56 protein-coding genes and 1 pseudogene (2 of these 57 running past the window's edge) are annotated in these 56,923 nt (G+C 62.7%); 29 read left to right on the top strand and 28 right to left on the bottom strand.

What is annotated here, in order from left to right; translation table 11 throughout:
- The 5 genes from QCE88_RS26700 to QCE88_RS26720 all read right to left on the bottom strand — a co-directional run.
- On the bottom strand, window positions 1–1,003 hold the 5' portion of the coding sequence (locus QCE88_RS26700; RefSeq protein ID WP_309907885.1) for an MFS transporter. The gene continues 479 nt to the left of window position 1, outside the view; only the first 1,003 of its 1,482 coding nucleotides appear in the window; the start codon lies at window positions 1,001–1,003; its stop codon lies beyond the left edge, outside the window.
- A gap of 1,058 nt (window positions 1,004–2,061) precedes the next feature.
- Window positions 2,062–2,289, bottom strand: a complete 228-nt coding sequence (locus QCE88_RS26705; RefSeq protein ID WP_309907886.1) for a hypothetical protein — start codon at window positions 2,287–2,289, stop codon at window positions 2,062–2,064.
- Between the two features lie 293 nt (window positions 2,290–2,582).
- On the bottom strand, window positions 2,583–4,958 hold the full coding sequence (locus QCE88_RS26710; protein WP_309907887.1) for a TonB-dependent siderophore receptor: 2,376 nt from the start codon (window positions 4,956–4,958) through the stop codon (window positions 2,583–2,585).
- Window positions 4,959–5,304: 346 nt separating this feature from the next.
- Window positions 5,305–6,327, bottom strand: coding sequence for a FecR domain-containing protein (locus tag QCE88_RS26715; protein WP_309907888.1), 1,023 nt, complete (start codon window positions 6,325–6,327; stop codon window positions 5,305–5,307).
- 6 nt (window positions 6,328–6,333) lie between these two features.
- Window positions 6,334–6,888, bottom strand: coding sequence for a sigma-70 family RNA polymerase sigma factor (locus QCE88_RS26720; protein WP_309907889.1), 555 nt, complete (start codon window positions 6,886–6,888; stop codon window positions 6,334–6,336).
- A 306-nt stretch (window positions 6,889–7,194) separates the two neighbouring features.
- Here QCE88_RS26720 and QCE88_RS26725 point away from each other — a divergent pair, with 306 nt between their 5' ends.
- Both QCE88_RS26725 and QCE88_RS26730 read left to right on the top strand, forming a co-directional pair.
- Window positions 7,195–7,635, top strand: a complete 441-nt coding sequence (locus QCE88_RS26725; RefSeq protein ID WP_309907890.1) for an antitoxin Xre-like helix-turn-helix domain-containing protein — start codon at window positions 7,195–7,197, stop codon at window positions 7,633–7,635.
- Window positions 7,632–8,111 (top strand): RES domain-containing protein, encoded by a 480-nt coding sequence (locus QCE88_RS26730; RefSeq protein ID WP_309907891.1) that lies wholly within the window; start codon window positions 7,632–7,634, stop codon window positions 8,109–8,111. The genes QCE88_RS26725 and QCE88_RS26730 overlap by 4 nt, the downstream gene beginning before the upstream one ends.
- 397 nt (window positions 8,112–8,508) lie before the next feature.
- Here QCE88_RS26730 and QCE88_RS26735 read toward each other — a convergent pair whose 3' ends face one another.
- From QCE88_RS26735 to QCE88_RS26770, 8 genes are all read right to left on the bottom strand, one after another.
- Entirely contained in the window at window positions 8,509–8,703 is a 195-nt protein-coding gene (locus QCE88_RS26735; protein WP_309907892.1) for a hypothetical protein, read from the bottom strand.
- Entirely contained in the window at window positions 8,700–9,278 is a 579-nt protein-coding gene (locus QCE88_RS26740) for a PepSY-associated TM helix domain-containing protein (RefSeq protein WP_309907893.1), read from the bottom strand. The genes QCE88_RS26735 and QCE88_RS26740 overlap by 4 nt, the downstream gene beginning before the upstream one ends.
- A 372-nt stretch (window positions 9,279–9,650) precedes the next feature.
- A complete protein-coding gene (locus tag QCE88_RS26745) occupies window positions 9,651–10,898 on the bottom strand; it encodes an enolase C-terminal domain-like protein (protein ID WP_309907894.1) in 1,248 nt (415 codons plus the stop codon).
- A 4-nt stretch (window positions 10,899–10,902) separates the two neighbouring features.
- Window positions 10,903–12,222 carry an MFS transporter gene (locus QCE88_RS26750; protein ID WP_309907895.1) on the bottom strand — a complete coding sequence of 440 codons (1,320 nt, stop codon included), beginning with the start codon at window positions 12,220–12,222 and terminating at the stop codon, window positions 10,903–10,905.
- Window positions 12,223–12,235: 13 nt separating this feature from the next.
- Window positions 12,236–13,003, bottom strand: a complete 768-nt coding sequence (locus QCE88_RS26755) for an SDR family oxidoreductase (protein ID WP_309907896.1) — start codon at window positions 13,001–13,003, stop codon at window positions 12,236–12,238.
- A 113-nt stretch (window positions 13,004–13,116) separates the two neighbouring features.
- Complete coding sequence (locus QCE88_RS26760) at window positions 13,117–13,836, bottom strand: FadR/GntR family transcriptional regulator (RefSeq protein WP_309907897.1); 720 nt, start codon at window positions 13,834–13,836, stop codon at window positions 13,117–13,119.
- A 507-nt stretch (window positions 13,837–14,343) separates the two neighbouring features.
- The gene (locus tag QCE88_RS26765; protein ID WP_309907898.1) at window positions 14,344–16,146 is read right to left on the bottom strand and encodes an ABC transporter ATP-binding protein; all 1,803 of its coding nucleotides are present in this window, start codon (window positions 16,144–16,146) and stop codon (window positions 14,344–14,346) included.
- A gap of 278 nt (window positions 16,147–16,424) precedes the next feature.
- A complete protein-coding gene (locus QCE88_RS26770) occupies window positions 16,425–16,634 on the bottom strand; it encodes a dodecin (protein WP_309907899.1) in 210 nt (69 codons plus the stop codon).
- Window positions 16,635–16,853: 219 nt separating this feature from the next.
- Between QCE88_RS26770 and QCE88_RS26775 the strand changes: the two genes are divergently transcribed.
- On the top strand, window positions 16,854–17,747 hold the full coding sequence (locus QCE88_RS26775; protein ID WP_309908782.1) for an alpha/beta hydrolase: 894 nt from the start codon (window positions 16,854–16,856) through the stop codon (window positions 17,745–17,747).
- Window positions 17,748–17,906: 159 nt separating this feature from the next.
- Window positions 17,907–18,110, top strand: a complete 204-nt coding sequence (locus QCE88_RS26780) for a hypothetical protein (RefSeq protein ID WP_309907900.1) — start codon at window positions 17,907–17,909, stop codon at window positions 18,108–18,110.
- Window positions 18,111–18,142: 32 nt separating this feature from the next.
- On the opposite strand, the gene QCE88_RS26785 is transcribed toward QCE88_RS26780, so the two are convergent.
- Window positions 18,143–18,421: an HU family DNA-binding protein gene (locus QCE88_RS26785; RefSeq protein WP_309907901.1), complete on the bottom strand. Its 279-nt coding sequence runs from the start codon at window positions 18,419–18,421 to the stop codon at window positions 18,143–18,145.
- A 74-nt stretch (window positions 18,422–18,495) separates the two neighbouring features.
- Window positions 18,496–18,771 (bottom strand): hypothetical protein, encoded by a 276-nt coding sequence (locus QCE88_RS26790; protein WP_309907902.1) that lies wholly within the window; start codon window positions 18,769–18,771, stop codon window positions 18,496–18,498.
- A 460-nt stretch (window positions 18,772–19,231) separates the two neighbouring features.
- On the opposite strand from QCE88_RS26790, the gene QCE88_RS26795 reads away from it, so the two are divergent.
- A complete protein-coding gene (locus tag QCE88_RS26795) occupies window positions 19,232–20,110 on the top strand; it encodes a GntR family transcriptional regulator (RefSeq protein ID WP_309907903.1) in 879 nt (292 codons plus the stop codon).
- 50 nt (window positions 20,111–20,160) lie between these two features.
- Here QCE88_RS26795 and QCE88_RS26800 read toward each other — a convergent pair whose 3' ends face one another.
- The 7 genes from QCE88_RS26800 to leuC form a co-directional block, all read right to left on the bottom strand.
- Window positions 20,161–21,240 carry a porin gene (locus QCE88_RS26800; protein ID WP_309907904.1) on the bottom strand — a complete coding sequence of 360 codons (1,080 nt, stop codon included), beginning with the start codon at window positions 21,238–21,240 and terminating at the stop codon, window positions 20,161–20,163.
- 152 nt (window positions 21,241–21,392) lie between these two features.
- Window positions 21,393–22,604, bottom strand: coding sequence for an MFS transporter (locus QCE88_RS26805; RefSeq protein WP_309907905.1), 1,212 nt, complete (start codon window positions 22,602–22,604; stop codon window positions 21,393–21,395).
- A 228-nt stretch (window positions 22,605–22,832) separates the two neighbouring features.
- Window positions 22,833–23,738 (bottom strand): amidohydrolase family protein, encoded by a 906-nt coding sequence (locus tag QCE88_RS26810; protein WP_309907906.1) that lies wholly within the window; start codon window positions 23,736–23,738, stop codon window positions 22,833–22,835.
- Complete coding sequence (locus QCE88_RS26815; protein WP_309907907.1) at window positions 23,713–24,324, bottom strand: nitroreductase; 612 nt, start codon at window positions 24,322–24,324, stop codon at window positions 23,713–23,715. The genes QCE88_RS26810 and QCE88_RS26815 overlap by 26 nt, the downstream gene beginning before the upstream one ends.
- Window positions 24,325–24,373: 49 nt before the next feature.
- Complete coding sequence (locus QCE88_RS26820; RefSeq protein WP_309907908.1) at window positions 24,374–25,261, bottom strand: isocitrate lyase/PEP mutase family protein; 888 nt, start codon at window positions 25,259–25,261, stop codon at window positions 24,374–24,376.
- A 222-nt stretch (window positions 25,262–25,483) separates the two neighbouring features.
- A complete protein-coding gene (leuD, locus tag QCE88_RS26825) occupies window positions 25,484–26,146 on the bottom strand; it encodes a 3-isopropylmalate dehydratase small subunit (RefSeq protein ID WP_309907909.1) in 663 nt (220 codons plus the stop codon).
- Window positions 26,139–27,557, bottom strand: a complete 1,419-nt coding sequence (gene leuC, locus QCE88_RS26830) for a 3-isopropylmalate dehydratase large subunit (RefSeq protein ID WP_309907910.1) — start codon at window positions 27,555–27,557, stop codon at window positions 26,139–26,141. Before leuC ends, leuD begins: the two co-directional genes overlap by 8 nt.
- Before the next feature lie 210 nt (window positions 27,558–27,767).
- Here leuC and QCE88_RS26835 point away from each other — a divergent pair, with 210 nt between their 5' ends.
- Window positions 27,768–28,682 carry a LysR family transcriptional regulator gene (locus QCE88_RS26835; RefSeq protein ID WP_309907911.1) on the top strand — a complete coding sequence of 305 codons (915 nt, stop codon included), beginning with the start codon at window positions 27,768–27,770 and terminating at the stop codon, window positions 28,680–28,682.
- 66 nt (window positions 28,683–28,748) lie between these two features.
- Here QCE88_RS26835 and QCE88_RS26840 read toward each other — a convergent pair whose 3' ends face one another.
- The gene (locus tag QCE88_RS26840; RefSeq protein ID WP_309907912.1) at window positions 28,749–29,711 is read right to left on the bottom strand and encodes an FCD domain-containing protein; all 963 of its coding nucleotides are present in this window, start codon (window positions 29,709–29,711) and stop codon (window positions 28,749–28,751) included.
- A gap of 18 nt (window positions 29,712–29,729) precedes the next feature.
- Between QCE88_RS26840 and QCE88_RS26845 the strand changes: the two genes are divergently transcribed.
- The gene (locus QCE88_RS26845) at window positions 29,730–30,068 is read left to right on the top strand and encodes a helix-turn-helix domain-containing protein (RefSeq protein WP_309908783.1); all 339 of its coding nucleotides are present in this window, start codon (window positions 29,730–29,732) and stop codon (window positions 30,066–30,068) included.
- 425 nt (window positions 30,069–30,493) lie between these two features.
- Here QCE88_RS26845 and QCE88_RS26850 read toward each other — a convergent pair whose 3' ends face one another.
- Window positions 30,494–32,035: a carboxyl transferase domain-containing protein gene (locus QCE88_RS26850; protein ID WP_309907913.1), complete on the bottom strand. Its 1,542-nt coding sequence runs from the start codon at window positions 32,033–32,035 to the stop codon at window positions 30,494–30,496.
- A gap of 13 nt (window positions 32,036–32,048) precedes the next feature.
- Window positions 32,049–32,270 carry an acetyl-CoA carboxylase biotin carboxyl carrier protein subunit gene (locus tag QCE88_RS26855; protein ID WP_309907914.1) on the bottom strand — a complete coding sequence of 74 codons (222 nt, stop codon included), beginning with the start codon at window positions 32,268–32,270 and terminating at the stop codon, window positions 32,049–32,051.
- Between the two features lie 214 nt (window positions 32,271–32,484).
- Between QCE88_RS26855 and QCE88_RS26860 the strand changes: the two genes are divergently transcribed.
- From QCE88_RS26860 to QCE88_RS26925, 14 genes are read left to right on the top strand one after another with little or no spacing between them, the layout of a single operon-like run.
- The gene (locus QCE88_RS26860; protein ID WP_309907915.1) at window positions 32,485–34,071 is read left to right on the top strand and encodes an FAD-dependent oxidoreductase; all 1,587 of its coding nucleotides are present in this window, start codon (window positions 32,485–32,487) and stop codon (window positions 34,069–34,071) included.
- Window positions 34,068–34,838: an SDR family NAD(P)-dependent oxidoreductase gene (locus QCE88_RS26865; RefSeq protein ID WP_309907916.1), complete on the top strand. Its 771-nt coding sequence runs from the start codon at window positions 34,068–34,070 to the stop codon at window positions 34,836–34,838. The genes QCE88_RS26860 and QCE88_RS26865 overlap by 4 nt, the downstream gene beginning before the upstream one ends.
- A 42-nt stretch (window positions 34,839–34,880) precedes the next feature.
- Window positions 34,881–36,431, top strand: a complete 1,551-nt coding sequence (locus QCE88_RS26870; RefSeq protein ID WP_309907917.1) for an ABC transporter substrate-binding protein — start codon at window positions 34,881–34,883, stop codon at window positions 36,429–36,431.
- Window positions 36,428–38,167, top strand: a complete 1,740-nt coding sequence (locus tag QCE88_RS26875; protein ID WP_309907918.1) for an AMP-binding protein — start codon at window positions 36,428–36,430, stop codon at window positions 38,165–38,167. Before QCE88_RS26870 ends, QCE88_RS26875 begins: the two co-directional genes overlap by 4 nt.
- Window positions 38,160–39,077: an ABC transporter permease gene (locus QCE88_RS26880; RefSeq protein WP_309907919.1), complete on the top strand. Its 918-nt coding sequence runs from the start codon at window positions 38,160–38,162 to the stop codon at window positions 39,075–39,077. The genes QCE88_RS26875 and QCE88_RS26880 overlap by 8 nt, the downstream gene beginning before the upstream one ends.
- On the top strand, window positions 39,070–39,366 hold the full coding sequence (locus QCE88_RS26885) for a hypothetical protein (RefSeq protein WP_309907920.1): 297 nt from the start codon (window positions 39,070–39,072) through the stop codon (window positions 39,364–39,366). The genes QCE88_RS26880 and QCE88_RS26885 overlap by 8 nt, the downstream gene beginning before the upstream one ends.
- A 42-nt stretch (window positions 39,367–39,408) precedes the next feature.
- Entirely contained in the window at window positions 39,409–39,987 is a 579-nt protein-coding gene (locus QCE88_RS26890) for an ABC transporter permease (protein ID WP_309907921.1), read from the top strand.
- A complete protein-coding gene (locus QCE88_RS26895; RefSeq protein ID WP_309907922.1) occupies window positions 39,984–41,042 on the top strand; it encodes an ABC transporter ATP-binding protein in 1,059 nt (352 codons plus the stop codon). Before QCE88_RS26890 ends, QCE88_RS26895 begins: the two co-directional genes overlap by 4 nt.
- Window positions 41,039–42,052 (top strand): oligopeptide/dipeptide ABC transporter ATP-binding protein, encoded by a 1,014-nt coding sequence (locus QCE88_RS26900; RefSeq protein WP_309907923.1) that lies wholly within the window; start codon window positions 41,039–41,041, stop codon window positions 42,050–42,052. The genes QCE88_RS26895 and QCE88_RS26900 overlap by 4 nt, the downstream gene beginning before the upstream one ends.
- Window positions 42,049–43,215, top strand: a complete 1,167-nt coding sequence (locus QCE88_RS26905; RefSeq protein ID WP_309907924.1) for an acyl-CoA dehydrogenase family protein — start codon at window positions 42,049–42,051, stop codon at window positions 43,213–43,215. The genes QCE88_RS26900 and QCE88_RS26905 overlap by 4 nt, the downstream gene beginning before the upstream one ends.
- 57 nt (window positions 43,216–43,272) lie before the next feature.
- Window positions 43,273–44,436: an acyl-CoA dehydrogenase family protein gene (locus tag QCE88_RS26910; RefSeq protein WP_309907925.1), complete on the top strand. Its 1,164-nt coding sequence runs from the start codon at window positions 43,273–43,275 to the stop codon at window positions 44,434–44,436.
- Between the two features lie 10 nt (window positions 44,437–44,446).
- Complete coding sequence (locus QCE88_RS26915; protein ID WP_309907926.1) at window positions 44,447–45,604, top strand: thiolase family protein; 1,158 nt, start codon at window positions 44,447–44,449, stop codon at window positions 45,602–45,604.
- 10 nt (window positions 45,605–45,614) lie between these two features.
- The gene (locus QCE88_RS26920) at window positions 45,615–46,085 is read left to right on the top strand and encodes a MaoC family dehydratase N-terminal domain-containing protein (protein WP_309907927.1); all 471 of its coding nucleotides are present in this window, start codon (window positions 45,615–45,617) and stop codon (window positions 46,083–46,085) included.
- Entirely contained in the window at window positions 46,082–46,495 is a 414-nt protein-coding gene (locus QCE88_RS26925; RefSeq protein ID WP_309907928.1) for a MaoC/PaaZ C-terminal domain-containing protein, read from the top strand. Before QCE88_RS26920 ends, QCE88_RS26925 begins: the two co-directional genes overlap by 4 nt.
- Here the strand turns inward: QCE88_RS26925 and QCE88_RS26930 are convergent.
- Window positions 46,492–47,298, bottom strand: coding sequence for an IclR family transcriptional regulator (locus QCE88_RS26930; protein WP_309907929.1), 807 nt, complete (start codon window positions 47,296–47,298; stop codon window positions 46,492–46,494). The two genes, QCE88_RS26925 and QCE88_RS26930, sit on opposite strands and share 4 nt — an antisense overlap.
- A gap of 81 nt (window positions 47,299–47,379) precedes the next feature.
- Window positions 47,380–48,195, bottom strand: coding sequence for an IclR family transcriptional regulator (locus QCE88_RS26935; RefSeq protein ID WP_309907930.1), 816 nt, complete (start codon window positions 48,193–48,195; stop codon window positions 47,380–47,382).
- A 371-nt stretch (window positions 48,196–48,566) separates the two neighbouring features.
- On the opposite strand from QCE88_RS26935, the gene QCE88_RS26940 reads away from it, so the two are divergent.
- The 8 genes and pseudogenes from QCE88_RS26940 to QCE88_RS42110 form a co-directional block, all read left to right on the top strand.
- Window positions 48,567–49,901, top strand: a complete 1,335-nt coding sequence (locus QCE88_RS26940) for an LLM class flavin-dependent oxidoreductase (RefSeq protein WP_309907931.1) — start codon at window positions 48,567–48,569, stop codon at window positions 49,899–49,901.
- Window positions 49,902–49,955: 54 nt separating this feature from the next.
- Window positions 49,956–50,993 (top strand): ABC transporter substrate-binding protein, encoded by a 1,038-nt coding sequence (locus QCE88_RS26945; protein ID WP_309907932.1) that lies wholly within the window; start codon window positions 49,956–49,958, stop codon window positions 50,991–50,993.
- Window positions 50,990–51,799, top strand: a complete 810-nt coding sequence (locus QCE88_RS26950) for an ABC transporter ATP-binding protein (protein ID WP_309907933.1) — start codon at window positions 50,990–50,992, stop codon at window positions 51,797–51,799. Before QCE88_RS26945 ends, QCE88_RS26950 begins: the two co-directional genes overlap by 4 nt.
- Window positions 51,799–52,617, top strand: coding sequence for an ABC transporter permease (locus QCE88_RS26955; RefSeq protein WP_309907934.1), 819 nt, complete (start codon window positions 51,799–51,801; stop codon window positions 52,615–52,617). Before QCE88_RS26950 ends, QCE88_RS26955 begins: the two co-directional genes overlap by 1 nt.
- A 16-nt stretch (window positions 52,618–52,633) precedes the next feature.
- Entirely contained in the window at window positions 52,634–53,431 is a 798-nt protein-coding gene (locus QCE88_RS26960) for an ABC transporter permease (protein ID WP_309813439.1), read from the top strand.
- 28 nt (window positions 53,432–53,459) lie between these two features.
- Window positions 53,460–54,374, top strand: a complete 915-nt coding sequence (locus tag QCE88_RS26965) for a sulfurtransferase (protein WP_309907935.1) — start codon at window positions 53,460–53,462, stop codon at window positions 54,372–54,374.
- Window positions 54,375–54,797: 423 nt separating this feature from the next.
- Complete coding sequence (locus QCE88_RS26970) at window positions 54,798–55,637, top strand: TauD/TfdA family dioxygenase (protein ID WP_309907936.1); 840 nt, start codon at window positions 54,798–54,800, stop codon at window positions 55,635–55,637.
- A gap of 444 nt (window positions 55,638–56,081) precedes the next feature.
- Window positions 56,082–56,693: pseudogene (locus tag QCE88_RS42110) on the top strand (rhodanese-like domain-containing protein); the annotation flags it as partial.
- A 180-nt stretch (window positions 56,694–56,873) separates the two neighbouring features.
- Here QCE88_RS42110 and QCE88_RS26980 read toward each other — a convergent pair.
- Window positions 56,874–56,923: the 3' end of a cyclic peptide export ABC transporter gene (locus QCE88_RS26980; RefSeq protein WP_309907938.1), read on the bottom strand. The gene runs 1,645 nt beyond the window's last position; 50 of the gene's 1,695 nt are visible here — the last part of the coding sequence; its start codon lies beyond the right edge, outside the window — the gene reads right to left on this strand; the stop codon is at window positions 56,874–56,876.

Below are 56,923 nucleotides of genomic sequence, written 5' to 3' on the forward strand. Positions count from 1 at the left end.
AGATCGCGACGTGGCCGGTACGACTCACTAGTCGCCCTGTCATCAGTGACCCCATTCCGACCGTCGCCGTCAACGGCAGCATCATTAGCCCGATCTGCCCCGTGGATATACCATCGACCGCCCGCAGGTGGATCGGTAGGATGGTCGACTCGCTAACCAGCAGCGCACCTGACAAGGCCGACATGGCGTTAGCACGCCACATAGCCGGCCGACCGAGCATGTCCAGTGGAAATAGAGGTTGCTTGGCCCGTCGCTCGCGCCACACCAGCAGTCGGAGGCAGAGCAGCGACAGGCCGAGTTCTGCCGCAGTGCTATACCACTCGGCCATGTCCAGGCGCTGAAGGTGCTCCAGTGCCAGAAGTAGAGGCACCACGAGTCCGGCGAACAGAACCAGACCTTCCCAGTCGAAGCGGTCAGTACCAACGCGCCGGCCGCCAACGCCCTTCCCTTTCGGCAGCCGCAACGCCAATAGCATTGCTAGTCCTCCCAAAGGCAGGTTCACCAAAAACACCGAAGGCCAGCCAAACCAATGCGTAAGCGCCCCGCCTGCCACCGGCCCGAAACTGGAGGAGGCAACAATCACCGCGGCCGTGACTCCCTGAGCGAGGCCGAGCTGCCGTCGGGAGACAGTCTCGCCCAACAGCGCTTGGCTGAGTACCATCAGGCCGCCGCCGCCAAAGCCTTGCAACACTCGTGCTGCAGTAAGGGAAAGAACTCCCTTTGCCAGGGCGCACAACACCGATGCGCACATGAAAATCACCAACGCCACCAGCAGCAATCGTCGGCGGCCCAGCGCGTCACCCAAACGGCCATACACAGGCGCCACCACGGTACTGGCGACCAAGTAGGATGCCACTACCCAAGACACACGCTGCACGTCGCCAAATGACGCGGCCATGGCAGGCAGGGCGGCCGCGACGATGGTGACATCCACGACGGCCAAAAACATCGGCAGCAAAATAGGCGGAAACACCCGCCGCAGAGGTTGTTCGTTTGAGTGCATTGCTAGATGAATGACAGGGCAGACTGGGTAGCGCAGCAGGCATGATTCTTCGATGTTTCATCCGGCAGAGAATCAGCTTTCGAGACTAATAGTCAAGCGCGGTCGTTTTGGAACGCCAACTCACTGATCCGGGGAAGCAGCATAACTAGAAGAGAAGCCAACCATCACTTCTTCGCGCATCCCTTGAGGAACAGGGATGCGCCTAGGTTCTAATATCGCGTTTGGGGTGCGGCGAAACGCTGGAACTCGTAGGAGCCAGTCCACGTAGCCAAATCAAGACCGGATCCCAGCGGGCAAACTCTACTCCAACAGTCTACTTTGTGCTGCGTGCCCTCGCTGAACTCCAGGTACAACATTTCCAGTGCGCCATGTTGTCCTGCGAGCGGCAGGCAGCAGGTATCGGGTACGGCGCCATCGGCGAGCTGCAAGTGTGCGCACGGCACATCCACTTGCTTGCCAGCCGGACGACGCAGGCTGCCCGCCGGATGCCCCAGCACGCATTCGGAGAGAACAACTCCGAGGTGTGCCTGGGCGGCTTCCACGAACAGGCGGCCCGCATCGCAGCACGTTCGGCGTCCAGCAGATAGCGCTGTCCGCGCGTATCCGGCAGACGCTCAGGCGTGAAGCGTTCGACTACCCCGATCGGATCCCGAGTGTCGTTGCATCCGTGAAGCCGCTGCATCATGCGCGACAGCGAATCGCGCAAGACACGGTCGGCCTCCCGTTCGCGCTCGAGACGCCGACGCACCAGTCCGTTCTCACCAAACACGCGTAGCGCTTGCGCCATGTCGCCGATTTCGTCGCGGTCGTGGCGCGGCGGCTCGACAGGCAAGTCCTGTGCGCCTAGGCGGCTCGACAGGCAAGTCCTGTGCGCCTAGGCGGTTCACCACATCGCTCAACTTGACGACGGGATGCAGGATTCGCCTGTGGAAGATGACTTACAGCACGAACTGGTAGACCAACTCGGTGATGACTAGCATCGACTCCGCAGCCGTGCGCCATACTCTGGAGACTTCCTCCGCTCGTTGCACGGCGAGTTTGGGGCGTTGATAGAGGCGCTACTGGAATCGTTCGACATCCACGCGCGCGCGTTCGAGCGAACGTCCGAAGTCAGCGGAGAATGCGATATCGATTGCTTTTGAGCGGTCGCCCGCCTTCTCTTCGTGCCCGACAGCCTCAGCGTGAACGTCGTATAGGGCGGCAACATCGACACCGCCCGGCGGCGTGGAGCGCGGACGCCCAAGCAGCACCCGCTGATGGCGCAATACGCGATGGTCTCGCGACATGCGATCTTGGCCTGTGCGTGACTAGCAAAGAGAAGCACTAGCCGCCCGATGTGCTCGTGCGCAGAATGTCACTGCTGGATTATCTGGCGCTGAAGAAAAAGTACTGCATGCCGCTCGCGACGGCGCTCCCGCAGATTGTCGTCGGCAAACATGCTTGACAGGCGGGCGAGCGGCTCTTCGATGACGGCTGAGCGTCGGTGACATCGCGCCGGCACATCGAAGTAGAGATCGCGGCGCGCGACCGCTTGCCCAGCACGCTGGCGCCTGATCGGTCCTAAGGGTCGCGAGAAGCGTTACATCGTGGCGCGCAGTGTGAACAACACTTTGGCGGGATCCCCGAAGTACGTACCCGGACCGCCCGTCGTCAATGACGAAATGTATTTCCGGTTGAACAGGTTCGTCACCAGCAGCGACGCGCTCAGATGCTTGTTGATCTGATAACCGACATTCGCGTCGACGGTTGCGTAGCCGCCTGCCGTCAACGTGCCGCTCGACGCCGTGTTGTTCGACAGGAAACCGCTCTTGTCCGTGTAGAAGGTGCTGCTCTGGACATAGAGCGCGCCGCCCACCGTCCAGCGATAGAACTGGCCTGGCAGGTTGTAGCTGGTCCACAGCTTGAACAGGTGCTTCGGCGTCACGACGGAGAAGCCCTGGTGCTGGACAAAGCTGTCGTCGTAGTTTCGCCAGTTCGTATAGGTGTAGCCCGCTCCAATCTTCCAGTTCTGCGTGATCCGGCCGGTGGCCCGCAGGTCCACGCCTTGCGATTGCGCCTGCCCCTGTGCAACGTAGAATCCCTGGTTGACTGGATCCGCCATCGCGCGATTCTTCTCTCGGATGTGGAACAAGGCGACGTTCGTGCTGAGCAAGCCGCCGAGATACTCGCCCTTCTCGCCAATTTCGAACTGGTAACCCTCGAGCGGCTTGATCACCTCACCCGAGACCGTTTCGTTGCCCGCCTGCGGCTGGAAAATCGACGCATAGCTTGCATAGAGCGTGTGGCGTTCGTTGAGATCGTAGAGCAGGCCCACCGTTGGGCTGAACTTGGCCGACACGTGATCGTGCGTCGCCGTGTTGCCAAAGAAATTGTTGTTCGGATCCGAACTGGGCACCGAGTCACCATTCCACCATGTCACGCGGCCGCCTACCACCAGCGTGAGCGGGTCGGCGAGGCTGAAGCGCGCGTTGCCGTAGATCCCGTACTGCGTGGAGGTCGCCTTCACGTCGTTTTGCGGGCCGCCAGCGAATGCATTCGAATAGGCCGAATTGTCGTAGAGCGGAGCGGTGATGTCTCCCTCGAAGTCCAGTCCGGTGGCGGGATTGATGAGGTACTGGTTAGTGACGTCGTTCGTATGCAGATAGCTTGCGCCAACGGTCAAATGATGCGTGCGTCCGAACAGCGTGAACGGCCCGGTCGCATAAAGGTCGAGCGCGTTCTGCGTGTTGGTATCGGCGGTGTTCAGGCTGTAGTGGTTGGCCAGGTTCGTCGTCGGGTCGTTCGTGATGATTGCGCCCGTCAGCACGTCGGTGGTCGTACGCATGAAGTTGTACGAGAGCTTCGCGGTCCAGTCCGCCGCCAGTTTCTGTTCGACTTCCGCGAATGCATTCGTGCGTTGGTTCGAGAACCAGTTCCAGTCCGGGCCGATAAACGTTGAACGCGAGACCTTCAGATTCGTGTAGTCGGTGTTGTTCGGCAGACCGTACATCGGCTTGCCGTAAATGTCGGTATAGCTCACGCCGACACGGACCTGCGTCGTCGGCGTCACATCGGCTTCGAGCGTGCCGTAGAACTGCTGGTTGCGCTGCCAGGTCGTGTCCTGCATCTGGTGTTCATACCGCTCATCCACGACGAAGCGACCGCGCAGCGTGCCCGCCTGATTGAGCGGGCCACCGACGTCCGCCTGCACATCGCCGGTCGAATAGGTGCCCGCTGATATCTGCGCCGATGCCTCGAACTGGCTTGGTGCACGCTTGCGCACCAGATTCAGGATGCCACCCTCGCCGCCGAAACCGTTCAGAATGCCCGACGGGCCGTAAAGGACTTCGACGCGGTCATATGCCGCGAGTCCCTCGGTCGGGCCCGAGATGCCGCTTGTGACCACGCCTGTGGGCACACCGTCGAACTGAATCGTGCTGATCGGGAAACCGCGGCTGTAGTAGCTGGCAAATCCCGGCTGATTGACTTCCGTCGTGACGCCTGGCGCATATTTCATCGCATCGTCGACCGTTTGCAGGTTGAGCGCCTGGATCTGCTGCTGGCTGATCACGCTGACGGTTTGAGGAATCTCGCGCGCGGTGAGTGCCTCCTTGGAGCCCACGGTGGTGGGCGGGTTCAGCGACTGGGTCGGCCTCTCTGTCGTGCCGGTAACTTTGACGGCCGGTAGCGTGCTATCCCCGGCGTTGTCGGACGTGGCTTCGAGCGACCAGCTTCCGTCGTCGTGCGCCACCGCTGCAAGGCTCGTCCCGGCAAGCAGCGCGTGCAAGGCTCCATTCACCGAATAGGTCCCGTGCAAGCCGGGACTCGCTTTGCCCTTGGCGAGATCCGTCGCCCCGACGACATAGATGCCTGCCTGCGACGAGAACGTTGTCAGGACCTGGCTCAGAGGTCCGGCGGCAATGTCGTAACGCTGCATGGCAGGAGCGGCTGCGGTTTGCGCATGGGCGACTGTCATCGACGCTGCGGCGGCGAATGCTCCACTGACCATGAGCATGTGCATGGCGACGGCGAGCGGCGTTCGCACGCGCGAGCGGCACGGGCTGGCGGTAATGAATCGGGAATCTGGACGAACGGACCGTTTTGGCATGGAGGGCTCCTATAGCGTGAAAGGCGAGATCGGCGTTGACCGCCTCGTCCGGGTGCTCGTGGAGCTGCCTGTGATTTCGCCAATACGGCGCGGGCCGGCACGTGCGCACCGGCGATCATTGAGTGGCTGTAGCGACCGGGATCTCTCTCACTCTGTAAAACCATCGAGAGCAGAAAATCCGGAACCGTTTCCGAAAAAAAATGTGCGCGCGCGGTTATCGATGACCGACGATCGTGACCCACCACGGCAGCGTTTCGTGCGCCCGCACGGGTAACACGTTTGAAAGCATGGCGATCGCGCGATCGGTGTCGCGCAGGGGAAAACTGCCGTACACCCGCAAGCCTGCTACTTCGTCGGCTACACCTAGATGGCCCGAGCGATAACGCTGGAGTTGTTCGACGAATTCGCGAAGAGTAATGTCGCGCGCGATCAGCACGCCACGCGTCCAGGCTTCGCGTGCCGGATCCGCGTCCTGGGTCCACAAGACGCGACTGCGGTTGAACTGGATCTGCTGCCCGGCTTGCACCACCGTGCGCTGGCCACCGTCGCGCAGCGTGACCTCGACTGCGCCTGCAAAGACGCTCATCGAGATTGTGTCTTCGCCTTGCAGGACGTTGAAACGCGTGCCCAGCGCGCGCAGACGGCCTTCGGACGTTGCGATGACAAAAGGACGTGCAGGATCGTGAGCGGTCTCGATGAAGATTTCACCGCGCAACAATTTGATCTCGCGGATCGTCTTGTCGAATTGCACATTGAAAGCCGTGGCGGTATTGAGCCACACGTGCGTCCCGTCGGGCAGGTAGATGTCGCGCAGCTCCCCGGTGCGGGTCCGATGGTCAGCGGCCAGAGCCAACAGCGTGTCCGACGACATGCGCCGGCTCAGTCCGGCGACAGCCCCCACCCCAATCAATCCGGCGACGCCCAGCAGCGCACGGCGGCGGCGTTGCAGGCGCTTGTTCGCGGCCACGAGCGCTTCACTAGCCCTTTCCGGGTCCGGCATGTCCTGCAACACGCCGAAAGACCGGCTGATCTGCTCGACATGGCGCCAAGCGGTCCGGTTCTCGCTCGACGCATCGAGCCAGGTTCGCCAGTCCACCTGTTCCTGATGGGTCGCGTCGCCCGTGCGCAGCGTCGCATACCACTCAGCGGCGGCCTGCAAGGTGGCGTGAGAGGGTTGTGTCGTCATGCTGGAATCGGCTCGTCCAGCATCGGCCTCGAATGCGGCTTCGCGGCGCAAGGCAGGCTACACCCCAACATCTTCGCGCAATGCGGCAGCGGTATCGCGCGCATGCAATTGCAGGCAGCCGAGCATGGCCTTCGCAACATATTTCCGGACCATCCGCCCGGACACCTCAAGGCGAGCGCCGACTTCGTCATCGGTCATCTGGAACGCCACGGCCAGCAGGAACGCTTGCGCCGCCTTTTCTGGCAGCGCGTGGAGCATCGCACTGATCTCCGCCAGCGCCTCCAGAACGATAGCCTGGCGTTCGGCCGAGGGATAAGTCGGCTCGGGCCAGGCGGCAAGCGTCTCCATCCAGGCGCGCTCGATTTCCTGGCGGCGCCAGAGATTGATGCACAGGTTTTGTGCTGTGGTTCGCAGATACGCACGCGCCTCGGCGAAATGGTGCACTTCGGGAGCGGTGCTCCGCATCATCAAGCGAACAAACGTGTCGTGCGCGAGATCAGCGGCATCGGCCGCGTGTCCGAGTCGTCGGCGAAGCCAGTCGAACAGCCAGCGATGATGGTCGTGGTAAAGCGTGTGCAGCGTGGGCTGCACCGGATAGTTGGCGGCGCACATCGGATGACCTTTCCAGCCGAGTGACGCGTCTGGAAGATGAGAATGGATATCATTTATAACTCATCCGGCACCGATTGATCAACAAATCGAAGCACTTCGTCGCGGGCAGCTCCTACAGCCTAACAATGGAGAACCAGGGCGTTCCGAATAACCTGTCACATGCGTCCGACGATGCATCTCACATACGTTAAAGCGACAATGGTTGACGAATGCGACCACAAGTTGCGCGGCGCAGGGCGAGATCCCATTCAAAAGGTCGTGCTGCCAATTTGGTGTAGAATAGATGCCAAATGGCAGGAGGCGCCTATGACCGCAATCGACAAGATTTCTGCTGATTCGCTTTTGGGTGGCCGCTCGGTGCTCCCACGTGCACCGCGCTCGGGACTTGATTGGGTCAACATTGTTCGTCACGGGATCTCGTCGCTGGCGCTCGACTCCATTCTGAAATCGATCGGACTCTCGCAGGCAGAGCTGGCGCAGGCACTCGACATTCCAGAGCGTACGTTGGCCCGACGCAAACGCGAAGGCGTGTTCAGCCGCGAGGAGTCGGCGAAATTGCTCAGGCTTGCGCGTGTCACCGCGCGGGCCGCGGAAGTGTTCGAAGATCTCGAATTGGCGATCGGCTGGCTCAAGGCGCCGGCGGCGGCACTCGGCGACGCCACCCCGCTCAGCTTGATCGACACGGACATCGGTGCCGACAGTGTGATGGATACGCTGGGGCGCATCGAGCACGGTGTGTTTGCATGACGGTAACGGCATGGCGAGTCACGACGGAACGGTTCGCCGACAGCAGTTTCTCCGGTGAGGGTGCGCGACTGTACGGCGGGCGGTGGAACCCGAAAGGACTTGCGCTCGTGTACACCGCGCAGACCCAATCGCTCGCTTTGCTGGAAATGCTGGTTCAGGACTCACCCTTGCGAGCCCGCTACATCATGATTCCGGCCCGAATCCCTGAGTCCCTGATCGGGCGCGTCGATAGCGCGAGCCTGCCCAACGACTGGCGCGACCTTGAGGCGCGGAATGAATTGCAGGAGATAGGCGCCGCATGGGCGCGTAACCAGACGAGCGCGGTCCTTGCCGTCCCTAGCTCGGTCGTTCCTGCAGAAACAAATTATCTGCTCAACCCGATCCATCCAGATTTCCCATTGATCGCAATCGGCTCGCGTGATGAATGGGAAACAGATCCAAGACTGCTGCGTCGCGTCGCTCGAAAGGATGCGTGACTCTTATCGTCAACCAGGTTTCGAGGGATCGCTCGCATTGCCGACGACAAATGAGGCCCGTGGCGGCACGTCCGCAAGCCAATCAAGACGCTCGAGGTAACTCGGGACCTTGGCGTTCGGAACGGACAGTTTGCGTTCAAGGCGCGGCGCCTCGACGAAGCCGAGTTTGAGAGGAAAAGGCGTGCCGATTGCGCTGCGGCCATGGAAGCAGACGCATTCGAACGCGATCGCCTATAAAGGAGGGGGTTCGAGGACAAGTGCGGGAATCGTTGGACGATCCGCGACTGAACGTCTCGCATGCCCAGACGCAAAAATGATCTACAGGCGCTGTCGGCGCCTGAGTTGCCAGCGGTGCTGAAGGAGCTCATCGATATCTGCTTGGGGACCTGATATAGCTCTAACGTTGCCAATCGCACGTGGCACGCATTACGTGCCGGGCCGCCACGGCAAGCGGCACGCCAAGCGCGAACCACGCGGCCCATCGGCTCAGTCCCTCTCCGCACAGGGCAGCGGCAAGGCCGATCACGGTCGCGGCCGCCAACAGCATGGGCATGGCCCACACGCGCGGGCGCTTGCCAGCAGGCTCGCTCATGATCGTCTCCTCTGTTGCGCCCACCGGCGCGCGATCCATAGATAGAGCCCGCTCGCTAGCACCACGATGCTCGCGATATCGAGCAGCGCCCATAGCAGCTTGAACGGCCAGACACCATCGTCGCCAAAGTGCAGCGGCCGCGATGCCTCCAGCGCGATCAGATACCACGGCAGCGTGCCCACCGCGCTCACCTTGAGTGCGCGCGCGTCGACCAGCACCGGCGCGAGCAGTCGCGACGTCAGCAGCGTGTCGCCGCGCGCGAAGACCGTGTAGTGATATCGGCTGCTGAAGAACGAACCGGGATACGCGACGAACGAAGGCTCGCGATCCGGCATCGCCCGGCGCGCGACGGCCGTCGCACGCGCGACCGATGTCGGATACCGAACTGGTTCGAGCCCGTGGTACGGCGCCAGCAGCGCGGCGAGTTCGTGCTTCTGCCAGTGGCCGAAAAGCATCGAATCGAGCGTGTTGAGCACGCCCGTCGCGCCCATCACACACGCCCATGCCAGCGTGACGATACCCAGCAGATTGTGCAGATCAAACCAGCGAATCCGCGGCCCGCGTCCCGTGCTCACCGGGCCGAACGAGAGCTTTGGAGCCTGAGACTTCGAAGGTTTGCAACTGGCAGGTTGCCGAAGTTCACAGTTCAATGACTGATCTGCCACCGCGGACACCCTGCGGACTTTCGTAGCCGACCCTCTCCGGCCATTCTCCCTAACGTCGCTTCGGCGGCCGCTTCCAAAGGTACATCGGCCACGCGAGGTTTTTTAGAAATCGTCGATCAGCCGATCGCCATTGCGCACGTCAAGACGACGACTTCGCCGTGCTGCGACGCCCGCATTATTAACTTAAAAAAAGGAACTTTCGAGGGGCCGGTCGAAGCTTGATCAGAGCATGCTGCGTAGTCGTACTCACCCCCATCCGCCGAGTTTTTGGGGGTGAACACGTCAAGGTGTTTGCAGCCCGCCGTCCATCAGACGTGTTTGCGTCCATAGCGTGGTTTCACGTTCGCACGGATACTTCGCCGCTTCGTGCTCGTCCAGTTCGATCCCTAGCCCTGGCCTATCGTTGGCATAGACGAAGCCTTCTCGAAACTCTGGCAGGCCGGGAAATACATCGAGCAACGCCTCCCGCGGTCCTTTGAGCTTCTGAATGACGAAGTTCGGCGGTTCCGTGCCCGACCATTCCTGCACGCCGAAATTGCGCGACGCCAGATCGATATGAATGTTCGCGGCATGCGCGAGCGGCGACATGTCGCCCGGACCGTGCCAGGCGGTGCGCACGCCGAACTGCTCCGCGAAAATCTGCAGCTTGCGCCCAGCTGTGATGCCGCCGATCTGACTCGGATGCACACGAATGAAATCGATCAGACGTTCCGTGATCAGAAAGCGCCACTCGTACGGATTGTTGAAGAGTTCGCCTTGCGCCAGCGGCGTCGTGGTTTTCTCGCGCAACCGGCGCATCCATTCCCCTTCTTCGAGCGAGATCGCGTCTTCGAGAAAGAACAACTCGTAAGGCTCGAGTTCGCGCGCGAATCGAATCGCTTCAATGGGCTTCAGGCGCTCGTGTACGTCGTGACACAACGCGACATCGAAACCGATCTTGCTGCGGATACCTTCGAACAGTTTGAGCGTGTCGCGCATGTACTTGCGGCTATCGAGATAGATGCCGTCGAGTGCGCCCTCAGGCGCACTCGACGGCGCACGGCCAAACGCGCCGCCGCCATAACCACCGCTCTGACAGCGGATATGCGTGATGCCCTGCTCGCGATATCGCTGGATGTTCTCGCACAACTCGTTCAGATCGCGGCCATCGGCATGACGATAGATCGGCACACCCTCGCGCACCTTGCCGCCGAACAACTGATACAGCGGCATGTTCGCCTGCTTGCCTTTGATGTCCCACAACGCCATATCCACGCCGGAAATCGCGTTGTTTTCGATCGGACCATTGCGCCAGTACGCGTTCTGATGCATCAACTGCCAGAGCTCTTCGATCGCATCCGCATCGCGCCCGATAAGCAAAGGCCGCAAGTATTCCTCGATCAGACATTTGACCGCGAGATGCCGGTAAGCGAACGTCGCGCACCCTAGTCCAAACAAGCCAGGCTGATTCGTTTCGACCCTGACGACGAGGAGATTGATGCCTTCCGGCGCGGTCAGAATGACCTTGACGTCGGTGATGAGTGTAGCCATTGCCTTATTCCACGATGACGGAAGACACGGCATCGGACTTCGTGTCCGCGCCTCCCCTGGGAGTCGAGCGCGCGCTGGTCTGTGCCGGAACCAGCATCATGAGGACGACCGACGCGAGCAACGCCGCAGCCATGAACACATACGATGCGGAAGGACTACCCGTCGCGCCATTCAGATAACCGACGAGCCATGCGCCGAGGAACGCGCCGAGCGCGCCGCACGCATTGATCAGGCCGATCGCGCCGCCTAGAACGTTGCTCGGGATCAGCTCGGGCACCAGCGCGAAGAACGGTCCGTAAGGCGCATACATCGTCGCACCCGCGATCACGAGCAACGCGAACGACAGCCAGAAATTCGAGCTTCCGACGAGATACGAACCGACGAACGCAATCGTGCCGATCAACAGCAACGGCCAGACGAAGAGCTTGCGATTGCGCGTCTTGTCCGACAGATACGACGCGCTCAGCATGAGTACGATGGCCGCGAGGTACGGCACGGCGGAGAGCCAGCCGACCGACACGATATCGATGGTCTTCGATGCCGACTTCAGAATCGACGGCAGCCACATGATGAAGCCGTACACGCCGATGCTCCACAACGCGTGAATGGCGCAGCACTTGAGCACGATGGACGAACGAAACGCCGCCTTGTAGTCGCGCACCGGCGCGATATGCGCCTGCTCGGCCTTGAGGATCGCATCGAAATCGGCCTTCTCCTTGTCGCTCATCCACGGCGCGTCGGCCGGACGATCTTTCACCGTGAACCACCACACGATCGCCCACAGGATCGCGGGCACGCCCTCGATCACGAACATCTCGCGCCAGCCGAAATTGCGCACAAGGTAGCCGGAGACGATCGACATCCACAGCACCGTCACCGGATTGCCAAGAATCAGGAACGTGTTCGCGCGCGAACGTTCCGTGCGCGTGAACCATCGGCTGATGTACATGAGCATCGACGGCATCACCGCGGCCTCGACGATGCCGAGCACGAAGCGCAGCGCCATCAGCGTCGGAATGTTGCTGACCATGCCGGTCGCGGCGGCGCACAGGCCCCACAGAATCAGGCTCGCGAAGATGAGTTTCTTGACGCTGTTCTTCTGCGCGTAAATCGCGCCGGGCACTTGAAACAGGCAGTAACCGAGGAAGAACAGTGCACCGATCAGCGACGACGTCGCTGACGTGATGCCGAGATCCCTGTCGATGCCCGCCGCGGCCGCGAAGCCGTAATTCGCGCGATCCAGATAAGCGAGGCTATAGGTGATGAAGATGATCGGCATGAGATGCCACCATCTTTGCGGCGCTACGGTCTTGATGTTGTCCATGATGTCTCCGGTGTCAAAGTACGGCGAGCCAGCCGCCATCGACGTATATGATTTGTCCGTTCACATAGCTTGATGCGGGCGACGCGAGGTACACCGCCGTGCCGACGAGTTCTTCGGGCTTGCCCCATCGTTGCGACGGGTTGCTGCTTTTCACCCAGGCATCGAAGCTCGCGTTGTCGACGAGCGCCTGATTCATGTCGGTGAGGATGTAGCCGGGGCCGATCGCGTTCGCCTGAATGTCGAACGGCGCCCATTCGGCGCTCATCGCGCGCGTGAGCATCTTGATGCCGCCCTTGGCAGCCGTGTACGGCGCGACGGTCGCGCGCGCGCCCTCGCTCGTCAGCGAACCGATGTTGATGATCTTGCCGCCGCGACGCCGCTCGATCATGCGCCGCGCCGCCTCCTTCGCGACAATGAATGCGCTCGTCAGGTTGGTATCGATCACGCGTTGCCAGTCGGCGAGCGCCAGTTCGATCATCGGCTTGCGGAACTGGATTCCCGCGTTGTTGACGACGATGTCCACTTCGACGCCCTCCGCGTCCCATGCGGTGAATGCGGCCGCGACGGACGCCTCGTTGGTCACATCGAAGGCGCGGCCGCGTGCGTCGAAGCCTTGCGCTCGGAGGCGGCTCGCCGCGATGTCGACGGTATCGGCTTTCGTGCCGTTGACGATGACGCGCGCACCCGCCGTTGCGAGTCCTTCCACGAGGGCGTAGCCGATGCCGCGCACCGAACCGGTGACAAGCGCCGTGCGGCCGCTCAAATCAAACAACTTGTTCATGCGTGTTTCCTTGGTCGAATGCATTCGAATCGAGGACGCGAGCGCGTCCGCGCAGCCTCTGTTTCAGGCTGCGGCTTCTCATTGCGTGGCTGTGATGCGTCGTTGAACCTGTATTACAGCGGCTTGTCGTTCGTGGTGTGCTGAAGCGCCGCGCGATCGTCGAAGTCCTTTTCCGCGCGTTCGATCAACGTGAGCACGGCCTGCTCCGCCGCGTGCGCGTCGCCGTTTTCAATGGCGACGCACAACGCTCCGTGCATCGGCAACGAGCGCGCCGGGCCGCCCTCGATCTCCGAACTCAATTCGAAGCTTGTGCGCAAGATCGCGGAAAGTGCGTTTTGCATCTGTTGAACAAACTGGTTGTGGCACGCTGTGAGGATCGCGCCGTGAAACGCGAGATCGGCAGGCACGTATTCGCCCTGCCCCGCGACCGCGCGCTCCATCGCCTTGAACGCGCGACGCACCGCGCGGCGGTCTTCGGGCGTCGCGCGCTTTGCCGCAAGCTTCGCTGCATTCGGCTCGATGATCGTGCGCAATTCCATCAGGTCGCGAATGAGATCGCCATCGACGGCGCCGGCACGCGCGCGCCACGTGATCACGTCGGGATCGAACAATTGCCAGTGAGCGCGCGGCAGCACGATCGTGCCGTGGCGGCGTCGCACCTGAAGCATGCCCTTCGCGGACAGCGACTTCACCGTTTCGCGGATCGTGATGCGACTCACCTGCATCAGCTGGGCGAGTTCATCTTCGGCGGGCAGGATGTCGCCCGGCGCAAATTTGCCCGAGCAAATTTGTTCGCCAATCTGGTTTAGCACTTGGCGGTGCAAAGTTGGCATGCTCGGCAATTCCCTCTAGGTCATACGTATGATTTGGAAAGTATCAGAGCGTGTCGCATCGGAACAATCAGGGTTGACCCGATGGGATTAGACGCGGACGCGATGAGGATTCGACGCGTCGGTTGACGAACGTTGTTGGGTAACGTCGCCTGCTTGGAAGCGTGACGCTAATAACGTCTTATTAACTATGTAATGAAACTGTCAGAATTTAACGGCCCACATAAAGCATGATTTATTACTGGTAAATTCAATCTTTGCGACAATTGAAGAATATAAATAATGCAGACTTTCTTGGGACGTCTTGAACTGGATACCAACTTAAACCGGCTCAAAACGTTCGATCGGAACCTTAGGCGAGGACGCGTCATTGGGTTTGCAACTCCTTGATAGCCACAATGGGAAACGCCGATAGTCGTTGGCCTCACCCTCTTCATGTCGTCCGCCGGCTCAAACGACATGCATTCTGACGCGCCGACGCATGAAATTTTCGAATCGCGACGGACTAGCTTACTGATAACCCCTAGCCTGCAAGTCGAACAAGTGCGCGTAGCGGCCGTTCCGGGCAAGCAGTTGCGCGTGGCTTCCACGTTCGAGTATCCGCCCTTCGTCCAACACCACGATCTGGTCGGCGCCTCGCACGCTTGAAAAGCGATGCGAAATCAGAATGGACATCCGCTGTCCGGACTGTGCCTGAAATTGCGCGAACACTCCGGCTTCGGCTTCAGGATCGAGTGCGGCGGTCGGCTCGTCGAGGATCAGGATATCGGCGCTCTCGCGCATGTATGCTCTCGAAAGCGCAATCTTCTGCCACTGCCCGCCCGACAATTCCCGGCCGCCCGCGAACCATCGTCCAAGCTGGGTCTCATAGCCATTCTCCATCTGCTCGATGAACGCGGCGGCCATCCCCTTGCGAGCCGCCTCACTCCAGCGCGTCTTGTCGGAGAACGCTTCGATATCACCGACGCCTAGATTCTCCCCCGCCTTGAACTGATAGCGAATGAAGTCCTGGAAGATGACGCCGATCCGTCGGCGCAGCGCATATTCGTCCCACTCCCGAAGGTCTGTCCCATCTAGCAGGATGCGGCCGGAAGACGGGGTATAAAGTCGGGTCAGAAGTTTGATGAGCGTCGTCTTGCCAGAACCGTTCTCACCCACGAGGGCGAGAGTCTGCCCATGCTTCAATTCGAAGCTGATGTCCGTGAGCGCAGGGCGCTCGACCCCAGGGTAGGCAAACGAAACCCGGTCGAACTTGAGTCCCGCGCCCGGATGAATCCCTCGTGTTAGATGCCCGATGCCAATGGTTTCCGGGTGCGCAAGAAACTCGAACAAGTCGCTCAGATACAGCCCGTCTTCGTAGAGCCCTCCAATTGACGACAAACTGCTGCTCACCGCACTCTGTCCTTGTCTGAACAGAACCAGATACATCGTCATTTGCCCCAGCGAGATCGTTCCGTTGACGGTCTCGAGGACGATCCATGCATAGGCCGCATAGAATGCGATTGTCCCCAGCACGCCGAGGAGGAAGCCCCAACCGTCGCGCCGCAGTGTCAGCGCGCGGTCTTCTGCGTAGAGCTTTTCGAAGGTGTCCCGATAGCGTTGCAGAAGAAGCGGCGCGAAGCCGAAGAGCTTGACTTCCTTGATGTTGGCTTCGTGCGAGAGCAAGGACTCGATATAGTTTTGTTGCCTGCTCTCGGGCGTCCGCCGCCCAAACAAGCGGAAAGCGCTTCCCGAAAAACGGGCTTCGGAGATGAAACTCGGAATGGCCCCCACCACCAATATCACGAGCGCCCACGGTGAAAACCTCACGAGCAATACTGCAAAGCTCGTCACCGCGATGACATTCTGAACCAGTCCGAGTGACTTCATTACGAGCGACAAGGGACGTGATGACGCATCGCGTCGTACCCGTACAAGACGATCGTAGAACTCTGGGTCTTCGAACTGAACCAGGCTCAGCTTCTGAGCCTTCTCCAGAATGAGGAGATTGACTTTCTGCCCGAGCCGCGCGCGAAGAAGATTTTGCAGCAACGACAGAGCCCGCTGACTCGCCGCGAGGGCGACGAGAAGCAATGCCTCGAGCAGCAGATAGCGCGCGACAGGCCAATGCAGGCCATGTACTGAACCACGCGTCGCCGCGACGACGGCGTCCACGATCCGCTGCCCAATGACCGCCGCCACGGCAGGCAGCACGCCGGCGATGAGGGTCGCGATGAGCAGCCCAACGAGAAATGCGGGCGACGTGGCCCAGACGAGCAGGAGCGCTCGCCCGGCCCGCTTGAAAAACTCGCCAGTCTGCAGGAGAAGTTCCATGATGTCAGTCAGGCACAGCGACGGAGTGCGTCCGGATGCCGCCTGCACCTCTTGCTCAAGGAGCTAGCGATGATGCCGGTAATGCGGATGGTGCCGATGATGCGGGTGCCATTTATGATGATGGTGATGAGGGCGAGCCATGGCCACTGCGGGAGCCGCGCAGACGGCAACCAGCAAGGCTGCAAGGCAGGTTTTCGAGGCGTTCGTCATTCGGCTGTACGGGTCGAGAAAGATGTTGCGCGCGATGCTTCGGCGGGGGCTTTACGTAGTTGCCGGGATCAGTCGTCGACCCGGAAGCCGAGCTTCAAGGTTACCTGCCAATGAAGAATCTTGCCGCCCTCGGTGTGTCCCCGGGTTTCCGTTACCTGGAACCATTCGATGTTCCTCACTGTGCCCGACGCCTTTTCGAGCGCAACCGCGACAGCGTTATCTGATGAAATGGGCGATGATCCCGTGACTTCAAGCAGTTCATAGACGTGTTCCGACATGGAGCCTCCAAGGGGATGTAGGGATCCGTCAACTTGATCGGGCGGCGCCGGGTGCCGCAGCAAAAGGTGTACCTCGCCAGTCTTTTGGATGGGTTCTGCGTGTTGACGGTGAATGGCCTGCACGTCTGCGCAACCGCGCCATTCGCGAGAGTTTTACTGGGAGGACGCGCCAATCTTCCCGTTTGATGATCCCTTATGGAGTCAGTACTCTTCTCCACCATGCTCAAACACATCACCACCGACCTGCTGAATATCGCCTACGACGAACAGGGTGAGCCTGACGGCTGGCCAGTCATCCTGCTGCACGGATTTCCATACGATGTCCACGCGTACGAGCACGTGGCGCCTCGCCTGGCAGCACAGGGCGCTCGCGTCCTCATCCCATTTCTGCGGGGATACGGGCCCACGCGTTTCCGGTCCTCTGCCACGCTGCGTTCGGGCCAGCAGGCGGCGCTCGGCGCGGATCTGCTAGCGCTGCTCGATGTACTCGGGATCGAGCAGGCGATCATCGGTGGTTATGACTGGGGCGGCCGGGCGGCATGCATCGTGGCGGCGCTCTGGCCGGCGAGGACGCGCGGGCTCGTGTCCGTCAACGGCTACAACATCCAGAACATCGCGGCTGCTTCGCGGCCGGCCGATCCCGAGAAGGAACATCGGCTGTGGTATCAGTACTACGTTCATGGAGAGCGCGGCAGGACCGGGCTCGAAGACAACCGGCGCGCATTCTGCCGACTGCTGTGGACACAGTGGTCGCCAATCTGGTGTTTCGACGACGCAACCTTCGCACGCTCGGCTGCCGCTTTCGACAATCCCGATTTCGTCGATGTCGTCGTGCATTCGTATCGGCATCGTTTCGGGCTGGTAGACGGCGATCCCCGCTACGACGATATCGAGCGCCGCCTGTCCGTCCTGCCGCCCATCGCCGTGCCCACCATTACGCTCGAAGGCGAGACGGACGGCGTCTCGCCGCCCGGCGGCCGGTTGACGAACGCGACGCGCTTCACCGGCCGCCATGAGAACCGAGTCGTCGCCAATGCTGGTCACAATCTTCCGCAGGAAGCACCCGACGCTTTCGCCGAGGCGATCCTCGACATTCACGCCTGGACCGCCTGAGCGACCGCATTCGGCAATGACACTATTTGAACCGCCGGCCGAGAACGAACGGCTATGCGACGCACGTTGATGCCTTTAACTGTTGTTCAGAGATCACGCCTACGCGGGTAGCAAACGGGCCTTGGCATAATGGGGACGACGCAACAGCATTGATTGACTATGCCCTCTTCGACCGAACGTCGCTCCATCAAGCGAAAGCCGCCGCGCGGCACCATCGCGTGCTACCGTGATCGCATCGTCGAAGTGTTGGGTGAAGCGCGCGGACAGCGCGTCGTGATCAGGTCCATCCACGCGGACGGTTCCGAACGCCTCACTGCGGTCAAGCTGATCAACCTTCTACCTTTAGAAACCCAGCTTTTTTGACAGAGCTGGTCGGCGAAAGGCATGTGCTTGCTCTATGACTGGTTGACTGCGTCCTTGAAGGCCTTGCCTGCCGTGAACTTGACTGTCTTGGCCGCGGCAATTTCAATCGTCGCACCTGTCTGCGGATTTCGACCGGTCCGCGCGGCGCGTTCCCCGGTCCCGAACGATCCAAAACCGATCAGTTGAACGGCATCTCCTGCGGCCACCGTTTTCGAAATCGTCTCGAAGACAGCATTGATCGCCTCTTCAGTTGCGATCTTGCTCGTACCCGACTCCGACGCAACCGCGTCGATCAGTTCCAGTTTGTTCATTGAAATCTCTTCCCCTCTATTGAAAACGAACGCGATCTTGCCGAACCGCTACGAATAACAGACGACGGCCGCTGCTACAAGATCGCTTCGGTCGCATCCACGTCGAACAGGTCCGAGGTCGTGCTGTGTGCAACGAGCAGCTCAGGCAAGTCACCCTTGCGAACCTTGGCCAGCGTGTCTGGCGAGAGCCAGGTCTCTTCCATCGCTTCGATGCCTTCTTCGATCATCCGCTGCAAAAAGAACGACTGCTTGCGCCCAGTGGCCTCTGCCAGAACACGCAACCGCTGCTCAATGACTGGGTCGATGCGCACCGCCACGACCCTTAACTTGTTCTCTGCCGATCTTCTCATCTGTTTTGTTCCTTTAACCGTCGGCGCGACTGGAACGCCAGCCGGCCGTGGACTGCGCCACTCGCCGGCGCCACCTGGTCATTATCTACGCACGAGCTTTCGCTCTCGTCGTTTTGCCAACGACGGCCTTTCGGGCTGCTCGCCTGACTGGCGGACTGGATTCTGTCACCCGGAGCGCCGCGCCGACGGCCGCGTCGCTCCCTGCGGCAACTTCAACTGCGCTTGAAGTGACTGCTAGTGCGGATCTTGAATGCCTGACTCATTTCCATGAACGGCCTGCGGTGTGATACGCAACGTCTGTCACTGCTTGATGCTGAGACTCGAGAGTCGACATCGGCATGGCCTCGCGAGCGCGCAAAAAGCCTTAGGCGCTTCGGAAGCGTATGCCGTAACCCATCCCGCTCGATGCTCATGGATGGTATTACAATGATCTGCTCCTTCAAACAGCGCACTGGCTTCAATGGACCAGCTACATATTCCGCAACTGGCGCGCGAGATCTCTCTGTATATTCGAGCCGCAGCCCTGACACCCGGTACGCGTCTGCCTGAACGAAAGCTTGCTGAGCAGTTCCGCGTAAGTCGTACACCCGTTTCTCGCGCGCTGAGGCTCCTCGCCGACTGGAACGTGGTCGTCCCGTCGACGACCGGAGGCTATCTCGTTGGCGACCAGGCTGCGACGGCACCGTCGCAGACCGCAGCGGAACTGGACTTGTCGGAAGAGGAAAGCCTTTATCTGAAGCTGGCAGAAGAACACTCGGCGAACCAATTAAGCGGCAAGCAAAGCGAGAATGTGCTCATGCGACGCTATGCGGTGGGGCGTGGCGTGCTCACTCGCGTGCTGCTTCGCGCGGCCGTAGAAGGCTGGGCCGAACGCCTTCCGGGACACGGCTGGGCACTGATTCCGCTTCTCACCACTGATCTCACGTACGAGCAAAGCTCGAGATTTCGCATCATCATCGAGCCGGCGGCAATACTCGAGCCGACGTTCGAGCTGGATCGGGCCGCCATCGAGCAATGCCGTGCGCAGCAAGTGGCACTGTTCGAAAAAGGCGCGGCGTCCTTGTCGCCCGTCGAGGTGTTCGAGATCGGCAGCCGATTTCATGAAGCGGTGCTGCGCTGCTCGCGCAACCAATTTCTGATCAACGGACTCACACAGGTCAACCGGCTGCGACGGCTGGCCGAGTATGGCCGCACTCTCGCCAGCGAGAACTGGCGCGAGCGCTGCATGGAACACGTGCGCATTGCCGATATGCTTCTGGACGGCGACCGGCAGGCTGCATCCGATCTGCTCAAACAGCATCTGATCGAGGGGATGCGCGAGAAGACACAAGGCATTTGAACTTTGACGCAGGTCAGACCATCATGGTGCTGCCCTTCGCCGCTAGCGTCTCAGAACAGCGTCTGCACGCCCACCTGGAAAGTGCGCCCGATCGCGTTGGGCACGGCCGCGGCTCCCGTGTAGATTGCCCCTCCCAGCGAGTAGGCTGAACCTTCCTTGTTCCAGACCTGCGCGTAATCGCAATACACCGATGTCCGCTTGGAAAGCGAATGGAACAGGCCGATAGCGGCGATGTATCCGACGCGCGATGTCGGCAGACCGTCCGAGGTATCGACGAGCCGGATGACTTGTGCAAGCAGCCGATTCGTTACGCTGACCTGATACTGCATGCCGAGATTTTCCAGAGTAAAGCGTGTGGTCTTGCCTGGCGTCGCCGAATTCAGGTCTTTGGTGATGGCAGCAATGACCCGCGCCTGCCCGAACTGAACACTTCCCCCCGTCGAGAAGGCCTGGAGCACCCCTGAAGTGCCCGCAGGACGATTCCTCGTATAGCCTGCACTCAGGCCTACCGGCCCCCAGCTGGCGCTGCCGCCGATCCCGACTGTCGAGCCGGTTGAGATCGAGCCGGGCACACCGCCTACACCGTACATTGCGCGCAAGGTCACACCGGCCAAGGTGGGCGATACGTAATTGATCGAGTTATCGGTACGACCGGTAGCCGAATAGACCGTCAGCAAGCCTGCGGTCTTGCCGTTTATCGTGTTGCCAATATTGCTGAGTCCGCCGGCGAGCCCATGAGTGAACGCATCGTTGGCCGTGTTCGCGACATACTCGGGGGAATACTGCCGCCCAACGGTCAATGTTCCCCAGCGGCTCGCCATGCCGACCCACGCCTGACGGCCGAAAAGTGCGCCGTTCTGCAGCGCTGCGCCCGTCGTCGCGCTAAAGCCGTTTTCAACGTCGAACACCGCCTTCAGGCCGCCACCCAAATCTTCTATACCTTTAAAACCAAATTCCGAGCTATTCATGCCGCCGCCTTGCAGCGCGACGAGCGTGCCATGTCCTTGATTGGAAACATCCACGTCGACGTCCACCACGCCATATAAGGTTATCGACGATTGAGCTTGAACGCTTGCGTTAAAGCCAAGCAAGATCGAAGCAGTAACCCACGATTTGATTCGACAAGGCATGACGTCTCCTCCTGATTGTCTATCAGGCTGATTAGTTATTTAGTGAGGATTGGAAGAAGATTTTTCGGCTGCGACGGCGGGTTCTGTCATTCGCCCCGAACATCTTGAAACTCGCCAGGCGCCGGTACTGATGAAGCGGCCTGGAAGTGAAATCAACCTGGCGATTTGGTACGCGAAAGCGTGAGAGACAGCAAACCCGACAGCAACAGAATCGCTCCCATTGCCAGGATGCCGGCCTTGAAGGAACCTGTCTCTTCGCGAAGCCATCCCATGATGGATGGCCCGACAAAGCCGCCCAGCGCGCCGACGGAATTAATGAAGGCCAGCCCACCAGCCGCGCCGGCGCCGCTCAGAAAGGTGGCCGGTATCGCCCAGAACATGCCCCGCGCGGACGTGACTCCTACCATCGCCACGGTCAGGCCGATCAAGGCAGGCGTGAACGATTGACCGGACACCGAGAGCAGCAGGCCGGCTACGGCGAATATGCAGGAAGCCGCCAGATTGCCGACCAGCCGGCCGGTGCGATCCGCGTAGCGCGCCCATATCAGCATGCCGACGGCCGCGAAGACATAGGGAACGGTTGACCATAGACCGATTGCCATGATCGACAGCGTGAACTGCCTCAGAATCTGAGGAAGCCAGAGCCCGATACCGTATGCGCCCAGCACGAATCCGAATTGCACGCCGGTGAGTATGATCACTCTGCGATCGAGCAGCGCTTCCCTGATCCCTGTGCGCACCTCGCGCTTTTCCTCGCTCGCAAGCGCGCTCAGCAATGCGCTACGTTCGTCTTCCTGTAGCCAGTGCGCGTCGCTGGGCTTGTCGGTAATGAGGAAGAGCATCACCAGTCCGAGTACGCAGGCCGGCAATCCCTCGACGATGAACATCCATTGCCAGCCCACCAGACCGAAGGCGCCGTGGGTCGACTGCATCAGGTACGCGGAGATGGGTCCTCCGATGACCGAGGAAATGGGCACCGCTGCCGACAGCCACGCCAGCGCGCGTGCTCGATACTGCGCGGGAAACCACACCGACAGCAAATACGCGGCGCCCGGGAAGAAACCCGCCTCGGCCGCGCCAAGTGCAAAGCGCGCAATGTACAAGGATGTGGACCCGGTGACGAAGGCATTGGCGGCGGCAACCAATCCCCACGTGATCATGATGCGCGTCAGCCAGCGACGCGCGCCAAACCGGTAGAGTGCGAGATTGCTCGGCACTTCAAAGAGGCAATAACCGAGAAAAAGAATCCCCGACGCAAGCCCGAACTGCACCGGCGTGATGTTCAGGTCACGGTTCATGCTCAGTGCCGCAAAGCCGATGCAAATGCGATCGAGGTAATTCACCACGAACGCCAGGATCAGCAATGGAACGAAGCGCCAGAAGTTCTTGCGAACGGCTGATCGCACGAGCGCTTCGTGACAATCGATTTCGGAGCGTTGAGTCGCCGAGTCCGAGATGCGAGTTCCCGTCGATTGCATCATGCGCGTTGTCTCCTTGGCTGGACGCCCCGCGAGGTGCGTCGCCAATCTTTATGGAATGTACCGAAGATTTGTCGATGCCTGGCCGAATGTACAGTCGCCCGGCCGAAGCGCCTAAACTGGAAATCCGTAAAGCGCCGCGGGGTTGTCGACCAGTATCCGTACAAAGGTCGACTCGTCGCAACACTGCTTTGCCAGCAATGCGAGAAGCTCGTTTGAATCAATGCAGCGAAAATCGACTTGTTGCGGATCGGCTTGAGGACGCCCTGCGTGTTCGCTCGTATGAGGCCAGTCGGAACCCCAGACGACGCGCGCCGGGTTGGCGGCAATCAGCGCGGCTGCAAGCGAACAGGTTTCATCGAACAACCCGCCATGCTCGACAATCCGATAAGGCGCCGACAGCTTCACCCAGCAGTTTCCGCCCCGCAGCAGGGCTTGCAACGACACGAGATGGCTATCGTCTTGCGGCACACGCATGCCGCCCATGTGATCGATGACCACGGGACATTCCAACGCATGCAATGCTTCGCTCAAGCGCACGATTACCGCCGCTTCCGCATGAAGTTGAAGGTGCCAACCGAGCGGTGCGATACGTTCCGCGACGGCCTTCACTTCAGCCGCAATCGCACCGGCATCGCGTGAACCGACACTCTTCGCATTCAGACGCACGCCGCGAGCGCCCGCCTCATGCAACTCGAGGAGTTCCGCTTCCGTGATGTCGTGCCCGATGCTGACTACGGCGCGCGCATGCTCGCCCATACTCGATACCGACTCGAGCGTGCAGGTGTTGTCGGTGCCATAGCAACTCGGCTGCACGATCACTGCGCGCTCCAGTCCCAGCGCGCCGATGCTCCGGCGCCAGTCCTCGAGCGGGGCCGGTCGAGGAGCATAGCTATGCCCCTCGACTCCCGGAAACCGCGACACGGGACCGAAGACGTGCATGTGGCTGTCGCATGCTCGTGAAGGAACCGCGTAGCCATCGGGCAGACCATGACTAGACAGGGTCTTTGCACCGCTCATTTTCATACTCCGAACGTTGCTGAACTACGTTACCAAGCGTCGAGACCAACGGCTCGGTCGAACGGTGCGGGATGCCGCGTGTCCTGACCGGATGACCGACATACAGGAACGCGACGATATGATCACCCGGCGCCAGCCCGATCGCCGCCTTGAATTGCGAGTCGGTCGTCAGGTGGCCGGTTTTCCACATCGCGCCAAGACCCATTGCATGGGCGACGATCCACATGTTCTGCACGGCGGCGGCAGTGGCCATCACCTGCTCGATCTCGGGAACCTTGATGCCCTCTTCGATCTTCGCGGCGACGATCATGACAAGCGGCGCGCGCAGCGCCTTGCGCCGTTCTCGCTCCAGTGCATCGTCTCCGAGACCGGGGCTGCGGCGGCGCGCGGCTTCCGCAATCAAGTCCCCGAGCACGCGTCGTTCGTCGCCCAGGACCACCGTGATCCGCCACGGACGCAGACTGCCGTGATCGGGCGCCCGGTCCGCTGCGGCAATCAAACGCTGGATCATGCCGCAGTCGGGCTCCGGACCGGACAACTCCAGGGCCGATGTGCGGGACAGGACGGTATCGAGCACGGCGTCCATCGTCGAACCGTCTTCAGTGCGCGGATTCACGGTCATCAGGGGCTCTCGGTTATTGCACTTCGACGGTCTGGCGCTCGATCTCGTAATACTCCTCCAGATCGATACGGTCCTCGATATCCTTGCGGATGCGCACTTCCTGCTCGTGAGTCAGCAGCGTGTGGTGGCCGGTTTCACGCAGTTCCTTCAATGCACGTTGCTGTGCATCGACGGAAACGAGCATCATCAGTTGCGATTCGATGATGCCTGCATAGCCCATTTCCTGGAGCTCGCGACGCGAGAAGATCGGACGCCCATCGCGATTCCCGCGGCTCATCACATACAGCAGCGGAACCTTGCACACGCGCGGCGCACGCTCCGTTTCTTCCGGGGTACGCGGAAACAGCAATCCGAGATCCGCGCCTTCGTCCGCACCCCGGTTGACACGGTCGGCCGCCACATCGAGGCCGAATTCACGGCACGAGTCGGAGCGCGCGATGATCACGAAGTCGGGATCCTGTTCGTCGCGTTCCTTGCACGCATAGCGGATCTTGGTCGCGAACTCTTCCGGCGTCGTTTCGTGAACCTGATACGTGTGGTAATGCGCACGCTTCGGGTAGATCTGATCTTCGATATGGACGCCCGCGATGCCGGCCCGAATGAACTCGCGAACGGTGCGCATGGTGTGCAGAGGCTCGCCAAAGCCCGCGCCTGCATCGACGATCATGGGAATGTCCACGGCGGCGGCAGCGTCCGATGCGAGCTTGATCTGTTCGGTCATCGTCAGCAGAGGTTCCGTGACGGCACGTGCGCCGCCCGTGACATAGCCACCGCAATACAACGCCTCGAATCCCGCGTGTTCAGTGAACTTCGCAGCCAGCGCATCGTAGACGCCGGGCATATGAAGAAAGGTCTTCGACTTGAGCAGGGCACGCAGCTTCGTGGTCTTTTTAACAGTCATGAGTCACTCCTTGGAAAAAGGTTGGTTGGGTTTAATGGCACTATGTCACAGTAAAATGCCATTCTCAACAACGGCGTGCGTGGTATTAACCCTAGGTAAGACGTGGGTCGTTCGGCTCGCCGAGGACGCAGGCGGCCGCGCAACGGGGCCGCGAGGCCGCGTGGCGACAATGACCCGGACTGTTTCTCCGGGCGACGCTGACGGGTGTGAGGGCTCAGCTCTTCATTCGAGCTTCGCAGCACCCATCGAAGCCGACTGCCGCTGTCTTGCGAGATCGACTCGACACCACGGACTTCTTGTCCAGTGACGTTGTTCGAACGCCTCGATGGCCGCGGCTTCTCTTAGCGTCAGGCCGATGACATCCAGTCCTTCGAGCAGCATCTGCTTCTGGCGCGGAGGGAGATCGAATGAATAGCTCTTGCCGGAGGGCGTCTTCACTACCTGTTCATCAATGTCGATGATTAGATTCTTATCGCTGCCCGACTCGACCTCCTTGACCAGATCTTCTATCTGTTCCGGCGCAAGGGTAACGAGCAAGAGCCTGTTGTTCGCCGCATTGAAGTAGAAGATCTCTCCATAGCTTGGAGCGATCACCGCTTCGAAGCCAGCTTGCTGCATGCCCCACACCGCGTGCTCGCGGCTCGAGCCACAGCCGAAATTGGAGCCTGCCAGAAGGATTCTCGCGCCTTGATACGCGGCCTGGTTGAGGACAAAACTTTCCCTGATCTGTCCGCTTGCGTCGAAGCGAAGATCGAACAACAGTCCACGAGCAAGACCTGATTTATCAATGCCAAGGAGGAATTGCTTCGGCATGATCTGGTCCGTGTCCAGGTTATTGACCGGAAGCGGCGCGGCGATGCCCGCAATGATGGGTGACTCACGCATCGACGAACTCCTTCCGCACGTCGACAATGCGACCGGCAATGGCTGCGGCGGCCGCCATCGCAGGGCTCATGAGGTGGGTCTTGCTGTCACGGCCTTGCCGGCCCTCGAAATTGCGGTTCGTCGTCGACGCGCAGCGTTCCCCCGGCGACAAGACGTCATCATTCATGGCAAGACACATCGAGCATCCGGGCTGCCGCCACTCGAAGCCGGCCTCGATCAGCACCTGAGCGATCCCTTCGCGTTCCGCCTGGCTGCGGACGAGGCCCGAACCCGGAACCACCATGGCGCGTACCGTCGGGGCCACCTTTCGGCCACGAACAACCTGCGTGACGGCGCGTAGATCTTCGATTCGCGCGTTAGTGCATGAGCCGATAAAGACTCTGTCGATAGCCAGGCCCTCGACTGACGCCCCTGCTTCCAATCCGATGTAGTCAAGCGCCTTGCGCATCGTCGCAGCGCCGAGTTCGAACCCTTCGGCCGAATCGGGAATCGTGCCGTCGATCGGCATGGCTTGATCGGGACTCGTGCCCCACGTCACGTAAGGCGCTACCTGTGTAGCGTCGAAGCGATGTTCCACTTCGAAAGAGGCATCCGGGTCGGACTTCATTTGCCGCCATTCCTTGCACGCGACATCCAGCAGGGCTGAATCGAGATCCTTGACCCTGCTGGACACGTAGTCGATCGTTGTCAGGTCCGGCGCGACGAGTGCCGCGCGAGCGCCCGCTTCGACCGTCATGTTGCACAACGTCATGCGCGCCTCGGCAGACAGGTTATCGATGGCTTCGCCCTGGTATTCGACGGCGAAACCACGGGCGCCCTGGGCGCCAATACGAGAAATGATGTGCAGCACGAGGTCTTTTGACGTCGTTCCGGAAGGAAGCTTTCCATCGACGACGATTTTCATGTTCTTCGCCACGCGATAAACCAAGGTCTGCGTAGCCAGTACGTGTTCCACTTCGGACGTCCCGATTCCGAAGCCGAGCGCACCCAGTGCGCCATAGGTCGTCGTATGGCTATCTCCGCAGAGCACCACCATGCCAGGACGTATCAGGCCAAGCTCCGGCGCAATGACGTGCTCGATGCCCTGCATCGGATCATCGACATCGAAGAGATGAATACCCTGCTCCATGCAGTTCTTCGTGAAGTTAGCGGCCTGTTTTCCCGCGTCGACGATTTCGATAGTGCGGGCATGAATCGGCACCGGGTGCGTTGGAATGACGTGGTCGACGACACCCATTTGCTGGCGAGGGCGCCGGACCTGCAATCCCTTCTCCCGCAGCCCGGCGAACGCCTGGGGACTGGTGTACTCGTTCATGATGTGCAGATCGGCGTATAGAAGAACATGCTCTCCGTCGATCCTTGATACGGTATGCGTATCAACGAGCTTCTGATAAAGGGTGCGCGATTGCATGGCCGGCCATTTGAATGAGAGAGCGGGACGAGGAGCAGATGACGCTCGGCTCCGCCGTCGACGGTTGCAACGTGAAAGCGGACATCGGCAAGAGGTCTTCTGCTTTCTTCTGGCCAGTCTAATTCATGCTCGGAGTGATATGGTTTCCACAAAAGCAATCTTGTCGTAACCTGTAGGACCGAATGAACGAATAAGCGCCCCCATCTCTCAATGGACTCTTTCTCCGATCTCGAACTGTTCACCCTGGTCGCCAGGCACCGAAATCTGGCGGCCGTGGCGCGCGAGCTGGGCGTGACCCCGCCCGCCATCAGCAAAAGGCTCGCAGCATTGGAGCGGCGACTTGGCATAAGGCTATCGAATCGAACGACACGGCGCCTGACTCTGACTCCCGAAGGTGAACTGTATTTGACCCATGGTTCACGTATCCTCGATGACCTCTCGGAGCTTGAGCAAATGGTCGGTCGCAGCCAGGGCGCGCCAACCGGCTTGTTGCGCGTGAATGCTTCTTTCGGCTTTGGACGAACGCATCTTGTCCCCGCAGTATCAAACTTTGCGTCGCGCTATCCGGCCATGCGCATTCAGCTTCATTTGACCGACAAGCCGTTGAGTCTTCAGGAGGAGGGATTTGATGTCGGAATCCGCTTCGGACAGGTTCCGGATGCTCGCATCAACGCTCGGCTTTTGGTGAGCAACAGAAGGCTTGTTTGCGCCGCCCCTGACTACTTGAAGCGGCATGGAGAGCCATCCGTACCGCATGACCTCATACGGCACGCATGCCTTGTTCTGAGAGAAAACGAGTCCGCCTACGGAACGTGGCATTTTTCCCGGGGACGTCATAGCGAGAGCGTCAAGGTAGACGGCGCGCTATCGAGCAACGACGGAAGCGCGGTTCTTCAGTGGGCGCTCGACGGCCAGGGCATCACGGTGCGTTCGGAATGGGAAGTCAGATCTCTGATCAAACGCGGGAAGCTGGTCGCGCTGCTGCGCGAATGGACATTACCCAACGCAGATATTCACGCAACCTACCTTGAGCGAAATCGACTCTCGGCGAAACTGCGTACGTTCATTGATTATCTGGGCGACTACTTGCCCGCCAAGGTAGGCGCGGCGGCTGGGTCACGCTGAGCGTTTCCGGACCGCAGCCGAAGAGTGCAATGTGCAGGGCGGGAATGTTTCGTCTCGGGTCTGCCCCTACTCCGACCGCGGCACCGTCTCCCTTTCATCCGCCTCGAACCAGTTCGGATTGCGCGCCGCGATGGGTCCGAGCGTCACCAGGATCTCCCTCAGATGCGCGCGCATGGCCTGCTCGGCAGCATCCGGATTGTGCGACCGCAACGCGGCAAAAATCTTCGCGTGCTGCCTGATGAGATGATCCAGCGGCGAATCGTCCGGCAGACTCAGATAACGCACGCGATCCATCTGCGCCTTGATGTCCTGAATCGTCTCCCACGCGGCGCCGCAATCGATGGTCTGCGCAATCGTGAAATGGAACGCCTCATCGAGCGCCAGAAAAGCGGCCGTGTCATTTGCCTTGGCGGCGACCTTCTGATCGCGCAGATTGTTGGCCAACAACTTGAGCTGTTCGTCGGTGATATGTACAGCGGCCTTGCGCGCGACCGCGGTTTCAATCGCCTCGCGAATAAAGCGCCCTTCGCGCACGCGCCGCGGTGAAATACGCTTCACGAACGTGCCGCGTTGCGGCAGCACCTGAAGCACGCCCGCCTCCACCAGCTTGATAAACGCTTCGCGCACCGGCTGGCGCGAGACATGAAACATGTCGGAGACCTCCTTCTCCGACAGCGGCGTGCCGGGCATCATCTCACCCACGAAGATCGCCTGGCGCAGCGCGCGATAGATCTGCCGCGTAATGGGCTCGGGCGAATCCACCGACACTTGCGCGCGCAGGGACATGTGATGCGCTTCGGTCAGGTACGTCGGGAACCATGAGAGGAAGAAGAACAGCACATAGTTGTAGGAGAAGAAAGCGAACGCGGTGGCGAGGATGATCGGCTGGCGCAGATAGAAGCCCAGACGCGCGCCGCCCTGCCCGGTCTGCTCCTTCGATTCACCAGGGGCCTGCCCCGTCACGATCAGCTCGAGCTCGTCCTTCGACACGCGCCGGTTCTGTTGCGGATGCTCGGATAGGTATCCCATGTCAAGGACACTTGCGTGATGCAGGAATCGGGCAACCTGGATGAGAGGCGGCTGCAGAAGGCGCTTCAAGCGCTTTCAAACCGTCACAGGCTGACGATACTCATGTGGCTCTCCGAGCCTACGAAACATTTCCCGCCGCAACGGGACGGTGATCTCGTGAAAGACGGGGTCTGCGTGGGGTTCATCACCGAGAAGATCGGCTTGAGCCAGCCTACCGTGACCACGCATATGCAGGCGCTGGCGAAAGCAGACCTGGTGACGTCGAAGAAGATCAAGAACTGGGTGTATTACAAGCCGAATCGAGTCATGATCGACCGGCTGCTCGGAGAACTGGATCGCACGCTACGTCGTGCGTGAGCGCTTTCGGCAGAGCTTGGACGTCAAAAATCACTCTGATCCAGCCTCGGTTCGAAGGCCTGGATTCGCGTCCCGAATCGAGCAAGTCTGCTGGTCTGTCAACGCCGGAACGCTTGTCGTCATGGCGCTCGACCGTTGACGATGTGGACAAGCAGGACTTTGGTCACCTCACAACAAGCGCGGCCGCTATGACAAAGCCGCCCAGCGCGCACGGCGCTGGCGAACAATGTTCTTAGAGTCACCTGACCCGGCCGCAGGAACGTAGTACCGACTCTCGCGCTTACTCTCGCTTCGAAAGCTGGAGTTCATTTTCCGGCGATTGTGGTTCGATACTTGTTCGCGAGACCCCTCGCCGCGCATCCGTGAAGGCAGCGGGAAAATCGCCAACCACGCCCCTGATTTTTGCGCTCCCCCGGCCGAGCGCTTCAGGCATCCACGCGATGCTTGAACCCCGTCCTGCGTTTTTGCGCGACCCGCTCCAACGTCTGCACAATGACGCGACGCGTTTCAGCCGGATCGATGACATCGTCGATCAATCCAAGCGCAGCTGCTTCGTAGGCACTCGATTGCGCGTCTATCGTCGCCGCGATCTCGGCGCGTCGCGCGTCCGGATCCGCCGCCGCAGCGATCTCGCGGCCGTGCATCAGTTCCACCACTGCCTCGGGCCCCATCACATCGAAATGCGCGCCGGGCCAGGCGACGATCGCATCGGGTCCACTCGCGCGTCCACCCAGTGCGAGATAAGCCAGTCCGATCGCCTTGCGAGCGACGATCGTGATTTTCGGCACCGATGCGCCATAAACCGAATTCAACAACCGGCTGGCGAGCGACACCATGCCCTCCTTCTCGATCTCCGGTCCGACCAGAAAACCCGGCGCATCCGCGATAAAAACGAGCGGCACATGAAACGCATCGCAGAGGTCGACGAACTTGCGCATCTTTCGCGCGTTGCGCTGGTCGAGCACGCCCGCGCGCATCATCGGGTTGGAAGCCACCACGCCCACCGAATGCCCGTCGATGCGGGCGAGCGCCGTCGTCACGCCGGGGCCGAAGCGGGCGCCGTACTCGAAGAACACGCCGCCGTCCGTGAGCAGCGCCAGCACCTTGCGCATGTCGTAAGCCTGGCGACGTGAATCGGGAATCAACGCGCGCAGCCGGGCAGCGCCCGCTTCGCTGTCGACCGCGGCCGCTTGCGACGGCATTCGGGGCGGAAGCTCGTCACAGTTAGAGGGCAAGTACGACAGAAACGCGCGGATCGCTGCGAGCGTATCGGCCTCCGTTTCGCCCATGTGATCGGCCTGACCTGTCACGGCGGTGCTCATCTGCGCACCGCCGATGTCTTCCCGCTCGACCTCGGTGCCGATCCCGACCTTGACCACCAGCGGACCGGACATGCCCATGAAGCCCGTTCCCTTCACGATGCTCGTGAAGTCAGACTGGCATGCGGTGAACGATGGGCCGCCAAAGGCCGGTCCCATGACGGCGGCGATCTGCGGCACCCGTCCCGAGAGCCTGAAGTGTTCGGCAAAGCGCGTCCCCATTCCGGCGGCCGCCGCGCCGAAGGTCTCCTGCACGCGCGCCGCGCCCGCTTCCATCAGGGCGATGAAGGGCTTGCCATGATCGAGCGCGGCCATCCGCACGCGGCTGATCTTCAACTCGCCGACGCGTCCCCGAGTGCCGGCAAGCACACCGGGATCGTCGGCGGCGACGTAGACGATGCGGCCATCGATCGTCCCGAATCCAGTCACGACGCCATCGGCCGGCGTTCGTTCGCGCAGCGATGGATGCGCACTGTGCGCATGAATTCCGAGCTCCTGAAAACTGTCCGGATCGAGCAGCAGCGCCAGACGCTCACGCGCTCCGAGCTTGCCCTGCGCATGCAACTTCTGTTGCACCGCGTCTCCTGACGATTGCGCGATGACGCGTACGCGCCGCGCCTTCAGGTCGTCGATATGGTGCTGGTCCATGGCGTGTTTTGCGTCAGGCTTCAATGACCGCGAGCGGGTCGCCCTCGTTCACCATGTCGCCGACGGCGACATAGACCGTCTTCACGACCCCACCGTGGGGCGCGCTGACCGGTATTTCCATTTTCATCGATTCGAGCACCAGGACGGCGGTATCGGGTTCGACTCGCGTCCCTGCCGTCGCGACGATCTCGCAAACGACTCCGGTGAGTTCGGCTTTCAGGATGTGCGCGCTCATGAATGGTTTCGTGATGTTGAGTGGGCGGCGAATGCACGGATAGTACGCCTCTTTTCTTCACGACTGACGTGCATTCCAAATGGCGGACTTTACACCGACGCTGCCGTATACGCTCATTTTCTCAGGAATAACCTAACAACAAACGAGAATATGCGATTAGACACGGGTTGACTAAACTTCTCCCCGTTGAATATAGAACACATAATTCCAAATCATGGACATTCCACTTTCCGCGGCCCAGTACGACGACGTGTATGACGTCGTCGTCGTGGGCTACGGCGCCGCCGGCGCCGTGGCGGCCATCGAGGCTGCGGATGCGGGTGCGCGGGTGTTGCTGGTCGAGAAGATGCGCTCGCCGGGCGGCATCACGCTGGTGTCCGCAGGCGGCGTGCGGATCGCGTTCGACCGCGACGCAGCCTGGCAATATCTGAACGAGACATGCGGCCAGCGCACCCCGGCAGCGGTGCTGGACGCACTGGCGGATGGCATGGTCGCGTTACCCGACTACCTGCGCACGCTGGCCCTTACCGACGACGCAGGCATCACGGTCAGCCGCGCGCCCGGCAACTATCCATGGCGCGGCTACGATGCACTCGGCTACGCGAGCGTCGCGCATATCCCCGGCTTCGACGTCGATACGCCCTATCTGGCAGCCCGTCCTTTCTGCGGCGGCTGCCTGCTGTTCCGCCTGCTTGCCGATAACGTCGAGCGAGCCGGTGTGACGGTCTGGCTGGACAGCCCGGTCGAACGTCTCATCGTCGATGCACGGGGCGCCGTGACGGGGGTGCAGGTGCGCCGCAACGCTTCAGACCCGCAGACGGACTCGCCCTCGCTGGCCGTGGCCGCGACGCGCGGTGTGATCCTCGCATGCGGCGGTTTCGAAAGCGACGCTCGCCAGCTGCGCGACAGCGCGCAATCACAGGCGCTGAAAAGCGGCAGCTTCCGCGGCAATACCGGCGACGGCATCCGTATGGCGCAACGCGCGGGCGCGGCCCTCTGGCATATGTGGCATCTGCACGGACCTTATGGTTTCCGTCATCCGGACCCGGACTATCCGTTCGGCATCTACGTCAAGCAGTTGCCGATGTGGACCCCCGGCCATGAGACGCCCGCGTTGCCGAAGATGGCGTGGATCGTCGTCGATCAACTCGGCGCACGTTACGCCAACGAGTATCCGCCGTACCTGTCGGATACCGCCGTACGGCAGTTCGATCACTTCGACGCCGACCGCGCCCGCCACACCCGACTGCCGTCGTTTCTGCTGTTCGACGAAGCGGGCCGCACGCTCTATCCGATGGGTCGCTCGATCACCAACGACGAAGAGGCGCACTACGCGTGGAGCGCCGATAACCTGGCGGAAGTCGCGAACGGCATCCTCGTGCGCGCGGACACGCTCGACGAACTGGCGCGCGCCCTCGATCTCGATCCGCGCGCGCTCCGGGCCACCGTCGAGAGATGGAACGCCGGGTGCGCCGCCGGTCGCGACGACGATTTCGGCCGTCGCCCCGAAACGATGATGCCGCTCTCCACGCCGCCTTTCTACGGCGCCCGCCTCTGGCCGATCGTCATCAACACGCAGGGCGGCCCGGTGCACGACGCCGAACAGCGCGTGCTCGATCCCTACGACACGCCCATCCCGAACCTGTATGCGGCGGGCGAGCTCGGCAGTGTGTTCGGACACGTCTATATGGCAGGCGGCAATCTCGCCGAATGCATCGTGGGCGGCAGGACCGCGGCGCGCAGCGCGCTCGGCCTGTCCGCCGTCTGGCGCGCTCCGGCGCCGTGTGAGGAGACCCCATGAAACGGTTCGAAGAACAGGTCGTGCTGGTGACCGGCGGCGCGCGTGGCATCGGCTATGCGATCGCCGAAAAATTCGCCCGCGAAGGCGCGAGCGTCGTGCTGAGCGATGTGGATGGCGCCACTGTCGGCGAAGCAGCCACGCAGCTTGCGGCGACCACCGGCGCGCGTGTCGGGCATTTCGTATGCGACGTAGGCGACGAAGCGCAGGTCGAGCAGTTCATCGCCGACGTACTGGCGTCGTTCGGACATATCGACGTACTCGTCAACAACGCCGGCGTCACGCGTGACAACCTGCTCTTCAAGATGAGCGCGGAAGACTGGGACATGGTGATGCACGTCCACTTGCGCGGCACCTTCCTGTGCACCCGTGCCGTTCAGCGCCATATGGTCGAACGCCGGCGCGGAAAGATCGTGAACCTGTCGTCGACGTCGGCGCTCGGCAATCGCGGGCAGGCGAACTACTCGACAGCGAAAGCCGGGCTCCAGGCCTTCACCCGTACGGCGGCAATCGAACTCGGGCCCTACAACATCAACGTCAACGCGATCGCGCCAGGTTTCATCGATACCGAGATGACCCGCAAGACCGCGATGCGGCGCGGCATCGATCCCGAGGAATACAAGGCGATGCGCGCCAAGTCGATTCCACTCGGACGGGTCGGCCAACCGGCCGACATTGCGAATGTCGCGGCGTTTCTGTGCAGCGAAGACGCCTCGTTCGTATCCGGCCAGATCATCTATGTAAAAGGCGGTCCCGAAACGCTGCGCTAGTCGCGGCACGGGAACCGGGAAACAGGAAACGGGGAAACCACCATGAATTTTCGAGCATCACTCGTAAGCGCCGGACGGATTGCGCTCATCGCAAGTGCGGGCTTCCTGGCGAGCGTGCCGGCCTGGGCGATCAACGGCAAGCCCGCGGTCGACCGCGATACGGTCGTCGTCGCGATCGGCAAGGACATCGGCAATCTGGACGGCCAGGTCGCCGCCAGCGGCGATTCGCAACGCTACGCTTTCCAGCTGTACGACTCGCTGTACGGCTTCGACATCCGCGGCAATCTGGAGCCACACGTTGCGACCGGCTACAAGATCAGCGACGACGGTCTCACGTACACGTTCGCGTTGCGCAATGACGTGACCTTTCACAACGGCGCGAAACTCACGGCCGAGGATGTCAGATTCTCGATGGAACGGATTCTCGATCCGGCCACGAAGAGCACGCGCCGGCCCTACTTCGTCGATCTGATCCAGAGCGTGGAGACGCAGGGCGACCACACGGTCGTATTCAAGCTCAAGCGGCCCGACGGTGCATTCCTCAACAAGATCGCGGGCTATCTGTTGCTGGTGCCCAAAGCCTATGTGCAATCGCTGCCGAATGCCGATGCATTTGCCCGCGCCCCCGTCAGTTGCGGTCCCTATCGTTTTGTGAGTCAGAGCGTCGGCCGCTCGGTCGAACTCGCGCGCTACGACGGGTATTACGGCAAGAAACCGGGCGTCAAGCGGCTGGTCTTTCGCTACATTCCCGAAGCGTCGAGCCGGGTCAACGCGCTCCTGACCGGAGAAGTCGATCTGGCCGACTACATCGCCCCGTCCGACGTTGCGCGCGTGAAAGCCACGGCCGGCCTCACGGTGCAGTCGGTGCCGGTCGGCAGTCCGCTGACGGTGCGGCTCTATACCAATGTCGCCGGTACACCGCTCGCGAAACGCGAGGTGCGCCTTGCGCTCAACTACGCGATCGATTCGAACGCAATCATCAACGACGTGATGCACGGGGTTGGCGCGCCGCTCGCCTCGTACGTCTCGACCAGCTATCCATACGGATCGGACAAGACGCTCAAGCCGTACGGCTACGATCCCGCCAAGGCGAAACAACTGCTTGCCCAGGCCGGTTATGCCAATGGCTTCAAGACCGATCTCTGGTGCTCGAACGACAACCCCAAGGAACTCTGCGAGGCGATCGCTGCTTACTGGAGCGCGGTGGGCGTGCAGGCGAACATCAAGGTCATCGACTATGCCGCGTGGAGCCGGCTGAACAATACGCACAAGAGCGGGCCGGCCACCATCATGCAGTTCTCCAACGCGATCTACGACCCGATTCATCCGCTCTCGGGCGCCGCGACGAAAAACGGCACGTGGTCCGACTACGACAATCCGGCGGTGGACAAGCTGATTGCTCAGGTCGAGCCGGAAACGGATCGCTCCAAACGTGGGGAGCTTTTCCGGAAGATCGGCCAGGTTCTGCACGACGATGGCCAGGCCGTGCTGATTACCGAGCTTTACTACACCTTCGCGCATGATTCGAGTCTGCAGTGGCAACCGCAGATCGGCTCGGGTTACTACAACTTTCGGAGCATCAGCTGGAAATGAGCGAGCACGATGATGGCGCCGTCTGGCTGCAACGGCGTTTTGCGGATCTGCTGCATGACGTCCGGGAGCGCCATGGCGAGCGCGAGGCGCTGGTCGACGGGGAGCGTCGCCTTACCTACGCGCAACTGGTCGCACGTGTGCACGCGTTTGCACGGGGACTGCTCGACGCGGGTATCGGACACGGCGATCGCGTCGCGCTGTGGATGTCCGACAGCACCGAATGGATGATCGCCCGCTGGGCCGTGCCATCGATCGGCGCGATTCTCGTGCCGGTCAACACGCGCTTTCGCGCCGCCGACGTGCGTTACGTGCTGGAGCAGTCCGAGACGCAGTGCCTGATCTTCGAGCGCGGTGCGCAAGGCGTGAGCTACGTTGACATCCTGCGGCAGATCGCCGGCGATCTCGACGCAAGCAAACCGCACGCGTGGCGGCTCGACGCGCTGCCCGCACTGCGCACCGTCATCGGCGTGAGCGCGGCGGAAAACGCGGACGGCACAGCGCATGACACGCTCGCCGCGTTTCCCTCCGGCGTCACGCCGTTCGAGGCGATCGAGGCACGCGGCGCGCAACGGCTCGCCGACGGCGCGCTCGAACACGCATTCGACGCGGTGGCCAGCACCGATGTCGCGCAGATTCTCTATACCTCCGGCACGACGTCGTTTCCGAAAGGCGCAATGGTCTGCCACGGTCCGCTGCTGCGCAACAACTACAGCACCCTTGCGCGCATGAAGCTCACGCAGGCGGACCGCTACCTGTCATCCGTCCCGCTGTTCAGTGCGACGGGAACGGGCTACACCCTGTCGATGACGCTTGCCGGCGGTGCGATCGTGCTGATGAAGCGTTTCGCGCCGCGCGATTTCTGCGCCACCGTCGAGCGCGAGCGCATTACCTTGAGTTTCTTCGTCGATGCCATCGTGCGGGACCTGAAAGCCTTCGACGACCGGTCCCGTTACGACCTGTCGAGCCTGCGCACGGGAACCGGCGCCCCGCTGTCGAGTGACGCCTTCCTGTTCGCCTCTCACGAACTGGGCATCCGGCAGCTGATCGGCGTATTCGGCATGTCCGAGACCACCAACGCGATCGCGCGGTGCGATTGCAGCGAGCCGCTCGACATACGGTCGAGCACCAATGGCCGCGCGGTGCCCGGTGCGACGCTCGAGATCGTCGACCTCGACACCGGCGAGACCGTGCCGCCCAACACGATCGGCGAGTTGCGCGTGTCGGGCTTCATGCTGATGCAGGGCTACTACCGCATGCCTGAGGAGACCGCGCAGGCGTTCGACGACGCGGGCCGTCTGCGCACCGGCGATCTGGGCGAACTGACCGAGTCGGGCCACTTCATCTATCGCGGCCGCGTCAAGGACATGATCAAGCCAGGCGGCTTCAACGTGTCGACCCAGGAGATCGAAGCGTTCCTGCGCACCTTCGACGGCGTGCAGGAAGCGGCGGTGGTGGGCGTGCCCGATGCGCGTCTCGGCGAAGTCGGCTATGCGTTCCTGCAGACGCACGGCAACCGCCCGCTCGATACGCAGGCGCTGCTCGCATATTGTCGCGTGCACATCGCCAGTTTCAAGGTGCCGCGTCACATCGAGTTCGTCACCGACTGGCCCCGCACGGGCAGCGAAAAGATCCGCAAGACCGAGCTGAGGGTGCGCGCGACGGCCAGCCTCGCGGCGCGTTCGCAGCTCATCCCGCCTCCGGCGAGCCTGCACGGCCAGGAGGACGGGGATGCTTAGGTTTCTCGGACGGCGGTTTGCTCAATCGGTTGCAACCGTATTGCTGGTGACGGTGGTGATCTTCATCATCGTGCGTCTGATCGGCGATCCGACGCACCTGATGCTGCCGCCCGAAGCCACCGATGCGGACCGTGCGCTGTTGCGTCACGAGATGGGCCTCGATCAGCCGGTCGTGTTGCAGTACCTGCACTATCTCGGACAACTCGTGCAGGGTCATCTCGGCTCGTCGTACCGCTTCGCCCGCCCCGCCCTCGACGTGGTGCTCGGCGCGATCGGCCCGACACTGATCCTGACGGCTGCGTCACTGGCCTTGTCGATCCTGGTCGGCGTGCCGCTCGGCGTGTTGTCGGCCATGCGCCCCGGCTCGTTCGTCGACCAGTGCGGCAAGGTCATCGCCGTGATCGGCCAGACCGCGCCGCCGTTCTTTTTCGCGCTGATCTTCATCCGGATCCTGTCGGTGCAGTGGCACTGGTTTCCGACCGGCGGCTACGGCAGCGTGTCGCATCTGATGCTGCCCGCGCTCACGCTCGGCTGGTATTCGACCGCGGGCATCCTGCGCCTGACGCGCTCCAGCATGACGGACGTGCTCGCGTCCGAGTACATCAAGCTGGCGCGGATCAAGGGCGTACCGGAGCGGGTGATCGTCTGGCGTCATGCGTTGCGCAATGCGCTGCTGCCCGTCATTACCTTCATGTCCTTGCAGTTCGGGATTCTGATGGGCGGAGCGGTTTCGGTGGAATTCGTGTTCGCCTGGCCCGGTATTGGCCGGCTCATTCTCGAATCCATCTCCAATCTCGACTACGCGGTCGTGCAGGCCGCCGTCACGGTAACCGCGCTGACCTTCACGCTGGTCAACCTCCTGGTGGACATCTTGTACGCCGTGCTCGATCCGAGAATCCGCTATGCCTGAATCCTTCGAACGGCGCGCCGTTCCAACGGTCACGCGGCGCGCCGCCGAACCGACCTTGCGGCCACCTGAAAAATTGCGTCCCACCCGCGCCCGCGTGGCGGCACAGCTGCAACTCCAGGCTGCGGCGGTAGTACTCGCGATCATCGTGCTGGCCGCGATCTTCGCGCCGCTCGTCGCACCGTACGATCCGGTCACGATAGCCTTGCGCAGCACGCTGAAAGCGCCTTCGCTCGCTCACTGGTTCGGCACGGACTCGCTCGGCCGCGATCTGTTTTCGCGCGCGCTCTAGGGCGCGCGCGTCTCCCTTGCGATCGCGGGGCTCGCCGTCATCGTGGCAGGCATCGGCGGCAGTCTGCTCGGCATTAGCGCAGGCTACCTCGGCGGCGCCACCGACGCCGTAGTGATGCGTCTGGCCGACATTCAGCTCGCACTGCCCGCGCTGATTCTGGCGCTCGTGCTGGTTGGCGCGATCGGCGCAGGCATCGGCAATCTCGTGCTGGTGCTGAGTCTCGCGAACTGGGCGCGCTTCGCACGCGTCGTGCGCAGCGAGGCCTTGTCGCTGCGCGAGCGCGAGTTCGTCCTGCTGGCGCGCCTCGCCGGCGCAAGCCGACTGCGGGTGATCGTGCGGCACATCGCACCGAATGTCGCGAGCACGTTCATCGTGCTCGCGACGCTCGACGTCGGCGCGCTGATCGTGCTCGAAGCGACCCTCAGTTTCGTCGGACTCGGCGTGCAGCCCCCCACTCCCTCATGGGGCAGCATGATGGCCGACGGCCGCGGCTATCTGGAGAACGCATGGTGGATCTGTGTGATGCCCGGCGCACTGTTGATGCTGACCGTGCTCTCGGTGAACCTGCTCGGCGACGCGCTGCGCGACCGGCTCAATCCTTCGTTGGCGGGGCGGTGGTGAAGCCGGTCGAACCTATTGTTCCACTCGTGCCGGTCGCACCGGTTCTCGAAGTGCAAGGCCTGACGACCTGGCTGCGCACGCCGCGCGGCATCGTCACCGCGGTCGACAACGTCAGCCTTTCGGTCGCACCCGGCCGCGCGCTGGCGATCGTCGGCGAGTCCGGGTCGGGCAAGAGCATGACCTGCCTGTCGATGCTGGGTCTGCTGCCGTCGAACGGCCAGGTAGCCGCCGGTGAAGTGCGCTTCAAGGGCCGCAATCTGCTCGCGCTTTCACGTGAAGACATGGCGCGCGTGCGCGGCCGCGAAATCGGCATGATCCTGCAGGATGCGATGACCTCGCTCAATCCGCTGATGACCATCGGAAGTCAGGTAGCCGAGGTATTCCGCTATCAGCAAGGTATCCGGGATCGTGCCGAACTGCGGCGCAAGACCATCGACGTGTTGACGCGGGCGCGTATCCCCGCCGCGCAGGACCGTCTCGACAGCTATCCGTTCCAGTTCAGCGGCGGCATGCGGCAGCGCGTCTCGATCGCCATGAACATTGCGTGCGAACCGGATCTGCTGATCTGCGACGAGCCCACCACCGCGCTCGACGTGACCGTACAGACGCAGATCATCGGGCTGCTCGATACCCTGCGGCGCGAGCGCAACATGGCGATCGTCTTCATCACACACGATCTGCACCTTGCTTCGCAGTTTTGCGACGACGTGGCGATCATGTACGCGGGCCGGATTGTCGAAGCGGGCCCGGTGGACCGGGTGTTCGCGAAGCCGGTCCACCCCTACACCGAAGGCTTGCTGCGCGCGGTGCCGACGCTCGGCGCAACCGGCGAACGGTTGGCGACGATCGCGGGGCAGCCGCCCGTGCTCTCCGATCTGCCGGCGGGCTGCCGATTCGCGCCGCGCTGTGCATACGCGAGCGCACTCTGCCACGAGCGCTATCCCGACTGGTACGAGTGGAACGAAGGCGCAGACAGTGTCGACCCCCGCGGCGAACGGCGTGTGGCCTGTCACGCAACCGAAGCGCGCCTGCAGGCGGCATGGAGCGCGTCATGAGTCAATCAAAGAGTCAGTCAACGAGCACGCCACCGACGGCTTTCCTGCAAGTGGAAGGCTTCAGCAAAGCCTATCCGGTGCGACGCGGCCTGTTCGGCCGAACCCGTCTGCTGCATGCCGCACGCGACATTTCATTCGAGGTCGAGACCGGAACCACCTTCGGCCTCGTCGGCGAGTCCGGCTCGGGCAAGAGCACCATCGCCCGCGCGTTGATGCTTGCCGAAACGCCGACGAGCGGCACCCTGCGCGTCGGCGGCGCCGATCTCGTCCATCTCCGCCCCGCGCAAAAGCATGCGATCCATCGCCAGTTGCAGCCCGTGCTGCAGGATCCATTCAGCGCGCTGAATCCACGCATGCGGATCGGCCAGATCGTCGACGAGCCGATGCGCATCCACCGGCTCTATCGTGACAGCCGTGCACGGCAAGCACGCGTGGCCGAGTTGCTCGAGTGGGTCGGCCTGCCGCCCGATGCGGCGACCCGCTATCCGCACGAACTGAGCGGCGGACAGCGCCAGCGCGTGGCGATCGCGCGCGCGCTTGGCCTCGAACCGCGATGCCTGATCCTCGACGAGCCGGTGTCGGCGCTCGATGTGTCGATCCAGGCGCAGATCCTCAACCTGCTGAAGGATCTGCAGGCGCGGCTCGGTCTCACCTATCTGCTCATCACGCACGACCTCGCGGTAGTCGACTACATGAGCGCGCGCATCGGCGTGCTGTATCTCGGCCAGTTCATGGAGATCGGCGCGCGCGAACGCGTCACCGGCGCGCCGCTGCACCCGTACACCCAAGCCCTGCTCGCGTCGATCGACGGGCGCGGCGGTGCCGCCGAGGCGCGCATCGACGGCGAGATTCCCTCGCCGCTCGACCCGCCTGCGGGCTGTCCGTTTCATCCACGCTGTCCCCACGCGCAGCAGCGTTGCCGCTCGGAACGTCCGTTGTTGCGCCCGTTCGGCGGCGACCAGTGGGTCGCCTGCCATTTCGCCGACACGCTTTCGAGAGATGCCTCATGACCCTGACCGCCCACGAGACCCTCCAGACGCCTCTGCTCCAGCAGCTCGACGAACTCGCGCGAACCCGTTTCGCGCCCCGCGAGCGGGCTTTTCATGAAGAAGTCGGACTCCCGGCGGAAAACCTCGACGAACTGTTCGCGCTTGGTTTGCTCACCGCCACCGTCCGCCGTGAACACGGCGGCCTCGGCAGCAACGTGACTTCGGGCGATCCCGCGACCTTTCTGCAGGCGATCCGCACTGTCGCCCGTGTGTCGCCGGGCACCGCCCATTGCCTGCAGGTGCAAAACCATGTCGCGTGGGCCATCGACGCGCTCGGTACCGACGCGCAGCGCGAGCGCTTCATTGCGCCGATGTTGAAGCGCCGCTCGGTCAGCTCGTTCGTCGGCAGCGAGGCGGGACGCAAGCAGATGTATGTGCTTCAGACCATGGCCAGACGCGTGGACGGCGGCTACGTCGTCAACGGCCACAAGAACTATGCGACCAACGGTTACGAAGATGGCGTGGCGATCGTCTTCGCGACGGTCGAAGGCGAAACCGATCCGTCAAAGAGCCACCTGATGGTGATCGTCGAGCCGGGCATGCCGGGGCTGCGCGTCAACCATGACTGGTATCGTCCGACCGGCATGCGCGTGGCGCCGAGCCCGGAAATCTACCTCGACAATGTGTTCATCCCGGACCTCAACGTGCTCGGCGAACCCGGCGCCTATCCGCGCGGACGCTGGCAGGGGCGCTTTCACCTTGGCTTTACTGCGAACTACCTCGGCATGGCCGAGGGCGCCTATGCGTGGGTGCTGCAGAGTTTGCGCGAACGCGGCCGCGGCAAGGATCCGTTCGTGCAGTTGCGAGTAGGCGAAGCGCACACGCTGCTGCACGGCGCGCGCTGCGCATTCGAACACGCGATCGATACCTGGCGCACGGCGTCCGTCGTGGAGGCGGAACTGACATCGATGCAGGCCAAGTCGATCTGCGCGCAGGCGGCGCTCACGCTCTCCGACACGCTGATCATGCTCGCCGGCTCCACCGCGCTGTTCGACGAATTCCCGCTCGGCCGCATGTTGCGCGATCTCGACACGCACATCCTGCACGTCGGGCACGACAAGACGGCGCAGATCATCGGCGCCGCGCAACTCGGCGAGAGCTTCGACTCGACCCTGCAGCGCTAGACATAACAACACAAGCACGCTTCCCCTGACCTTTTCGACCTTGATGGAGCCCCGGCCATGGATTTTCAGTTGAGCGCACAACAGCGCGAGTTGATCGACGCGACACGGCGTGTCTGCGAAGGCAAACTGCGCGCCCTTGCACAGGAGGCGGACACGCCCGAGCGCGTCGCCAGCCTGCGCCGTGACATGGCGCATCAGGGGCTGCTCGGTCTGAACATGCCGCAGCAATACGGCGGCGTAGGATTGCCGTTGCTCGACACCCTGCTGCTGATCCAGATCATCCAGTCGGTCGATGCGAAGCTCGGCGGCCTCACGCATCGCACGTCGACCGGCGCCGTCGGCGCGGTGCTCGAACTCGGCACGGATGCACAGCGCGAGCAATTCGTCGGCGGCGTAGCGCGCGGCGAGATCGGCATCAGCATCGGCATCACCGAGCCGGACGCCGGTTCGGCGGCCACGGCGATGACCACGCGGGCCCGCATCGACGGCGACCAGGTCGTGCTGAACGGACAGAAGATCTTCATCAGCGCGGTGAAGGACAACCATTACACGCTGGTCTATTGCCGCTTCGGCAATACCGGGCGCGCGAGCGATATCGGCGCGGTGCTGGTGCCGCACGACGCCCCCGGCTTTGCGTGCAGCTCGGGCACGCTCAACATGGCGGGCGAGCGCCAGTACGAACTCTTCTTCTCCGACTGCCGCGTACCACGCGCCAACGTGCTCGCCGAAGGCAGCGCGTTCGCCAAGCTGATCAGCGTCTATAACGCAGAGCGGCTCGGCAGCATTGCGCGGATGCTCGGCTCGGCACAGGCCGCCTACGAATATGCACTCGGCTATGCGAAGGAGCGCAAGCAGTTCGGGCGGGAACTCGCGGACTTCCAGGGCATGCAATGGATGCTCGCCGAGATGAAGGTCAAGCTCGAGGCCGCCCAGTTGCTCACATGGCGCGCGGCATCGAACGCCAATGCCGGCCTGCCGTCGCCCCTGGAAACCTCGGTGGCGAAGGTGTATGTGGCTCAGGCGGCCAAGGAAATCTGCGACGACGCGATCCAGGTCCTGGGCGGCTACGGCTATATGACCGAGTACCCCGTCGAGGCGCGCTACCGCGAAGTGCGCGGCGGGTCCATCTACGGCGGCACGATGCAGATCCACAAGAACATGATCGCCAGTCACATCCTCGGCCGCAAATTGAGCCAGTGGCCCACCGGCACCAAGGAATAGGAGCGTCACGATGACTGGCCACGACAACGAACCGGTGATCGTCGATGCGCTGCGCACCGCGGTCGGGCGGCGCAATGGCGCGCTCGCGGAGCAACACGCGGCGGACCTGCTCGGCAAGGTGCTGGCGGCGCTCGTCGAGCGCAACGGCCTGCCGCGCGAACGAATCGACGATGTAGTCGCGGGGTGCGCGACGCAGGTCGGCGAGCAGGCGGGCAATGTCGCCCGCACCGCGCTGTTGATGGCCGACTTCCCGGTCACCGTGCCGGGCATGACGGTGCAGCGCGCCTGTGGGTCGTCGCAGCAAGCGGTGCATATCGCGCACAACCTGATCGCCACCGGTACCTGCGACGTAGTGCTCGCCGGCGGAGTTGAACTGATGTCGCGCACGGCGGGCGCCAATGACGACACGCGCTACGGCCGACGCCATCCGCCCGAACTGGTTGAACGTTTTTCCATGCCGTCGATGGGCATTGCCGCCGAGCGCATCGCCGCGCACTGGGACCTGTCGCGCGAATCGCTGGATGCGCTGGCCTTGCGCAGTCACCAGCTTGCCGCGCAAGCAAGCGACGCGGGCTATTTCGATGGGCAGATTCTGTCCGTCGACTTGCCCGACGGGCGTCTCTTCACCCGCGACGAAGGCATCCGGTACGACACGTCGGCCGAACGGCTCGCTTCCCTGAAAGCGGCCTTTCAGGAGGGCGGCCGCGTGACAGCCGGCAACGCGAGCCAGGTTTCCGATGGCGCCGCCGCGCTTCTCCTGATGTCGCGCGCAGCGGCTGCGCTTTCGGGTCTGAAGCCGCGCGCGCGGGTCGTCGCGCAACGTGTGGTCGGCGTAGCGCCCGATCTGATGCTGACGGGGCCGATTCCGGCCACGCAGCAGATTCTGGCGCGCGCAGGTCTGACGGTTGACGATATCGACCTGTTCGAAATCAACGAAGCATTTGCATCGGTGCTCGGTGCGTGGCTGGCCGAAACCCGCGTGCCGCTGGAGCGCGTGAATGTCTGCGGCGGCGCGATCGCGATCGGGCATCCGCTCGGTTCGTCGGGTGCCCGGCTGTTCACCATCGTGCTCAACGAACTGGAACGCCGGCGCGGACGCTACGCGCTGGTGTCGATGTGCTGCGGCGGCGGGCTCGGTACGGCGACGATCATCGAACGGCTCGACTGACGGAGGACGCATGAGCGAGATCGACCGGGCGTTCGTTGGAACATGGAGCGAGCCCTTTCATGTGGACATCGAGGCGGGCGCGATACGCAAGTTTGCCCGCGCCATCGGCGACGCCAACCCGCTCTTTCATGACGCCGCATTCGCACGCACCCACGGCTATCCGGACGTGGTCGCGCCGCCTACCTTTCCCACCTGTTTTCGCGCACCCGCCGCGCTGCCGTGGATCGCGCCGCTCGATTTCCGCAGGATCGTCGCCGGCGAGATTCGCTTCGACTACACGCAGCCGCTCGTGGCCGGTCTGCGGCTCGAATGCCGCACGCAACTCGTCGCCGTCGACGAACGCAATGGCAGCAAGGGAACCATGCAGATCCTGCGCCAGTCGATGACCTGCACAAGCGCCGATGGCATTGCGCTCGCCGTGGTTCACCGCAGCACGATCTACCGGTCCGCCGAGCAGGTGGCGCGCGGGAGTCTCGCATGACGTCGACGACACTGACACAGGCGAGCGTCGGCGACCGCTTCGAACTCGTCAAGCCGGCGTTGACCACGGAGCAACTGGTTCGCTACGCGGGCGCATCCGACGACTACAACCGCATTCATTACGACCTGCCCTACGCGCAAGCGGCCGGACTCGGCGGTGTCATTGCGCATGGCATGCTGACCATGGGCTTCATGGCGCAGGCGATCACCGACTGGACGGGACCCGCTGCGTTCGTGCAGCAGATCGAGGCGCGCTTCGCCCGCCCCGTGCGGCCTGGCGATATCGTGTCGATATCGGTCGAGATCGAAGCGCGCGACAGCGACACGTGGCGCTGCATCCTGAGGGCCTCGGTAGGCGAGCATCTTGTCGCGAGCGGTCACGCCGTGGTGCGGCGGGCCCAAGCGCGCTAGTCCCGGCTTTCGGCCGGCACATCGCGCCGACGCTCGATCGCCCGAACCTCGTTGGCGAGCATCTGAGCGAGCCCTGCCCGACGCTCCAGCGTGAAACGCGATGACACGCCGCCGATGGTGATCGCCGCGAACGGAGCGCCTTCGGGACGCCGCAACGCGACGCTGATGGCGCTCACGCCCGCGGTCGTATCGCCGTCCACCAGCGCATAGCCGGTCGCCCGTGACGCGTCCAGCAAGCTGCGCACGGCCTGCTCCGACATGTTGTGGTATTCGGGCAAGCGCGCGGCGTTGATGGCGAGGACAGCGTCGACCTCGTGTTCCGGCATGGTGAGCAACAAGGCGAGACTGGCTGCACCCACGCCAAGCGGGCGGCGCTGGCCGACGGCCAGCGTGTTGGCCTTGATCGGGTACGTGCCCTCGATCATGTCGAGACACACCATGTCCAGACCGCTGCGGACCATCAGGAAAATCGAGTCCACAGTGCGCCGGGCCAGTTGAACAAGCGTTGGCGCGCACAGTTGACGAAGCGACTCATGGGGACGCACACCGATGCCGAATTCGTATACGAGATGACCCAGGTGATAGCGGCGCGTGGCGGCGTCTCGTCGCGCCAGGCCCTCGGCGACGAGCGCGTTCAGCAGTCGATGTGCCGTCGGATGTTCCAGCTCGAGAGCGACCACGATATCCATGAGCCGCGCGCCTTCATGTTCACGTGCCGCGACCTCGCGCAGCACCGCGAACGCACGCTGGATGCCTTGAGCGCCAGGGACGGCGCGCGAATCCTTGGTCGTTTTATCGTTCATGTGCCGCGAATGAAGAATGGAGAGAAGCGCTTTGCGAGACGCGGCACGCGTGCGGCGAACGATTGGGCGGCGCACATGGCATCAGGAATCACGCGCATTCCAGAAAGGCGCGACGGCCGCCGCTGCAGGGGCGAACGCTTCCACCTCTTTTCGCAACGATTGCGCGAGTGCCTCACGGCGCTCGCCCTGCATGCGGGAAGATATCGCTGCAATGCTGACGGCCGCGTAAGGCTGGCTACCCGGCTGGGCGATCACCATGCCGATGGCGCTCACGCCGGGCAACACATCTTCGTCGTTGACGGCATAACCCTGCGCCCGCGAGCGCTCGATCGCCGCACGCAGACGTGCGGGCGTTTGCGCGCCGAAGCGGGCGAAGCGTGCCGCGTTGACCTCGATGATATGGTCGATCTCCGCGTCGTCGAAAGTCATCAATAGCGCGAGGCTACCCGCGCCGACTCCAAGCGGACGGCGTCCGCCGCCTACGAGCGTCGTGGTGCGGATCGGAAAGGATCCTTCCATATGGCTCAGGCAGACAATGTCGAAACCGCTGCGCACCACCAGGTAGATGGAATCGCCAGTCTCGCTTGCGAGCCTCGCAAGCAGAGGCGCGCAGATATCGCGGAGATGAAAACGAGGAGACACGCACAGGCCGAGTTCGTAGACTTGAGCGCCCAGGTGGTAGCGCTGGGTGTCCGCATCCTGACGCAGAAGGCCTTCGTTCAATAGCGCCTTCAGAATTCGGTGGGCGGTGGGTCGCTCGAGCGTCAGCGCATCCGCGATATCGACCAGCCGTGCACCCTGTCGCTCGCGAGTCGAGACTTCGCGCAGTATCTGCACAGCTCGATGAAGACCCTGTGCGCCGGATGCGGAGGAAGAAGCGTTCGAAATGCGGCTCATGCAGCGTGGAAACAGAGTGGCGAGGCAACGGGGCGCGATACCGTCCAATAGCTCCGTGAGACAGCCGCGACCGCTGGGAGAAGCCGATCGATGAAGATGACAGTATGCCAGTAGATCGCATGACATACGGCGAAGCCGGAGCGGATCGACCACGGCGTTGCATCTTCAAGCGGCACAGGTCGTCGAGACACTGCGGCAGCCTGCAAACTACGCTGCGCATCCTTTAACGACCTGACTGCTTTCAATATCTTTATTCGAGATTTGGGATAGCAGAGGGCATCGATATACTCCCGCCCCGTACGCATGACGCACCGGAACACGTCCGGTGCGAGACAGCGCTCCCCGTTTGGCCCCTTCTCTGAATCAGCACGATGTCGACCTCCCTGTCTCGCCAAATCAAGCTGGCCGCCTATGTCATGGCCGGCCCGGTCTCGGGCCATCATGGCGGCTGGCGCTATCCGTCCGCGCAACATGACATTCTGAATGTGCGCTTCTATCAGGATCTCGGCCGCCAGCTCGAAGCCGGCAAGTTCGACATGATGTTCATGCCGGACATCCAGGCGCTTCCCCGCCGTCTCGGCGACAGCCTCGACAGCCAGCTCAAGCACGGCGCGCTCGGCGCATTGCGTCTCGACCCGCTGCTCGTGCTGACTGCCATTGCCGGTAGCACCTCGCGGCTCGGTCTCGCGGCGACGATTTCGACCTCGTACTTCTCGCCCTTCCAGGTGGCGCGCTCGCTCGCGACCATGGACCACCTGAGCGCCGGACGCGCCGCCTGGAACATCGTCACCTCGTTCCAGGACGCGGAAGCGCGCAATTACGGCCTCAAGGAACAGCTCTCGCGCGATGAGCGTTATGCCCGCGCCGAGGAGTTCGTCGACGTGACGTGCAAGCTGTGGAACAGCTGGCACGACGACGCGCTCAAGTGGGACCGCGCCGCGCCCCAGTTCGCGGACCCGTCCCGTGTCGCGCCCATCGATCACCATGGCAAGTGGTTCGACGTAGCCGGGCCGCTCAATGTGAGCCGCCCGCCGCAAGGCCGCCCGGTCTTCATCCAGGCAGGCGCTTCGGATCGCGGACGAGACTTCGCGGCGAAATGGGCCGAGGTGATCTTCGTCACGCATTCGTCGATCGAGTCCGCGCAGGCGTTCTACGCCGACATCAAGGAACGCGCGCGCAAGTTCGGCCGCGACCCCGATCAGGTCAACGTGCTGCTCGGCATGGTGCCGGTGGTCGGTGAGACCGATGCGATTGCACGGGACACGCAGGCGCTGCTCGACTCGCTGTGCGAGCCGGAAGCCGGCCTGTCGACGCTTTCTTATCAGCTCGATGTCGACCTCTCGCCGTTTCCGCAAGACGAAGTGCTGCCCGATCTCGACGTCGCCGGCGTGCAGGGACACTACCGCGAAGTGGCTGAACTCACGCGCAAGCAGAACCTGTCGCTGCGCGATATCGGCAAGCGCTACGGCATCGGCCCGCTGCGCGATTTCAACGGCTCCGGCAGCACCGTGGCCGCGCGCATGCAGGAATGGTTCGACGCGCGCGCCTGCGACGGCTTCATGGTGCAGATGCCCTACCTCCCCGGCGGCGTCGAGGACTTCGTGCGCCTGGTCGTCCCCGAATTGCAGACGCGCCGCGTCTTCCGCGAAGACTACGCCGGCACGACGCTGCGCGAGCATCTCGGCCTCGACCGCCCGGCGCACTGAGCAGCCGGGACAACGCACCCGCTCCCTATAAAAACCACCGGACTACCACAAGTCATGAAGACCACTCCGCCCAACTCCAGCCGACGCCGCTTTCTCGCACAAGGCACTGCGGCGGCCGCCGCGCTGTCGTTTCCGATGATCTCGCGCGCCGCGCCGCCGACCATCCGCTATGCGAGCGCGGGCGTCGTGGGCCCCGGCGAACTGGAGACGGTGATCTTCAGCGACTGGTTCAAGGCCAACGTGCTGAAGCGTCATGGCAAGGAGTACGTGATCGAAACCACGACCGCGCGCGGCACGCCCGGCGTGGCGACGCTGCTTGCCGCCGAGCAGGCCGATCTCGGCACGCTCGCCTTCACGAGTTTCGCCACGCTGATCGGCACGGATGCAGTGCCGGGCGGCGTGAAAGCCGTCGCGGAGATCCACCGTGACGCGGTGAAAGGCTACGCGTCGAACCCCTTCGTCGTGCTGGCGGACAGTCCGATCAAGCGCATCGAGGACCTGAAGGGCAAGTCGGTCGCCGTCAACGCGTTCAACGGCAGCGTCGACATCATTCTGCGCATCGCGCTTCAGCAGCACGGCCTCGACCCGAAGAAGGACGTGCGTGTCGTCGAGATGCCGTTCGGCAACATCGGGCCGGCGCTGCGGCAGAAGCGCGTCGACTGCGGCGTGCTGGCGATGCCGTTCCAGGTGGACGAGGCGAAGCGCGGCGGCATTCGCACGCTGTTCGACGCAGTGGGCGTGGTACCGCCCTATCCGGTGTTGTTCCAGAGCGCACGCAACCGCTTCCTGCAGACGCAACCGCAAGCCGTGCGCGCGTGGCTCGCGGATTATGTCGAGGCGCAGCAGTGGATCTACGCGCCCGCGAACCGGCAGAAAGTCGTCGAACTCACCGCGGATCTCGCGAAGACGCCGGCGAAGTCGCTGGACGAATACTTCCTGACGAACAAGGACTTCTACCGCGACCCGAACGCCACCATCTCGGCGGCGAGCATCCAGCCGTCGGTCGATGCAATGAGCAAGCTGGGCTTGCTGCCGAAGCCCGTCTCGGTCGCGTCGTTCGTTGACGCCTCGTACCTGCCGCGTCGCGCATGAACGCCGTCTTGCAGCGCGCGGACGCCATCGCCATCGAAGGCGTGTCCAAATGGTTCGACAAGGACGGCGCGCGTACCACGGCGCTCGACGGCGTCGACCTGCACGTCGCGCCAGGTTCGCGCGTGGCGCTGGTCGGCGCGTCGGGCTGCGGCAAGAGCACGCTGCTCTATGTGGTGGGCGGCTTCGTCGAGCCGAGCGCGGGCACGGCCAGCGCATTCGGCGCACGGATCGACGGGCCGGGGGTCGAGCGCGGTGTCGTGTTCCAGGAATACGCGCTGTTTCCCTGGCTGACGGTGGCCGACAACATCGCGTATGGATTGCGGCGCAAGGGCGTGAGCAAGCGTGAGACCGCACGGATCGTCGAGCGTTACATCGCCCGCATGCATCTGCAGGGCTTCGAGCATCATTACCCGCGCGATCTCTCGGGCGGCATGCGCCAGCGCGTCGCGCTCGCACGCACCTTCGCCACCGAGCCGCCGATCCTTCTACTGGACGAGCCGTTCGGCGCGCTCGACGCGCAAACGCGCGAATACATGCAGGATGCCCTGCTCGATTTATGGAACGCGTCGGAAAACACGCTGCTGCTGGTCACGCACGACATCGACGAAGCGGTGTATCTGTGCGACACCGTGTACGTGATGTCGCGCCGGCCGGGACGCATCGTGAAACGCATCGACGTGGATCTCGATCATGGCGAGGGCCGCGAATCGATCATGCTGTCCGAACGTTTCCGTGAACTGCGCAACGAAGTGTGGCTCGCAGTGCGCGACCAGGTGCGCGGTCACGACGACGAGGCGCACCGCTGATGTTCACCGCGCTCGCCCGCCGCGAAGAAGTGGCGAAACCGCTGACCGGCGTGCTGTCCGTGCTCGCGTTCCTGCTCGCGTGGGAAACCGCCGCGCGCCTCGAATTGTTTCCGCAAGGCTTCGTGCCCGCTCCCGCCGAGGTGTGGCGCGCGGGTCTGCATCTGATCCGCAGCGGCGAACTCTTCGGCAATCTCTGGTCGACCGTATGTTCGGCCGCACTCGGTCTCGCGGCCGGAAGCGTGCTCGGCTGTCTCCTCGGCATGGCGATGGCGCTGTGGCCGCGCTTCGACGTACTCGTGTCGCCGCTCGTGCGCTGCACCTACGCGCTGCCGAAGACCACGCTGATTCCGCTGCTGGTGCTCTGGTTCGGCGTGGGCGGCGCGACCAATGTCGTGGTGGTGGCCGTCACCGCGATGCTGCCGCTCATCGCCTACACGCTGCGCGGCACCCGCGACGTGCCGCAGGTGCTGATCTGGAGCGCGCGGACGCTCGGCACGCCGCCGCTGCAGATTGTCTGGCGCGTGCTGTTGCCCGCCGCGCTGCCGCAGGTGCTCGCGGGTGTGCGCGTGGCGCTCGGGCTTTCGGTGCTCGTCGCCGTGTCTTGCGAGATGATCGTCTCCAATCAGGGCATCGGCAAACTGATGCTTCAGTACGGCGAGCAGGGCAGCTATGACTATCTGCTCGCCGGCCTCGTCGCGGCAACGCTGGCCGCGTGGCTGGCGGACATCGCGTTGCGCGGCATCTCCGCGCGGCTGCTGCGCTGGCATGAAAGCAGTGCAACGGCCCGCCCGCGCCGCGCCCGGCGTGCCACGTCCTGAAACCGATCGAGTTTGCATGCCTTCGCTCCGCCTGACGTCCTCCTCCGCGCCGACCTTGCCTCGTATCGGCGAGTTCATCCGTCGCGCCTGCCTCACCGCCCTGCCGATTGCCGGCGTGCTGGCGCTCTGGCAACTCGCCGTCTCGCTCGGCTGGGTGCGCGCGATTTTCCTGCCGCCGCTGCCCGCCGTATGGGATGCGCTGACCGGCATCGTGACGACGTCCCTCATCGCCGACACGCTCGGCACCAGCGTGCTGCGCGCGGTCTTGGGTGTGGCGCTTGCCGCGGCCGTCGGCATTCCGGTCGGCTTCGCCATTGCCGAAGTGCGCTGGCTACGCTGGTGGTGCGAGCCCTATGTTGCCTTCGGCTATCCGCTGCCGAAGATCGCGCTGGTGCCGGTCATCACGGTCTGGTTCGGCGTGGCGGACTTGTCAAAAGTGGTGCTCGTCTTCGCCACCTGTGTCTTTCCGTTCTTGCTCGCCGCGCAGTCCGGGGCCGCACTGGTGCCGCAGAAACTGCGCTGGGCCGCGCTCGCGCTCGGCACGCGTCGCCACGAACTGTTCCGCCGCGTGATCCTGCCCGCCAGCGTGCCGTCGCTCATCACCGGCTTGCGAGTGGCATTTCCCGTCGGGCTGATTACCGTGTTCACGGCCGAGATGGTGTCGGGCGGCGGGCTCGGCGAAGCCATCGTGCAGGCGCAGCGCTATTTCCAGTCCGCGCAGGTCTATGCCTACGTCATTCTGACGATGATCGTCGGCTACCTGGCGGATCAATTCATCGCCTGGCTGCAACGGCGTCTCGCGCCAAGTGCCTGAGCTCGCCGGCGCTTCTCCGGAGTAGTCCATGTCCGACTCGCAGCACCACTCAAACACCGCGCAAGGTCATCGCGCACCCGGCTTTCTCGTCGATACCGCGTGGCTCGCCGCTCACCTCGGCTGCCCCGACCTCCGTCTGTTCGACTGCAGCGCAACCATGCAGGTCGACCCTGTCATCCAGCAGCGCGTGCATCCCGAGCGAGAAGCTTTCGAGGCCGCGCATATTCCTGGGGCGCATTTCATCGACATCGAGGCTGATCTCTCCGACCGCTCGCATCAAGTGCATCTGATGCTGCCGCCGCGCGACGCATTTGCCCAGGCCATGTCGACACTCGGCGTGTCGAACGACAGCCTCGTCGTCATCTACAGCACGAGCAACATCTGGTGGGCCACACGCGTCTGGTGGATGCTGCGCGTCTATGGCTTCGACAATGCTCACATCCTCGATGGCGGCCTCGCCAGGTGGCGGGCCGAGGGACGTGCACTCGAAGCGGGACCTTCCGCGCCGGCCGCACCAGGGCGCTTCGTGGCCTCGCCGGCGCGTCGGCTCGTCGCCGGGCGTGATGACGTGCTGAGCGCGATCGGCGCGCCGCACACGCGCATCGTCAACGCGCTGAGACCCACGCAATACAGCGGAGAAGAAGCGCCGCGCAAGGGGCGGCGCGGGCACATCGAGAGCAGCATCAACGTCCCGGCCGGTTCGCTGCTCGACGCCGACAGCGGTTGCCTGCTCGATGATGCGGCGTTGCAGGCCGTGTTCGGATCAGCGGGGATCGAGCCTTCGCAACGGGTCATTGCCTATTGCGGCGGTGGAGTGTCGGCAAGCCTCGACGTGTTCGCGCTGACCAAGCTCGGTTACAAGGACGTCTTGCTCTACGACGCGTCGCTCGGCGAGTGGGGATCGGACGACAGCTTGCCGATGCAGGTCGAGCCGACCGCTTGAGTGGAGTGTCCCTCAGGACGAGCAATAGACGCTATCTCGGGCGAGCTCGCCCTCATGCAGTCCGGCGGCATCCATCGCCGCACGTTGAGAAGACACGCAACCGGTGCGCGATATCGTCATCGCGCACCGGGCGTTTTCATATGAACCCGTCGTTCCGTGATGCCCTCTCCGCAGGCTTCTTCATCAGAACCGATGCAAACCACATCTGCTGTCGATTGATATCGACATTCCTTTTGCTCGTTTAGATTTTTTGGGTGCGCACGTCATCATCGGGTGTTTGCCGCCTTGTCGGCTCTGCATCGGATCGAGACGCCGGACGGCCTCACGGCGGTCATCAGGCTGGAGCAACCGTACAGCGCGGGTTTTCCTTTCAAGCCCGGTTCGCACGATCCCGACCACGCACATCAAACGAGGAGCACCGTCATGCTTGATACAACGTACGAAACCATTTCCGTGCAACCGCTTACGCGGCATATCGGCGCGTTGATCGGCCGCATCGATCTGACGCAGCCGCTCGTACCGCAGCAAGTGGCGGACGTGCGCCGAGCGCTGCTGGCGCACCAGGTGATCTTCCTTCGCGATCAGCCCATCACGCTCGATCAGCACCTTGCGTTCGGCCGGCACTTCGGCTCGCTGCATATCCACCCGAACAGTCCCGGACCGGACGGATATCCGGAGATCCTCACCATCCATAGCGATGCCGGCACGAAGCGGGTGGCCGGCGACCGCTGGCACAGCGACGTCTCCTGCGACGAAGCTCCGCCGATGGGCAGCATCCTGCATTTGCACACCCTGCCTTCGCATGGCGGCGACACCCTCTTTTCAAGCTCATACGCGGTGTATGAGTCACTGTCGCCCGGCTTGCGCAGGTATCTCGAAGGCCTGACGGCGACGCACGATGGCGAGCCAACCTATCGGCAGCGCAATCGGCTGCGCGGTATCGACGATACCGGCAAGCGCTTTCCCAAAGCGTCACATCCCGTGGTGCGCACGCACCCCGAGACGGGCCGCAAGGGCGTGTTCGTGAATTCGAACTTCACCACGCATATCGACAATGTGCCTGCCGCCGAGAGCGACGGCATCCTGCGGCTGCTGTTCGAGCGCTTCGCCTCACCCGAGTTTCAGGTGCGCTTTCGCTGGGAGCCGGACTCGATAGCCTTCTGGGACAACCGCGCGGTGCAGCATCTTGCAGTATGGGACTACTACCCGGAGGTGCGTTCGGGATATCGCGTGACCATCAATGGAGACAAGCCGTTCCTGTGAGCACGCGGTCGCGGTCGCATCCGGGCATCCGGCGAAACAAGAGATAAGCAATGCATCATAACTACGTTCAACCCGGCGACGAAGCGGACTAGGATCGAGACTTGTGGTGAACGACGAGCGCATCAGCCCGTTCACCCGTCCGGAAGACTGGGGTGCATCCTGCCCCAGCTTATTGATCTCACGTCAGCGCAGGTGCTCATCGATGATTTCCTACCATAACGGCGCTGCGATTCAGGCCTCCGCGGTTCGCCTGGGCAACCTGTTCATTGCGCGCGCCTCGATTCTCGAGGAAGACGGTGAAGCCACTTCCTTGGGCGATCTCGGCGTCTTCGCCAATAGTCAAGGCGCCTGCCGGTTCGCCGTCCGCTGCGCGGCAGCGTTCATCAACGGCGAAAACATGCCGCTTCCTCCCTGCCGGATTGCAACGGCCTGACCCCGCGCATCATGGGCCATCGAATCGCGCCGCGTCCGGACGCGCACACGCTCGCCGCCGCACGTGAACTGGCCGGCGCGGCGGCGCAGCGCGCCAAGGTTCCGTTCATCGATCTGCAGGAACTCGCCGCGCTCGACAAGGAAAGCGCGCAGCGCACGCTGTATTGCTTCGATGTGCGCGACCCGCTGGAATACGAAGCCGGCCACCCGGCAGGCTGGCGCTCGGCGCCCGGAGGTCAGCTCGTGCAGGCCACGGACGAATACGTCTGCACGCTGCATGCACGCGTCGTGCTGCGCGACGACGACGGCGTACGCGCCCGCATGACCGCGTCGTGGCTGAAGCAGCTTGGTTATCTCGATGTTCGCGTGCTCGACGATACATCGAGCGCCGCACTTACCGCCGCAGCCTTCGACACCGGCCCCGAACCGCGCCGGGTCCGGCCGCACGGCAAGCGCACGCGCTGGGTCGAGGCGGATCAGCTTGCCCGTGACCTCGACGAAGCGCGGGTGCAGCTCATCGACATCGACGCCAGCCTGGCATTCCGGCGTGGGCACGTCAAAGGCGCGGTGTTCGTCGCGGCGAGCGCACTGCGCGAACGGTTGAGCGAATTCACGCTGCAAAAGCCTGTGGTGCTGACTTCCGGCGACGGCGTATCGGCCGGTCTCGTCGCGGCTGAACTCGCCGCCATCCCACCACCGTCACTGTCGCCGCGCCATTCGAGCAACTCGACGCTTCACCATCGCCCGAGTCGTCGAATGGTTGCACCCCACCAACCCATACGACACCGTATTACCCCACCCCAATCAAGTCGTGTACGAAAACATGCTGCCCGCTTCCACGCGCACGATGCGCC

It is taken from the genome of Caballeronia sp. LZ035 (assembly GCF_031451175.1).
Taxonomy (GTDB): Bacteria; Pseudomonadota; Gammaproteobacteria; order Burkholderiales; family Burkholderiaceae; genus Caballeronia.

Coding starts and splice junctions, on each gene's coding strand:
- QCE88_RS26705 (WP_309907886.1), bottom strand. CDS start 2,289: ATGTCGCGAGACCATCGCGTATTGCGCCATCAGCGGGTGCTGCTTGGG.
- QCE88_RS26710 (WP_309907887.1), bottom strand. CDS start 4,958: ATGACAGTCGCCCATGCGCAAACCGCAGCCGCTCCTGCCATGCAGCGT.
- QCE88_RS26720 (WP_309907889.1), bottom strand. CDS start 6,888: ATGTGCGCCGCCAACTATCCGGTGCAGCCCACGCTGCACACGCTTTAC.
- QCE88_RS26725 (WP_309907890.1), top strand. CDS start 7,195: ATGACCGCAATCGACAAGATTTCTGCTGATTCGCTTTTGGGTGGCCGC.
- QCE88_RS26730 (WP_309907891.1), top strand. CDS start 7,632: ATGACGGTAACGGCATGGCGAGTCACGACGGAACGGTTCGCCGACAGC.
- QCE88_RS26735 (WP_309907892.1), bottom strand. CDS start 8,703: ATGAGCGAGCCTGCTGGCAAGCGCCCGCGCGTGTGGGCCATGCCCATG.
- QCE88_RS26745 (WP_309907894.1), bottom strand. CDS start 10,898: ATGGCTACACTCATCACCGACGTCAAGGTCATTCTGACCGCGCCGGAA.
- QCE88_RS26750 (WP_309907895.1), bottom strand. CDS start 12,222: ATGGACAACATCAAGACCGTAGCGCCGCAAAGATGGTGGCATCTCATG.
- QCE88_RS26755 (WP_309907896.1), bottom strand. CDS start 13,003: ATGAACAAGTTGTTTGATTTGAGCGGCCGCACGGCGCTTGTCACCGGT.
- QCE88_RS26760 (WP_309907897.1), bottom strand. CDS start 13,836: ATGCCAACTTTGCACCGCCAAGTGCTAAACCAGATTGGCGAACAAATT.
- QCE88_RS26765 (WP_309907898.1), bottom strand. CDS start 16,146: ATGGAACTTCTCCTGCAGACTGGCGAGTTTTTCAAGCGGGCCGGGCGA.
- QCE88_RS26770 (WP_309907899.1), bottom strand. CDS start 16,634: ATGTCGGAACACGTCTATGAACTGCTTGAAGTCACGGGATCATCGCCC.
- QCE88_RS26775 (WP_309908782.1), top strand. CDS start 16,854: ATGCTCAAACACATCACCACCGACCTGCTGAATATCGCCTACGACGAA.
- QCE88_RS26780 (WP_309907900.1), top strand. CDS start 17,907: ATGCCCTCTTCGACCGAACGTCGCTCCATCAAGCGAAAGCCGCCGCGC.
- QCE88_RS26785 (WP_309907901.1), bottom strand. CDS start 18,421: ATGAACAAACTGGAACTGATCGACGCGGTTGCGTCGGAGTCGGGTACG.
- QCE88_RS26790 (WP_309907902.1), bottom strand. CDS start 18,771: ATGAGAAGATCGGCAGAGAACAAGTTAAGGGTCGTGGCGGTGCGCATC.
- QCE88_RS26795 (WP_309907903.1), top strand. CDS start 19,232: ATGGACCAGCTACATATTCCGCAACTGGCGCGCGAGATCTCTCTGTAT.
- QCE88_RS26800 (WP_309907904.1), bottom strand. CDS start 21,240: ATGCCTTGTCGAATCAAATCGTGGGTTACTGCTTCGATCTTGCTTGGC.
- QCE88_RS26810 (WP_309907906.1), bottom strand. CDS start 23,738: ATGAGCGGTGCAAAGACCCTGTCTAGTCATGGTCTGCCCGATGGCTAC.
- QCE88_RS26815 (WP_309907907.1), bottom strand. CDS start 24,324: ATGGACGCCGTGCTCGATACCGTCCTGTCCCGCACATCGGCCCTGGAG.
- QCE88_RS26820 (WP_309907908.1), bottom strand. CDS start 25,261: ATGACTGTTAAAAAGACCACGAAGCTGCGTGCCCTGCTCAAGTCGAAG.
- leuD (WP_309907909.1), bottom strand. CDS start 26,146: ATGCGTGAGTCACCCATCATTGCGGGCATCGCCGCGCCGCTTCCGGTC.
- leuC (WP_309907910.1), bottom strand. CDS start 27,557: ATGCAATCGCGCACCCTTTATCAGAAGCTCGTTGATACGCATACCGTA.
- QCE88_RS26835 (WP_309907911.1), top strand. CDS start 27,768: ATGGACTCTTTCTCCGATCTCGAACTGTTCACCCTGGTCGCCAGGCAC.
- QCE88_RS26840 (WP_309907912.1), bottom strand. CDS start 29,711: ATGGGATACCTATCCGAGCATCCGCAACAGAACCGGCGCGTGTCGAAG.
- QCE88_RS26845 (WP_309908783.1), top strand. CDS start 29,730: ATGCAGGAATCGGGCAACCTGGATGAGAGGCGGCTGCAGAAGGCGCTT.
- QCE88_RS26850 (WP_309907913.1), bottom strand. CDS start 32,035: ATGGACCAGCACCATATCGACGACCTGAAGGCGCGGCGCGTACGCGTC.
- QCE88_RS26855 (WP_309907914.1), bottom strand. CDS start 32,270: ATGAGCGCGCACATCCTGAAAGCCGAACTCACCGGAGTCGTTTGCGAG.
- QCE88_RS26860 (WP_309907915.1), top strand. CDS start 32,485: ATGGACATTCCACTTTCCGCGGCCCAGTACGACGACGTGTATGACGTC.
- QCE88_RS26865 (WP_309907916.1), top strand. CDS start 34,068: ATGAAACGGTTCGAAGAACAGGTCGTGCTGGTGACCGGCGGCGCGCGT.
- QCE88_RS26870 (WP_309907917.1), top strand. CDS start 34,881: ATGAATTTTCGAGCATCACTCGTAAGCGCCGGACGGATTGCGCTCATC.
- QCE88_RS26875 (WP_309907918.1), top strand. CDS start 36,428: ATGAGCGAGCACGATGATGGCGCCGTCTGGCTGCAACGGCGTTTTGCG.
- QCE88_RS26880 (WP_309907919.1), top strand. CDS start 38,160: ATGCTTAGGTTTCTCGGACGGCGGTTTGCTCAATCGGTTGCAACCGTA.
- QCE88_RS26885 (WP_309907920.1), top strand. CDS start 39,070: ATGCCTGAATCCTTCGAACGGCGCGCCGTTCCAACGGTCACGCGGCGC.
- QCE88_RS26900 (WP_309907923.1), top strand. CDS start 41,039: ATGAGTCAATCAAAGAGTCAGTCAACGAGCACGCCACCGACGGCTTTC.
- QCE88_RS26905 (WP_309907924.1), top strand. CDS start 42,049: ATGACCCTGACCGCCCACGAGACCCTCCAGACGCCTCTGCTCCAGCAG.
- QCE88_RS26910 (WP_309907925.1), top strand. CDS start 43,273: ATGGATTTTCAGTTGAGCGCACAACAGCGCGAGTTGATCGACGCGACA.
- QCE88_RS26915 (WP_309907926.1), top strand. CDS start 44,447: ATGACTGGCCACGACAACGAACCGGTGATCGTCGATGCGCTGCGCACC.
- QCE88_RS26920 (WP_309907927.1), top strand. CDS start 45,615: ATGAGCGAGATCGACCGGGCGTTCGTTGGAACATGGAGCGAGCCCTTT.
- QCE88_RS26925 (WP_309907928.1), top strand. CDS start 46,082: ATGACGTCGACGACACTGACACAGGCGAGCGTCGGCGACCGCTTCGAA.
- QCE88_RS26930 (WP_309907929.1), bottom strand. CDS start 47,298: ATGAACGATAAAACGACCAAGGATTCGCGCGCCGTCCCTGGCGCTCAA.
- QCE88_RS26935 (WP_309907930.1), bottom strand. CDS start 48,195: ATGAGCCGCATTTCGAACGCTTCTTCCTCCGCATCCGGCGCACAGGGT.
- QCE88_RS26940 (WP_309907931.1), top strand. CDS start 48,567: ATGTCGACCTCCCTGTCTCGCCAAATCAAGCTGGCCGCCTATGTCATG.
- QCE88_RS26945 (WP_309907932.1), top strand. CDS start 49,956: ATGAAGACCACTCCGCCCAACTCCAGCCGACGCCGCTTTCTCGCACAA.
- QCE88_RS26950 (WP_309907933.1), top strand. CDS start 50,990: ATGAACGCCGTCTTGCAGCGCGCGGACGCCATCGCCATCGAAGGCGTG.
- QCE88_RS26955 (WP_309907934.1), top strand. CDS start 51,799: ATGTTCACCGCGCTCGCCCGCCGCGAAGAAGTGGCGAAACCGCTGACC.
- QCE88_RS26960 (WP_309813439.1), top strand. CDS start 52,634: ATGCCTTCGCTCCGCCTGACGTCCTCCTCCGCGCCGACCTTGCCTCGT.
- QCE88_RS26965 (WP_309907935.1), top strand. CDS start 53,460: ATGTCCGACTCGCAGCACCACTCAAACACCGCGCAAGGTCATCGCGCA.
- QCE88_RS26970 (WP_309907936.1), top strand. CDS start 54,798: ATGCTTGATACAACGTACGAAACCATTTCCGTGCAACCGCTTACGCGG.